The organism is Nocardiopsis salina YIM 90010 (assembly GCF_000341025.1).
In the GTDB taxonomy this organism is placed as follows: domain Bacteria; phylum Actinomycetota; class Actinomycetes; order Streptosporangiales; family Streptosporangiaceae; genus Nocardiopsis; species Nocardiopsis salina.
Genome location: NZ_ANBF01000072.1, coordinates 1 through 42,418, shown reverse-complemented (window position 1 = coordinate 42,418; position 42,418 = coordinate 1). Strand labels below are relative to the sequence as shown.

The window sequence follows — 42,418 nt, the reverse complement described above, 5'->3', positions numbered from 1 at the left end:
AGCCCGGCCAACAGGGCCGGAACGCACACCCCGACGCGCCAGGGACCAACCCACCACCACACCCGCACCCTCCCGCCAAGAGAACGAGTCCGGGGGTGGCGCCGACGCGGGTTGCGAAACGGCCCGGCCGGGCTACGATCCCGACCCCCGACGAACCATCACCCCCGAGGCAACACCAGAACACCCCGCCCCGAAGCAACCCCGGCCCGAGGCAACACCAGAACACCACGTCTCGGAGCGCCCAGCCGATGAGCTACCTGGAGTGTGCCCCGTAGAGGTCGCGCAGGAGTGCCACCTCCGCACCGTGATGGATGATCTCCCGCTGCAGGTGCAGTACGAGCACCACCATCGGCATGTCCGCCCACTGGGCCGCCTCGGCCCCGCCGACGGGCGCGCCGAAGTCCTCCTCGCCGAGCTCGTGCATGTGGTCGAACCAGGTCCGGAACGCCATCCGCAGGCGCTGCTTGGCCTCGTCGGCGGTCCCGGGCCAGTCGATGGTGTCCCGGCTCAGGGTGCGGTCGCCGAAGTGCCAGTTGATGCGGGTCTCGAGCACGTCGACGACGATGTGCCCCAGCCGCCAGGCGATGGTGGTTACCGGCGGCGGTTCGGGTTCGGGGACCCCGCTGTCGGGCGCGTGACGGCCGTCGGGCAGGCGGCGTACGTTCCACGCTCCGGGTGCGGGTTCCCAGTAGAACTCGGCGTCGGTGAGGCCCTCCAGACGGGGCCACAACGAGAAGTCCCAGTAGAACTCGCCCTGGGCCAGGATCTCGGCGGGCCAGTTCAGCGCCGTCGGTGTCGGTGTGGTCATTCCCCTACTTCCCCGGGGTGTGTCAGTTGCTGCGTGTGCGTGCGAGGCCGCCGAGGATTCCGGTCCCCTCCATGGCCACGTCCCCGTCCGGGTAGGGCCACCAGCGCAGGTCGGCCACGCCCGGTTCGAGCGGCACGAAGGGTGCGAAGGCGGCCTCGGCGTCCCGTTTCTGGACCTCGGTTGCCAGGGCCAGATATCCGCCTCCGCGCAGAAGGGTGTGCAACCGGTCGAGGGCGGGGGGCGGCGCCTCGGCCGTGAAGGGAAGGGTCATGAGAACAGCGACGGGCCCGTCGAGATCGACGAGCCCGCAGGTCGTGAGTCGGCACAGGGAGGAGTCGGCGCTCTCGGAGCCGCCGGACAGGACGGGGGTGTCCGGGGAGGAGAGCATCCCGATGGTCCCGTGGGGGGCGATGTGCACGACGGTGTTGCGGGGGTGGGCCTGGCGTATGCGCTCGGCGGTACCGGGGACAGGACAGCCCCAGTCGACGAACTGGCGCACGCCGCGGTCGGCGCTCAGGTAGTCGATGACACGCCCGAGGAAGGCTTGGTGGGCGCGGGCGTGAGGGACGGCGGGCCGCTCCGGGACGGGGTTCTGGCGGCGGCCGCCCAGGTGCACGACGTGGCCGCGCGAGGGCGGGACGCGGGGAGACGGCCCCTGGCCGCCGAGCACACCCGGGGGCGGCGCCTGGTGTCGTCGCGCGTGCGTCATCTCGTCCCCCAGCCGGTTCGCTCGCGGGAGGCAGGGGCGAGACCGCTGGGGCCGGTCGGGCCCCGACGGCACCGCGCCATGCCATCAGGGCCCGATGCTACAGGTTGCAGGCGTGATACCCAGCACACCGAAGGGCGAAATGTGACCTTCTGAGTACTATTTGATGACCTGCGGTGCACAGATTCTCGGGAACAGGGCCCGGGCCCCTCCGGCCCCGGACCCGGCTCCGTCGACGCCGACACGGGGACGGCCTCAGCCCTCCGGGGCGACCCAGGCCTCGAGTCGGCCGTCGATCTCCACGTACTCCCAGCGCGGACCGTGCTCGGCCAGCTCGGCCAGCGCACCCACGAGCCGGTCCACGTGCTCGCCGGTGGTCCCGACCCCGAGGCTGGCACGCACCGCCTGCGTGTGGCCCTCGGGGAGCAGGTGACGGGTGAGGGGATGCGCGCAGAAGAGACCGTCGCGCACCCCGATGCCGTGCTCGGCCGCCAGGGCAGCGGCCACCAGGTCGGCCGGGAGCCCCTCCACCGTGAAGGACACGATGCCCACACGCGGGTGTTCGGGGTCCCACAGGGTCAGTTCCTCTACCCCGTCGATCTCGGCGATGCCCGCGCGCAGCCGCTCCAGCAACACCGTCTCGCTGACGTGCCGGCGCTCCAGCACCTGCGGGGTGAAGGTATCGCACGCCGCAGCCAGGGCGATCGCGCCCAGCACATTGGGGCTGCCGGCCTCGTGGCGGGCGGGCAGGTCGTTCCAGACCACGTCGTGGGTGTCAACGCGGGCGCCGGCACCGCCGCCGGACAGGTAGGGGGCGGCCTCGGCCAGCCAGTCGGCGCGCCCGGCCAGCACCCCGCTGCCGAAGGGGGCGTAGAGCTTGTGCGCGGACAGCGCCACGTAGTCGGCCCCGGTCTCCTCCAGAGAGAAGGGCAGGTGAGGCACGTACTGGGCGGCGTCGACGACCACACGAGCACCCTCGGCATGGGCCGCGCGCACCAGCTCGCGCACCGGCCAGATCTCGCCCGTGACGTTGGAGGCCGCGGTCACGCACACCAGCACCGGACCCTCGGGCACCTCGGACAGAGCCGCGCGCACCGCCTCAACGGCCTCCTCCGGGGAGCCGGCCAGGGGCAACCGCTGCACCCGGGACGCGCGGGAAGCGGGGTGCTCCCACGGCAGCAGGCTCGCGTGGTGCTCGGACTCGGGCACGATCACGGTGCAGCCCTCCGGTAGCGACCGCGCCAGCAGGTTGAGGGCGTCGGTGGTCCCGCGTACGAACACCACCGCGTCCTCGGGTTCGGTGCGCACGCCCAGGAACCGTCCGACACTGCGGCGGGCGCGTTCGTAGGCCTCCGTGGTCACACGGGAGTGGTGGCCGGCGCCGCGGTGCACACTCGCGTAGGAGGGCAGCGCCTCCGACAGCGCATCGGCGACCGTGCTCAGGCACGGCGTGCTCGCGGCGTGGTCGAAGTTGGCGTGCTCGACGCGCTCACCGTTGGCCAACGGGACACCGGACTCGTCGATGACGACGGAGAACTCGGGGTCGCGGCGGTCGGCGATCGACGCGACAGGGAAGGAACGGACAGCAGCCATGGGGCACCTCGCTCGTGGGCCGGGGGACCCACCGGGCGCCGGAGCGACCGGGCTCCAGGGGTCCGCGCTTGTCCGACACGGTTGTGCCGGGACCTGGTCATCACCCGGGGCACCCCACCGCGGAAGGAGGGTTGCCGACCAGCCAGCCGGGGCTTTTCGCTGGTACTCGTGACCTGCGATGGACTGTAACACAACCGGGGACCGGCGCCACAGGCCGATGCGGTTGTGCCCTGACCCACACCCCCGCTTGACACGCGCCACTGCCGCTGCGCCATACTGATCCCACTGCCTGCCCTCACGTCGCGGGCGCCCGGTTCCCCCGGCCGTCTCCTCCAGACGCGAGACTCCAGCGCGACGGAGTTTTCGTGTGCCCGCGAACGAGAGGTGACCGTGTTGTACGGCGACGACCGTGTCCAGCAGATCTTCCGCAACCCCCGTGTGGTCCTGGTGTCGGGTTATGCCCGGCTACCGGACTCGGTGGCGAGCCATTCCCAGTACCAGCGCCTCGGCGTGATCCTCGCCGTGGACTCCGCCGACGATCGCATCGTCGCCGCGGACACCACACTGCTGACGGACCTGGCCAAAGACTTTTTCCGTGCCCTGGTCGAGGGCGCCTCCGTCACCGAGGACATCGCCGAGCTCATCCACCGCGTGCAGACGCGTTACGCCGGCCAGTCGGGTGCCGCTCTCACCACGGCTCTACGCCGCTGCCTGGAGACCTACTCCCAGCTCAAGAGCGAGCACCAGCTTCCCGACGGCAACGCCTGAGCACCGCCGGCCCCGTTTCTCGGGGATCACCCTGTCCGCCGAAGGAAGGAACCCATGCGCGCCCGCAACCCTCTCCCCGTCCCGGAGGTGATCCGGTGAGCACGCCCGACCCCGCCGCCGGACCGGCCCCGCTGCCCCTGCAGGGCGTCCGGATCGCCGACCTGTCCCGTGTGCTGGCCGGCCCCTACGCGACGATGCTCCTGGCCGACATGGGCGCCGAGGTCGTCAAGGTCGAACAACCCGGACGCGGCGACGACACCCGCTCCTGGGGCCCACCCCATGCCGGCGGGGACGAGGACACTCCCGGCGAGGCCGCATACTTCCTGTCGGTCAATCGCAACAAGCGCAGCCTGGCCGTGGACCTCAAGGACCCCGAGGGCCTCGCCGCGGTCCAGGAACTGTGCTCGCGCTCGGACGTGGTCATCCAGAACTTCCGCCCGGGTGTGGCCGAACGCCTGGGGTTGGGCTACGAGAAGGTCGCCGGCGCCAACCCCGCGGTCGTGTACTGCTCGGTGAGCGGGTTCGGCCCCGAGCACGAACCGAACACCCGCCCCGGTTTCGACATCGTCGTGCAGGCCGAGAGCGGGCTCATGGCCACCACCGGACCGGCCGAGGGGCCGGCGAGCAAGGTCGGCGTTGCCCTGACCGACGTGCTGACCGGGCTCAACGCGGCCGTGGGGATCCTGGGCGCGCTCATGCGGGCCCGCTCCACAGGGCAGGGGGAGAACATCAGTGCCTCCCTCGTCAACTCCACGCTGTCCGGTCTGGTCAACCTCACTCAGCAGGCCCTGGTCACCGGCGAGGAGCCCCGCAGGGTCGGCAACGCCCATACCACGATCGTGCCGTACCAGCCCTTCCCTACCGCGGACTCCGAGATCGTCGTCGCCGCCGGCAACGACGCGCTGTACCAGCGCCTTTGCACCGCCCTGGACCGCCCCGACCTGGCCGGCGACGAACGCTACTCGACCAACCCCGGACGGGTCGCCCACCGCGAAGAACTCGTGTCGGAGCTGTCGGCGACCCTGCGCGGGCGACCCGCCGACCACTGGATGGAGTTCCTGGTCCAGGCGGGTGTTCCGGTCGGGCGTGTACGCGGTGTGCTGGACGCCCTGCGTACCGGCCAGGCCAACGGGGACGACGTGCTACGGACCGTCGAGCACCCTACGGCGGGGCTGCTGGAGCAGGTCCGGGCCGGTTTCCGCCTCGAGGGTTCGCCTCCCCCACTGACCGCGCCCCCGCTGCTGGGCCAGCACTCCGCCGCCGTGCTCACCGAACTCGGCCTTACCGGCGAGCAGGTCGAGGCGATGCTCGAGCGCGGCGCCGCGCAACAGCCCGACCTGCCCTGACCGCCCCTCCGGCCCGGGCCCACCGATCCACCACACATCGTCCGACCCACCACGAAGGGACCGCACATGAGCCAGAACCGCAAGCCCCAGGCCCCTGACCCGCACGACTTCCTCGACGTGGACGGCGGGCTCGACGAGACCGAACGCGACGTGCGCGATGCCGTCCGCGACTTCTCCCGCAAGGAGCTCACACCCCACGTGGCCGACTGGTTCGAGGCCGGGACCATCCCCGACCCCCGCGGCCTGGCCAAGGCATTCGGCGACCTCGGTGTGCTGGGCATGCACCTGGAGGGCTACGGGTGCGGCGGTTCCAGCGCGGTCGCCTACGGCCTGGCCTGCCGCGAGCTGGAGGCCGTCGACTCCGGCCTGCGCAGTTTCGTGTCGGTACAGGGGTCCCTGGCCATGGCCGCGATCCACAAGTTCGGGTCCGAGGAGCACAAGAACACCTGGCTGCCCCGCATGGCCGCGGGCGAGGCGATCGGCTGCTTCGGCCTGACCGAGCCGGACTCCGGTTCCGACCCGGGCTCGATGCGCACGCGGGCGCGCAAGGACGGCTCCGACTGGGTCCTCAACGGCACCAAGATGTGGATCACCAACGGGTCGGTGGCCGACGTGGCGGTGGTCTGGGCCGACACCGACGACGGCGTGCGCGGCTTCCTCGTGCCCACCGACACCCCCGGCTTCAGCGCCAACGTCATCCACAAGAAGCTGTCCCTGCGTGCGTCGATCACCTCCGAGCTCGTGCTCGAGAACGTGCGCCTGCCCGCCGACTCCCTGCTGCCGGAATCCCGCGGGCTGGGTTCACCGCTGTCCTGCCTGAACGAGGCCCGCTACGGCATCGTCTGGGGCGCGGCCGGCGCCGCCCGGTCCTGCTACGAGGCGGCCCTGGAGTACTCGATGACCCGCGAGCAGTTCGGCAAGCCGCTGGGCGGGTTCCAGCTCACCCAACGCAAGCTCGCCGACATGGTCGTGGACGTCAACCACTCCGCGATGACCTCGCTCCGGGTGGGCAGGCTCAAGGACGAGGGTCGAGCCCACCACAACCACGTGAGCTTCGGCAAGTTCGCGAACGTGGCCGCCGCCCAGCGGGTGGCGAGCAGCGCGCGCGGCCTGCACGGAGCGAACGGCATCACGCTGGAGTACCCGGTGATGCGGCACATGGTGAACCTTGAGACGGTGGCCACCTACGAGGGAACCGAGGACATCCACGCGCTCAGCCTGGGCCAGGCCGTGACGGGGATCTCCGCCTTCCGGTGAAGCGGGCGGGCCCCGCGGGTGCCGCCGCACGGCGGCACCCACCACAATGGGAGGCATCCGACCGAGGGAGTTGCCGACATGGGGAACGAGCCGACGAAGCGGTTCGAGATGACACGGCTGCGGCGCACCGCCAACGCGGCCGTCAGCGGCTTCGTCAAGTACGGCGTGAGCCCGGACGAACTGCACCTGCTCACCACACGCGGGCGCAGGTCGGGTTTCCTGCGCAGTGTCCCGCTCAGCGTGCTGGACAGCGAGCAGGGCCGTTTCCTGGTCTCGCCCTACGGTGAGACCGACTGGGTCCGGAACCTGCGCAAGGACGGGTTCGCGACCCTGCGTCGGGGCGGCTGGATCGAGCTGGTCAGTGTGCGCGAGCTGGAGCCCCGACAGGCGGCCCCGCTGCTGAAGGAGTACCTGGACCACCCGCGCTCGGTGGTCGTGGCCCCCTACTTCGACGCCTCCCCCGAATCCCCGGTGGAGGCCTTCGAGGCCGAAGCCGGGCGCCACCCGGTCTTCCGGGTCGTGCGGTCCACGAGCATCCGCATCTGACCGGCGCTGCGCCCGTCCGCGGCCGTGCGGCCGCGGACGGGCCCCTCTTCTAGTTGCGCACGCGGTAGACGTCGTAGACGCCGTCGACCCCGCGCACCGAACGCAGGACACTGCCCAGGTGTGCGGGGTCGGCCATCTCGAAGGTGAAGCGGCTCTGGGCGACCCGGTCGCGGCTGGTCTGCACGGTCGCCGACAGGATGTTCACGTGCTGGTCCGAGAGCACCCGGGTGATGTCGGACAGCAGGCGGGAGCGGTCCAGGGCCTCCACGTGCAGCGCCACCAGGAACATGGAGTCCTCGGTGGGCGACCACGCCACCTCGACCTTGCGGTCGTCCTCGAGGGTCTTGGCGTTGGCACAGTCGGTGCGGTGCACCGAGACGCCACTGCCGCGGGTCACGAAACCGACGATGTCGTCTCCGGGCACGGGCGTACAGCACTTGGACAGGCGCGCCCACACGTCGGCGTCGCCCTGAACCACCACGCCCGGGTTGCCGGTGCGGCTCTGCGGCACGCGCGCGGCCCGAGAGGGCAGGGCCTGTTCGGCAATGTCCTCCTCGTGGCTGTCCAAGCCGCCCATGGCGTCGACGAGCTTGGAGACCACGCTCTGCGCGCTGACCTGCCGCTCGCCGACGGCCGCGTAGAGGGAGTCCACGTCCTGGTAACGCAGGTCGCTGGCGAGGGCGATGATCGCCTCCCCACTGAACATGCGCTTGACGGGGAGCTCCTGCTTGCGCATGACCTTGGCGATCTCCTCCTTGCCCTGCTCGATCGCGGCCTCGCGGCGTTCCTTGGTGAACCAGTGCCGGATCTTGTTGCGGGCGCGGGCACTCTTGACGAAGTTGAGCCAGTCACGGCTGGGCCCGGAGCTGGGGTCCTTGGAGGTGAGGATCTCGACGGTCTCGCCGTTGTGGAGTTCGTTCTCCAGCGGGACGAGTCGACCGTTGATCCGCGCGCCGACGGTGCGGTGGCCGACCTCGGTGTGCACGGCGTAGGCGAAGTCGACCGCGGTGGCGCCCTGGGGCAGGGAGATGACGTCGCCCTGCGGGGTGAAGACGAAGACCTCCTGCACCGACAGGTCGAAGCGCAGGGACTCCAAGAACTCACCGGGGTCCTTGGTCTCCTGCTGCCAGTCGATGAGTTGGCGCAGCCACTGCATGTCGGTAGTGCCCTTGGCCTTGGGCTCACCGCCGGAGCCGCGGTCCTCCTTGTACTTCCAGTGCGCGGCGATGCCGTACTCGGCGCGGCGGTGCATGGCGCGGGTACGGATCTGCAGCTCGACCGGGTTGCCCGAAGGACCGATGACCGTCGTGTGCAACGACTGGTACATGTTGAACTTCGGCATCGCGATGTAGTCCTTGAACCGTCCGGGCACGGGGTTCCACCTGGCGTGGATGGTCCCCAGGGCCGCGTAGCAGTCGCGGACGCTGTCCACCAGGACCCGCACGGCGATGAGGTCGTAGATGTCGTCGAAGCCCACGTTGCGGGCGATCATCTTCTGGTAGATCGAGTAGTAGTGCTTGGGGCGTCCGCGGACGGTGGCCTTGAGCTTGGACTCCCGCAGGTCCGCCGAGACCGCCTCGATGACCTCCTGCAGGTACACGTCGCGGCGGGGGGCGCGTTCGGAGACCAGGCGCGCGATCTCGTCGAAGCGCTTGGGATAGAGGGTGGCGAAGGCCAGGTCCTCCAGTTCCCACTTGATGGTGTTCATGCCCAGCCGGTGGGCCAGCGGGGCGAAGATCTCGAGGGTCTCGCGGGCCTTCTTCTCGCGTTTGGCCTTCTTCGGCAGGTAGCGCAGGGTGCGCATGTTGTGCAGGCGGTCGCACAGTTTGATGACCAGCACACGGATGTCGCGGGCCATCGCCACGACCATCTTGCGCACCGTCTCGGCCTGAGTGGCCTCGCCGTACTTGACCTTGTCGAGCTTGGTGACGCCGTCCACGAGCTCAGCGATCTCGTCCCCGAAGTCGGACCGCAGTTCGTCGAGGGAGTACTCGGTGTCCTCGACGGTGTCGTGCAGCAGGGCGGCGGCCAGGGTGGCCTCCTGCATGCCGAGCTCGGCGAGGATGGTGGCGACGGCGAGCGGGTGGGTGATGTAGGGGTCGCCGCTCTTGCGCTGCTGGTGGCGATGGTAATACGCGGCGACCTCGTAGGCGCGCTCGATCAGCCGTACGTCCACCTTGGGGTGGGTCGCACGCACGGTCTTGATCAGTGGTTCGAGCACCGGGTTCATCGTCACTCCCCGCTGGGCGCCGAGCCGTGCGAGTTTCCTGCGGACCCGCACGGTCGAGGGCGTCGTGGCCGGCGGAGCCTGCCGGGTCGCCCCGCGCTCCGTACCGGATGCACCGGAGGGCGCCGCATCGTTCGCGGCGCCCTCCGGGCTCTGCTGTTGGTCTGTGGTCGGCGCATGGGACCGTTCGGGGCGGTCCTGGTGGCCGGGTGTTGCCTGGTCGCCCTGCTGCTCGCTCGCGGATACCGCCCCGGTCGAGACCACTTCGCTCGGCATGCCTACCTCCCGCGGTTCCGCCCGGTCGGAGCGCGGAGAGGTGTCCCGCCGGCTCCCCCGGTGCACGTGCGTGTCATCAGGGTCAGTCGCTGACGTGACCGCAACGGTGTCTCCCCACCCAGTCTAAGGACCTCGGCCGTCGCCGCGGGAGGTCACCCGAACGGGTCCGATGCCGGCCCCGTGATGCCGGTGCCACCACATCGAGTGAGGCCAGTCACACAGTTGGTGACGTCGGGGCCGGCACAGGTCAACGATGACGGGCCCCGGTGCATTCCCGGGCAGTTGCCGATCGCCGACGCGCGCCGGGGTCAGACCGAGAGGAGAACGTGCGGCTCCACGTCGGGCATCTTCTCGCGCCCGCGGAGCGCTCCGAGCTCCATCAGGACGGAGAATCCCACGACCGTACCACCCGCCCTGTGCACCAGGTCCACCGCGGCCCTGCCGGTCCCGCCGGTGGCGAGGACGTCGTCGACGATGAGCACACGGCTGCCCGGGACGATGGCGTCGGAGTGGATCTCCACGGCCGCGGTGCCGTACTCCAGATCATAGGACTGCTCGATGGTCGCCGCAGGCAGTTTCCCGGCTTTGCGTGCCGGCACGAAGCCCGCTCCGAGTTCGAGGGCGACCGGCGCCCCGAGGATGAACCCGCGTGCCTCGAGCCCCACGACGTGGTCGACACCCTGCCCCCGGTAGGGGTCGGCCAGTGCCTCGACGCCCGAGCGCAGGGCGGAGGCGTCGTTGAGGAGCGGGGTGATGTCCTTGAACAGGATCCCGGGCCCGGGGTAGTCCGGGATGTCCCGGATACGGGCGAGGAGCTGCTCGGTCACGGCCGAGCGCTCGGCGCCGGTGGTGGTCTCGTGCGACATGGACGGTGGTGCCTTCTGCTGGAGAACATGGCGGCACCGGCCCCGGGTCGGCGGGGCCGGTGCCGTGAGACGTGGACGCCCCCTGCAGCCGCCGGGCCACAGGGGTCGGGTACGTGTGAGACGGGTCCCGGAAAGGCGATCGGACACACGTCGGCCCGGCGCCGACGCGGGAGCCCGTCGGGGCTGCCGACCGGCGGCGGACCGAGTCCGCCGGGGCCTCTAGCCCTTGGGCTTGTCGTCGTCGCCGAAGTCGGGACGGTCCTCGACCGGGGTGTCGTCCACCTGAGGGCTGTTGATCTGGGCGATGCCGGCCTTGAGCATCCGGATACGGGTGCCGGGTGCGATCTCCAGAAGAATGTCCTCGTCGTGGACCTCCACGACGGTGCCGAAGATACCGGCCTTGGTCATGACCTCGGTGCCGGGGCCGAGGGAGCTCTGCATCTGCTGCTCCTCCTGCCGGCGCTTCTGGTTCGGGCGCCAGAACAGCAGCCAGAAGACCAGAAGGATGAGGCCGAACATGATGAAGGTGCTCATCAGGCTGCCGCCTTCGGGGGCGGCGTCGGCGAGAGTGTACATGCCCTCCTGCACGGGGCGTCCTTCCTGAAGTCTGCTCTTGGCCGACGGTGGGTTGGACACCGTGTCGACCATGGTCCACCGGGCGGGTCGGGACGGGCCCCGGCACTTCGCCCAGCATCTACAACGCGCGAGGACGCGTCGGCGTTCCAACGGGTGTCGAAGAGCACCGAAGGCGAGGACGTTTCCCCGCTGTTCGCGTTCGCCCCAGCTTAGGTCGCGGACGAGACCGGCCGCTCTGCGGCGGTGGGCCGAACGGTCAACGATTCGGTACCGACACACCCGCGTCCGTCTCATTGTGCCCGGATCGGTGGCATCTGTCAGTACCTGCGGCCGGACGGTGGACAGGCCCGTTCGGAGGGTGACCGGGGCCCGGGGCTCAGGGGGTGACCGGGGCACCGGTCCCGGTGTCGGCCGCCGCCCCGGCACCGAATGCGGCGTCGGGCGGCGGGGTCAGCCCCATGTGGTTCCAGGCCAGGGGCGTGGCCACCCGGCCCCTCGGAGTGCGGGCCACAAAACCCGACCTGACCAGGAACGGCTCGGCCACGGCCTCCACGGTCTCGGACTCCTCCCCCACCGCGACGGCGAGGGTGGACAGCCCCACCGGACCGCCGCGGAACTTGGTCATGAGGGAGTCGAGGATCGCGCGGTCCAGGCGGTCGAGCCCGGAGGCGTCGACCTCGTACAGGTCCAGGGCCGCTCGGGCGGTGTCGAGGGTGAGGTTTCCGTCGCCGCGGACCTCGGCGTAGTCGCGTACGCGCCGCAGGAGGCGGTTGGCGATACGGGGGGTACCGCGCGAACGCCGGGCGATCTCGGCCCCGGCCTCGGCGGCCATGGGCGCGTCGAGCAGTCCGGCAGAACGGTGCAGGATGCGCTCGAGCTCCTCGGGGTCGTAGAAGTCCATCTGCGCGGTGAACCCGAAGCGGTCACGCAACGGAGCCGGCAACAGACCGGCCCGGGTGGTGGCACCGACCAGGGTGAACGGGGCGATGTCGAGCGGGATCGCGGTGGCGCCCGGGCCCTTGCCGACCATGACGTCGACACGGAAGTCCTCCATGGCCACGTACAACATCTCCTCGGCAGGGCGGGCCATGCGGTGGATCTCGTCCAGGAACAGCACCTCGCCCTCCTGGAGAGTGGAGAGCACCGCGGCCAGGTCGCCGGAGCGTTCGATGGCCGGGCCGGAGGTGATGCGCAGCGGAGCGTTCAGTTCTCCGGCGATGATCATGGCCAGGGTGGTCTTGCCGAGCCCGGGCGGGCCCGACATGAGCACGTGGTCGGGGGCGCTGCCACGGCGCTGGGCACTGTGCAGGACCAGGGAGAGCTGTTCGCGCACCCGTTCCTGGCCGACGAAATCGTCGAGCGTGCGGGGGCGCAGTGCGCGTTCGGCCTGCTGCTCCTCCGAACCGGCCTCGGGCGAGACCGCCTCGCGCTCGTTGGCACCCGGGTCGGGCTCGTACATGGCGTGCTTCCTCCTGGTTCCGGGGACCGCGGGCTCAGGCGCGACTGAGCTTGCGCAGGGCGCTGCGCAGCAGGACGGTCACGTCGGTGGTCTCCTCGGCCTCCGCCGACACGGCGGTGGCGGCCTGTTCGGCGTCCTTGGAGGACCATCCCAGGTTGACCAGGCCGGTGACGACCTGCCCGCGCCAGGCGCCCTCGGGGGTGGAGGCCCCGGCCGGTTCGGTCTCGGGCAGGGTCCCGTCGGTGAGGACGGGCGCTTCCAGTTTGCCCGCGAGTTCGAGCACGATGCGCTGGGCGCCCTTCTTGCCGATACCGGGGACGCGAGTGAGGGCGGCGGTGTCCTCGGTGGCCACGGCCTGGCGCAGGCCGTCGGGGCTGTGCGCGGCGAGCATGGACATGGCCAGGCGGGGGCCGACACCCGAGGCGGTCTGGAGCTGCTCGAACATGTGGCGTTCGTCGTCGTCGGCGAACCCGAACAGCGTCATGGAGTCCTCTCGGACCACGAGGCTGGTGGAGACGCTGCCCTCCTCGCCCACGCGGAGGCCGGACAGGGCCGCGGGCGTGCACTGGACGGACATGCCGACGCCGCCGACGTCGATGACGGCGCTGCCCGCGCCGCGTGCGGCCACCCGGCCGGTGAGGAACGCGATCATCTGGTGCGGGGCACTGCGGGGGCGCCCGCCTCCTTCCTGAGAGCACAGTCTTCCTGGGAGCACGGCCTTCGGGGAAGGGCCCTCCCCGGCGAGAGCCTGCCGGGCGCGGGGCGCCTTCCCGGGGTCGGGGGTCGGGCTGCGCCGCGCTGCCTCGAACGTCCGTTCGCACCATGCTAACCGCCCGTGGTCCGGTGCGGCTCGCAGAAGGCGGCACCGCGATCGCTCGGACGCGACCGGGGTCCGGGTCCGGGTTTTCCCCGGCGAACGCTCGCCCTGCTCCACCGTAACGAACCTCGAACGGAGAAACCGGGACGCGGAGATCGGACACGTGCGCACGTGTGCCGTTCCCGGGCGGTTCAGGAACGCCGCGCCCGGCGGGCCAGCTCGACCTTGCGTGCGAAGTCCTGCTGGGCCTGGGCGACCCGGGCCTTGGCCCCACCCCGCCAGATGTGGCAGATGGCCAGTGCAACCGCGTCGGCGGCGTCCGCGGGTCTGGGCGGGGCATCGAGGCGCAGGATGCGCGCCACCATGGTGCCCATCTGCTTCTTGTCGGCGCGGCCGCTGCCGGTGATCGCGGCCTTGGCCTCGCTCGGTGTGTGCAGCGCCACGGGCAGTCCGCGGCGGGCAGCGCACACCAGAGCGACCCCGCTGGCCTGCGCCGTGCCCATGACAGTGCTCAGGTTGTGCTGGGCGAAGACCCGCTCGACCGCAACGGCGTCGGGGCGGTGTTCGTCGAGCCAGGCGTCGATCCCGCGTTCGATCGCCACGAGGCGGTCGGGAAGTTCCTGGTCGGCACCGGTGCGCACCGCGTCGGCACCGAGCAGCGAGAGCGGGCGGCCGATGGCCCCCTCGACGGCCCCGACACCGCACCGGGTCAGTCCGGGGTCGATCCCCACCACGCGCACAGGCCCCACCCTTCTCGCACCTCTGGTCGCCCGCCAGCCTAACGCGGCGCGTCGGTACGGGCGCGGTCCCGGGAGCCCGCCAGCATGGGGCCATGAGCTCACTCGACGACCCGCGCGTCCGGGACTTCCTCCAGCACAGCACACGCACCGCCCACGTCGCCTACACCGCCGGCGACGGCCGTCCCCTGGTGGCGCCGGTCTGGTTCGTGCTCGACGGTTCCGACCTGGTGTTCAACACGGGCGTCCAGAGCGCGAAGGGCCGCTCCTTCGCGCGCGACCCGCGACTCGCGCTGTCCGTGGACCTGGAGGAGCCCCCGTTCGGGTTCGTGCAGGTCCAGGGCGAGGCTCAGCTGTCGGAGGACCCGGCCGAACTCCTGCGCACCGCCACCGAGATCGCCGCCCGGTACATGGGGCGCGACCGCGCCGAGGAGTTCGGCCGCCGCAACGGGGTCCCCGGCGAGATGGTGGTGCGGGTGCGCCCGACCAAGGTCGTCGCCGAGATGGACATGGTCGCCTGAGCTGTCCCCGTCCGCCGCCCCGTCAGGCCGGTGCGCCCGTGGCGTGCTGGACGAAGGCGCGGGCGGCGGCGGTGAGCGGCCCCTTGCGGCTGACCAGCGACACGTGCAGGTGGTCGGTGGGTTCCAGGTCCAGGGCCAGCGCCCCGGAACGTTCGGCGAGCCCGCGCCAGGCGTCGGTGACCACCGCGTACCCGGCCCCGTCCAGCACCAGCGGCAGCAGCGAGACCCTGTGCTCGGTCTCGACCGCGATGCGGGCGTCCAGCCCCTCGTCGAGCAGCCGGTCGACGAAGCGGCGCATCCCCGATCCCCGGTGTCCGACGATGAGCCGGTGCCCCGCCAGATCGTCGACGGACACCGGTCTGCCGTGCGGGAAGGGCCCTTCGGCGGGGACGAGCAGCACGAACGCCTGCCGGGTGAGCGGATGCACCCGCACCTCGGTCCCGTCGGCCGGACCGTCGGTGGCCACCACCCCGAGTTCGCAGTCGCCGGTGCGCACCATCTGCACCACGTCCCGGTCGGTGAGCGCGCCCCGGACAGAGACCGAGACCCCCGGATGGTGTTCGGTGAAACCCGCGATGATCCCGGTCAGGGGTTCGATGGCCTGCGTGCCCAGGGTCGCCACGTCCACGCGCCCGGTGTGCAGCCCCTGGACCGATTCCACGGCAGAGCGTGCCAGGTCGAGGCCCCGCACGGCCTCACGCGCGGGCGCGACGAGTGCGTGCCCGGCCTCTGTGAGCACCACACGGCGTCCGATGCGGTGGAACAGGTCACTGCGCAGGTCGCGTTCGAGGGTGCGCAGAGACTGCGACAGAGAGGGCTGGGACAGGTGCAGGGCTGCGGCCGCACGGCCCACACCGCCGTGGTCGACGACGGCGAGGAAGTACTCCAGTTGCCGCACGTCCACCCGGTCGCTCCCCTTGTGTCGCCGATGCCGCGGACCTCCTCATAAGTCCGGCCTATCAATGTTATCGGGAACCGGTCTTGGACGCCGTCCGCCTCGGCCTGCTGTGATCGGCACCGCCCCTGCCCCGTCGATCCCGCCCCACCCCGGCAAGAGCCAGGAGAGCCCATGAAGCGTTACCGCATCGCCACGATCCCCGGGGACGGGATCGGCGCGGAGGTCCTCGTACCCGCCACCGCCGCGGTGGACCGGATCGCCCGGCACCACGGGTTCGCCGTGGAGTACGACGAGTTCGACTGGTCGTGCGAACGCTACGCCCACACCGGGGCGATGATGCCGGAGGACGGCCTGGACCGGATCCGCCACCACGACGCGATCCTGCTCGGCGCGGTCGGCTGGCCCGGCGTGCCCGACCACGTGTCCCTGTGGGGACTGCTCATCCCGATCCGGCGTGCGTTCCGGCAGTACGTGAACCTGCGCCCCATCACGGTGCTGGAGGGTGTGCCCAGCCCGGTCACCGCCGCCCGGCCGAGTGAGGTCGACTTCGTGGTGGTGCGGGAGAACAGCGAGGGCGAGTACTCGGCGGACGGAGGGCGTTACGACCGGGGCACGGACGACGAGCGCGCCGTACAGGAGTCGGTCTTCACCCGCACGGGTGTGGAGCGGGTGGTCTCCTACGCCTTCGACCTGGCCGAACAGCGGGGCGGGCGCCTGACCTCGGCGACCAAGTCCAACGGGATCGTGCACACGATGCCGTTCTGGGACGAGCTGGTGGCCGAGCGCGCCGCCTCCCACCCGGGTGTGGCATGGGACCAGGAACACATCGACGCGCTGGCCGCCAAGATCGTCCTGGACCCGGCCCGCTTCGACGTGATCGTGGGCTCGAACCTGTTCGGCGACATCCTCAGCGACCTGGCCGCAGCGGTCGCGGGCGGGATCGGTATCGCTCCCTCGGCCAACCTGAACCCGGAGCGCGAGTACCCGTCGATGTTCGAGCCGGTGCACGGCTCGGCACCCGACATCGCCGGCATGGGCCTCGCGAACCCGCTGGGCGCGCTGTGGTCGGCGTCGATGATGCTGGACCACCTGGGCGAGGCCGAGGCCGGCGGTCAGCTGCTGGCGGCCGCGCGCGAGGTGTTGGCGGAGGGTGCGGTGCGCACCGGTGACCTGGGCGGGGACGCCTCCACCGACCAGTTCGCCGCCGAGGTCCTGCGCCGACTGCCCTGACCGCCCGCCCTCCTCGGCGGCACGGCCCCGGCACAGCGCTGCTCCCCCCACAGCACAGACCCCGCCGCTCCCTTCGAGGGCACCGGCGGGCTCTGGAGGGTCCTACATGCCCCCGCGATTGCGGATGGCGGTGAGGTCCTCGCTGATCCGGAAGAGCACGATGAGCGTCTCCATGATGATGCGCGAGAAGAGCACACCCATGGCACCGCTGATCAGGGTGATGACCAGCAACGCGAAGCCACCGAAACCCGAGCCGTCGGCCATCACGACGAACGAGCTGATCACACCGGTGAGCGTGCCGAACGCGATGCCGACGAGCCACAGGATCCAGACGATCGGGATGACCCTGCTCGTGACGAAGTTCTTGAAGGAGAAGTCGAAGAGCGACCCGAAGAAACCGGCCCGCTGGGCCGACTGCTGCGGGGGCATCACACCCGGCCCTCCGGGGCCCGGCTGGTAACCGTAGCCCGGGTGGGCCTGCTGCTGGCCGTAGTACTGCGACGGGTCGTAGGGCTGTTCCGGGGGGTTGCTCATGGGCAGGTCCTCGTCAACTGTCGTGGATGGGGGTCCACACGGGGGAACGCCGCGTGTGGTCGGCAGGTGAGTACTCTACCGACTCGGCGTGCACTCCGGGTGACGCGGCCCCGGTGAGCGCCCGGGCCGGGTGGAGCCCCCGCGCCGGGGACACCACCCGTCGGCCTCACAGCTCGGCCAGCACCTCGGCCGGGAAGTCGGCGTTGGTGAAAACGTTCTGCACGTCGTCGGCGTCCTCGAGTGCATCCACGACCCGGAGCACCTTCTGGGCGGTCTCGGAGTCGACGGGGACCTCGACGCTGGGGAGCCAGTTGGTGTCGGCGGAGTCGTACTCGATACCGGCCTCCTGCAGGGCGGTGCGGACGTCGACCAGGTCGCTCGCCTCGGAGACGACCTCGAAGGACTCACCGAGGTCGCGAACCTCCTCGCCCCCGGCCTCCACCACGGCGAGGGTGATGTCGTCCTCGCTGGTGTTCTCCTTGGGGACGATGACGACGCCCTTGCGGGTGAACAAGTACGACACGGAGCCGGCGTCGCCCATGCTGCCGCCGTTGCGCGTCACGGCGGTGCGCACGTCGGAGGCGGCGCGGTTGCGGTTGTCGGTCAGGCACTCGACGAGCATCGCGACACCGCCGGGGGCGTAACCCTCGTACATGATGGTCTGCCACTCGGCGCCGCCGGCCTCCTCACCGGAACCGCGCTTTCGGGCACGCTCGATGTTGTCGGCCGGGACCGAGTTCTTGCGCGCCTTCTGCATGGCGTCGTAGAGCGTCGGGTTGCCCTCCGGGTCCCCGCCACCGGTCCGGGCAGCCACCTCGATGTTCTTGACCAGCTTGGCGAAGAGCTTGCCGCGCTTGGCGTCGATGACGGCTTTCTTGTGCTTGGTGGTGGCCCACTTCGAGTGGCCGCTCATGAGAGTCCTTTCGCGATGTCGACGAAGAGCCGGTGCACGCGCGCGTCGCCGGTGAGTTCGGGGTGGAAGGACGTCGCCATCAGGCCGCCCTGTCGTACGGCGACGATCCTACCGGGCCCCTCCTCGGCGGGGAGGCGACCGAGCACGGTCACGGCCGGACCGACCGACTCGACCCAGGGGGCACGGATGAAGACCGCGTCGAAGGGGTCCTCACCGATGCCGTCGAGGCGCACAGCGGTCTCGAAGGAGTCCGCCTGGCGCCCGAACGCGTTGCGGCGCACCGTCATGTCGATGCCGCCGACGGTGGTCTGGTCGGTCGCGCCCCCGAGAACACGGTCGGACAGCAGGATCATTCCCGCGCACGTGCCCAGAACCGGCATACCTGCGGCGATCCGCGCCCGCAGCGGCTCGACCAGACCGTACCTGACGGCGAGTTTGCCCATGGTCGTCGATTCGCCGCCGGGAACGACCAGCGCGTCGACGGTCTCCAGGTGCTCGGGGGCGAGCACCTTGGCGGTGCGCGCCCCCGACCCGTCCAGCACGTCGCGGTGCTCGGCGGTGTCGCCCTGGAGTGCGAGGACCCCGATGGTGGGCGGTGTCACAGCGCTGCCCCCGCCGTCACCAGCCGCGGCCGGCGTAGCGCTCGGCCTCGGGCAGCTCGTCGACGTTGATCCCGACCATGGCGTCGCCCAGGCCGCGGGAGACACGGGCGATCACGGAGGGGTCCTCGTAGTGGAGGGTGGCCTGCACGATGGCGTCGGCGCGCTTGGCCGGGTCGCCGGACTTGAAGATGCCGGACCCGACGAAGACGCTCTCGGCGCCGAGCCGGCGCATGAGGGCGGCGTCCGCGGGGGTGGCCACACCGCCCGCGGAGAACATCGGCACTGGCAGGCGGCCGGCGCGGGCGACCTCGGCGACCAGGTCGTGCGGGGCACGGAGCTCCTTGGCGGCTCCGAAGAGCTCGGCGGCGTCGAGGGTTCCGAGGCGCTTGATGTCGGAGACCAGCGACCGCATGTGGCGGGTGGCCTCGACGACGTTGCCGGTCCCGGCCTCGCCCTTGGAGCGGATCATGGCGGCGCCCTCGGCGATGCGGCGCAGGGCTTCGCCGAGGTTGGTGGCCCCGCAGACGAAGGGCACGGTGAACGCCCACTTGTCGATGTGGTGGGCCTCGTCGGCGGGGGTGAGGACCTCGGACTCGTCGACGAAGTCGACGCCGAGGGACTCCAGGACGTGGGCCTCGACGAAGTGCCCGATGCGGGCCTTGGCCATGACCGGGATGGAGACCGCGGAGGTGATGCCGTCGATCATGTCGGGGTCGGACATGCGGGCGACGCCGCCGTCCTTGCGGATGTCGGCGGGCACGCGCTCGAGCGCCATGACGGCCACGGCACCGGCGTCCTCGGCGATGCGGGCCTGTTCGGGCGTGACGACGTCCATGATGACGCCGTTCTTGAGCTGTTCGGCCATGCCCCGCTTGACACGCTGGGTACCGACGGCGTTGTCGGCCGTGCTGCTTGCGTTGTTGACCACGGTGGTGGGATCCCGTCTCTTCGTCGACAGTGGGCCCGGGCCACGGGTACACGGGGGTGTACCTCGTGTCCCGTTCCCGGGTCTACCAGCGCCCCACCTTAGTCACCCCGTTCATCTGGAGTGTCCTCGGGATCGATGTTTATGCCGGTAACAGCGGCTCCGTCCCCCGGGACGAAGCGTCCCAGAGGCGAACACCACACCTAGTGATGGGCATTGTGTCCGAGGGGTGAAGCCGAAGGGGCGAAGGGGTGGGGTGTTGCCTCGGGGGTGGTGGTTCGGCGGGGCCGGGATCATAGCCCGGCCGGGCCTGCATTCTGGGTCGGGGATCTTGCTACCAGAGCCAATATCGACGCTGAACCCTGCTCTGGTAGCAAGATCCTCGCCCGCGTCACCAACCTCACCGAACGCCACACCTAGGGCCGACGGGTGTGCGGCGGGTGGTCGTCCATCTCGAAGAAGTCCGGCAGGTCGGCTCCGCCCGCCAGGCGCAGGCCGCGCACCAGGCGCGAGCGCCGGGCTCTGCGGGTGTCGGCGACGGCGTCATTGTGGAACGTGCGGGCCAGATGCACACCCTTGGCGGACTCGGTGATCTCACGCAGGAAGGGAACCGCGGCCTCGGGCAGACCGGGGCGTTCCAGTTCGCGCCGCAGCGCGCTGGACAGGCAGCTCTCCAGGAACTCGCGTTCGTGGGACCCCGCCCGCCGCGCCGCGGTGGCGGCCTCGGCCAGGCCACGGGAGGCATCCGCGGCGAGCACGTCTGCGGCCGCGAGGTCGAGCACCGCGGCGCCCCGGCGCAGCAGCGCGGCGTCCAGCGCTGCCCAGGACGTCTCGACCCGGTGATGGAGCCGGTCCAGCCGCGTGGCCCGCCAGGACAGGTAGAACCCGATGAGCAGCGGGACCAGGACGATCGCGACCGCCAGGGCCACGAGGGCGGCGTCCCCGTTCAGAAGCGCTCACCCCGTCCGCCCGCGCGCCCGTACGGCCCGCGCCGGCCCCGTACTGCCCCGGGGCGCCCGCGGCGAGGACGTCCGGGCCTGGGCCCCGCTCCGCGCCGCAACAGCGCGGCCGGGCTGGGGCCGGAGGAGGTGTGCACCCTGTTCCGCTCCCCCGTGCCGCCGTGCAGCACGGTCTCGTACACACGCACCACGTCGGAGGCCACGGTGCCCCAGTCGTAGGGCTGGACCGCCTCGCGTGCGGCCCCGGACAGGTACGCGCGGCGCCCGGGGTCGGCGAGCAGCCCGTCAGCCGCGCGTGCCAGGTCGGCGGCGTCACCCGTGGTGAACAGCTCGCCTGCCCGCCCCCCGTCGAGCACGGCTTCGAAAGCGGGCAGGTCACTCGCGGCGATCGTGGCCCCCGCCGCCATTGCCTCGGTCAGGACGATGCCGAAGCTCTCCCCACCGAGGTTGGGCGCACAGAACACGTCCGCGGAGTGGTAGGCGCGCACCCGGTCGGCGTCGTCCAACCGGCCCGGGAGGACCACCCGCGCGCGCAGGTCCTCGGGCACGGCCTCCAGGGCCGGACCGGGGTCACCGGGACCCGCGACCAGCACTCTCAGCCCGGGGTGCTCGGGGGCCAGCATCACGAAGGCCTCGAGGAGCGTGCCCAACCCCTTGCGCGGTTCGTCGACACGCCCGAGGAACCCCAGCGCACCGCCCTGCCCCGGCCACCCAGGCAGTGGTTCGGCGTTCGCGAAGGACGCCGTGTCCACCCCGTTGGGGATGAGCACGGCGTCACCCCCCACGTGCTCGACCAGAGTCCGGCGGGCGGCCGTGGAGACGGCGATGCGCCCGTGGATCTTCTCCAGGGCCGACCGCAGCGCCCCCGAGCTCGCCGCCATCGCCCGCGACCGCGGGTTGGCGGTGTGGAAGGTGGCGACCATCGGCCCCTCCGCCGACCAACAGGCCAGCAGGGACGTACTCGGCGCGGAGGGTTCGTGGATGTGCAGGACGTCGAACTCCCCGGCTGCGATCCAGCGCCGCACCCGGCGTGCGGTGCGCGGACCGAAGCTCAGCCGGGCCACCGACCCGTTGTAGGGCACCGGGACAGGACGTCCGGCCGGAACCAGGTACTCGGGCAGGTCCGCGTCGGGGTCCCCGACCGGTGCCAGCACCGACACGCCGTGCCCCATCCCGGTCAGCGCCCGAGCCAGGTCCCCCACGTGCTGCTGCACCCCGCCGGGCACGTCCCAGGCGTAGGGGCACACCAACCCGACCTGCAGGCTCACACCGGCCGCCCTGTCTGCTCGGCCCCCTGCACGCGCCCGCGTTCCGTCGTGCGGATCACGGAGCCGAGCTCCTGTTCACGGCGATGGGCCCGGTCCTCCTCGTGGTCCGCGGCGAAAACGGGCTGCAGCATGTGCCAGTCCTCGGGGTGTTCGGCGATGGCGCCCTCGAAGACCCGGGCCAGGGCCTGGGTGGTGTCGTGGATGCGGTGCGTGCGCGAGTCCCCGGGCGCGACCGGGACCTCCTCGTGCACGCGGATGTTCCAGAACGGCCCGTCGTACCAGAGCGAGACCGGCATGAGCGCGGCGCCGGTGTTGAGCGCCAGCGCCGCGGGGCCTGAGGGCATACGCGCCTTCTCCCCGAACAGGTCGACCTCCAGACCGGTCCCGTTGAGGTCGCGGTCGGCGAGCAGGCACACGAGTCCGCCCTCACGCAGGCGGCGGGAGAGCGTTCCCACGGTCCCTGACCCGCCGGTCAGCGGCAGCACCTCCATTCCCAGGGACTCCCGGTAGGCGGTGAAGCGCCGGAACAGGGACTCCGGCCGCAGCCGCTGGGCCACGGTCGTCAGCGGGGTGCCCTGCATGGTGATCCAGGCGCCGGCGTGGTCCCAGTTGCCCATGTGGGGCAGGGCGGCTATGACCCCGCGGCCGGCGTCCAGGTTCTCCTGCAGCACGTCGATGCCTGTGGCCCGGGTGTGGGAGAGCACGTGGTCGCGGCCCATCGCGGGCAGCCGGAACATCTCGTAGAAGTAGCGCATGTAGGAGCGCATACCGGCCTTCGACAGCGCCCGCAGTTGCGCGTCGGTGCCGTCGGGTCCGAGCAGGCGGCGCAGGTTGCGTTCCAGCCCTCGGGTGCCCTCGTCGTGTGCGCGCCAGGACCGGTCGGCCAACTGCCGGAACACCGCGCGCCCCACGTGGTCCGGCGAGCGGCGCAGCACCGCCCACCCCGCGGCGTAGGCCAGGTCGGCCGTGCGTTCGTCCACCTCGTGCTCCCCTGTCCTCGGTGTCCGGGCGTGCGCGGCACTCAGGCCTCGCGCGCGGCGTCGCCCTGGCTGCCGTGTGCCTGGGCGTTGCGGTCGCCCAGGCGCGTGCGGGTCTCCACGAGCCGCTGCAGGATCGTCAGCAGGGTCATCGCAGCGAGCAGCCAGAGGCCGCCGGCGAGCACGTAAGGCACGCCCAGCCCGCCGACACCGACCGCCACCAGAATCACGACCAGGCGCTCGGTGCGCTCGGCCACGCCCACGTCGCAGTTGACGCCCAGCCCCTCGGCGCGCGCCTTGACGTAGGAGACCATGAAGCCGCTGATCATGCAGAACAGGGTGAGCCCGGCGAGCACGGAGTCGTCGCCGTCGGCGATGAACCACCACATGAGCCCGGCGAAGATTGCGGCGTCGGCGACACGGTCCAGGCTGGAGTCGAGGAACGCGCCGAACTCGCTCGCGGTGTCCTTGGCCCGGGCGACCGCCCCGTCGAGCATGTCGAAGAGCGCGAAGACGGTGATCACCACCGACCCGGCGTAGAGGTGCCCGCGCGGATAGAAGTACAGGGCGCTCGCGATGACACCCGTGGCGCCGATGAGCGTGACGATGTTCGGCGTGAGGCCGATGCGGGCCAGGCTCCGGCCGAGCGGAGCGGTGACCCGGGAGACCATGGGGCGAAGGATTCTCAGCATGTCTTCTTGTGATCGTAGGGCGGAAGCGGTCCCCGGACGGGGAACCGGACCCGGTGGGGGTGGCGGGGGCGTCTACCGCGGCGGCCAGTGCTCGACGAGTTTCGCCCGCGTCTGCTCGAGCATCTCGGGCAGCACCTTGGTGTGCCCGATGACCGGCATGAAGTTGGTGTCGCCGCCCCAGCGGGGCACGATGTGCTGGTGCAGGTGGGCGGCGATGCCCGCTCCGGCCACCGTACCGAGGTTCATACCGACGTTGAAGCCGTGGGGACTGTAGGCGGCGGTGAGCGCATGGATCCCGGCCTGCGTGAGTTCACCGAGCTCTGCGGTCTCGTCCGCGGTCAGGGAGGTGTACTCGGAGACGTGGCGGTAGGGGCACACGAGCAGGTGGCCGCTGTTGTACGGGTAGAGGTTGAGCACCGCGTATGTGTGCTCGCCGCGGGCCACGAGGAGCCCTTCGGGATCGCTGAGGCCGGGTGCGCGGCAGAAGGGGCAGCCTTCGTCGGCGCCCGGGCCGGTGGGTCTGCCCTCGCCCTTGATGTAGGCCATGCGGTGGGGTGTCCACAGACGGTCCCAGCCGTCGGACTGTCCGGTGCCCGCCCCGGGCGGGTGCTGGGCCTGTTCGGGGTCGTTGTCACCGCGCATCGTGGGTCCGTCTCTGGTCGGCCGTCCGGCTTCGGGTTCCTCTCACGAACCAGCATAGGAGCGCGCGGAGGCGGACCACACCGGGCGGGGCCGTGGGCCCGTACGCGGCGGCCCGCCCGGTGTCTGCGTCACAGTTCCAGGAGCGCGCGCAAGTGGCGCGGCGGAGGGGAGCCGTGGGCGAGCATCAGGTCGTGGCGTTCGCGCTCGCTCAGCTCCGGTCGGGCCTCGGCCAGGTCGCGGGCGATGGCGGCCATCTCCGAGTATCCGACGTAGTAGGTGGACAGCTGGGCGCTGGTGAGCTGGGCTCTGCGCCACTTACCGACGGCCTCTCCCTCCTCCTGGTGCCCGCGTTCGGTGAGCAGGCTGAGCGCTTCCTCCTCGGTGAGGTCCCCGGTGTGCACCCGTACGTCGAGGATCGCATTGAGGATCATGCGCAAGCGGGTCTTGAGACGAACCAGGCGCAGGGCGAGGTCCTGACGCCGGCCCTCGCCCTCGCGGGCCCCGCTCCAGCCGTGGCCGGCCATGACCTCCTCGGCGTGCACCGCCCAGCCCTCGACGAAGGTTCCGCTCATGAAGAGCTTGCCGACACGGGTGGCGCCGTCGTGGCGGGCGGCGTGGGCGAGCTGCAGGGCGTGGCCGGGCATGCCCTCGTGGACCATGAGGTTGCGGAGCATCGCCCCGTTGTACTCGCGCAGGAACGACTCGCGGCGCTCGGCCGGCCAGTCGTCCGGCGGCGGGGAGACGGCGATGAAGGTCGGCTGTTCGTGTGCGTCCGGGTCCAGGGGGCCGGGCGGCCGGCAGTAGGCGACAGCCACACCGCGGCGCGACTCCGGCATGGGAACCACCTGGACAGGGTCGTCGTACACGGTGGCGATGTCGGCCTCGCGGGTACGGCGGTACAGGTGTTCCAGGGCCCGTTCGCCGGTGGGACGCAGGTCCTGCGAGGTGACCGGGTGGTCGTCGGCCAGGGCGGCCAGCACCTCGGCGACCTGACCGGGCCTGCGGGGCCGCCCCTCGTACTCGGCTGCGGCCTCCGCCATGGCCTCCTCGGTGGCCAGCAGGTCGCTCTCGGCCCGCACGAGCAGGGCGTCCGGGGACAGTTCGGAATCCAGGGTGTACCAGAGCTGGGCGGCGTAGGAGCGGGCGCCCAGACGGGGGTCGGCGTCGGCGAACCCGAGCTCCGTGCGCAACCAGGACTCGTGCTCCTCAAGCGCCTCCAGCGCCCGGCCGGCGGCGCTCTTCAGCGCGGGCCCGGCCTCGCTGTCGCCCTCGGCCAGGGCGGGGAGGTCGCGGGTGAGCAGTTCGCGGTCACCGGCCAGCTGGGTCAGCGCGGTCTCCACGTGCACGCGTGGCATCCCGGGCCCCTCCGCCAGGCGGGTACGTGCTGTGGCCAGGTATTCGGGCAGGGCGGAGCAGCGTGAGGTGAGAGCGGCCAGGCGTTCGGGCAGCGGCAGGAGCTCGCGTTCGACGAGGGGAAGCAGGGCCTCACCCGCGGTGTACATCAGGGGGTTCCAGGTGTGCGGCCGCAGTTCGGCCGTGTGCCACAGGTCCGCGCTCACCTTGGTGCGCAGGACCTCCAGGTCGACCAGGTCGCCCGGGGGCAACAGGTCGGGATCGATCTCGTCGAGGGAACCCAGGGCATCGGTGAGCATGGCGGTACGCTGCACGTCGCCCTCGGCCGAGTGGTCGGTCAACCGGTGGGCGCCGCGGGTGTCACCCTCTTCGAGGGCCCACTCCGGGGAGGCCTCCAGGATGGCGTCCACCACGCGTTCGGCGACGTCTCGGAAGCGCAGGGTCATGGCTCGGGCATCGTCCGGGGAAGAGCTCATGCCTCCCATGATGCCAGGACCGGCACTTCCGTCACCGAGCACGCGGAAACCGGGCCGTCTCCCTCTCGGGACCCGGCCCGGTCCCCCGTGTCGGCACGCTCCGAGGAGACCGTCCCCGTCAGCGCCAGGAGGTCTGGCCGCCGGTGGAGGTGGGCTGTCCGGCGGCGCTCTCGGGGTCCCCGATGCTGATGGCGTGCTCGACGAGGGTGATGAGCGTCGACTTGGTCGATGCCCGGTCCCGGGCGTCGACCTGGACGATGGGGATCTCGGGGCTGAGCGTGAGCGCGTCCCGGACCTCGTCGGCCGCGTGGGGGTAGTAGCCGTCGAACCCGTTGATCGCCACGATGAAGGGCAGCCGCGCCTCCTCGAAGTAGTCGATCGCGGGGAAACAGTCCGCGAGACGGCGGGTGTCGACCAGCACGACCGCACCGATGGCACCCTTGACCAGGTCGTCCCACATGAACCAGAACCGGTGCTGGCCGGGGGTGCCGAACAGGTACAGGATCAGGTCCGAGTCGAGGGAGACGCGACCGAAGTCCATGGCGACGGTGGTGGTCTGCTTGTCCGGCGTCTTGGCCAGATCGTCCACACCGACACTGGCGCTGGTCATGACCGCTTCGGTGGTCAGCGGCACGATCTCGGAGACGGAGCCAACGAATGTCGTCTTCCCGACACCGAAGCCCCCGGCGACGACGATCTTGACCGACGTCATCGCGTTCCCCCCAGCACCGCCTTCCTCGGCTGGGCTAGAGCTTGCGAAGTCCACTGAGCACCCTTTCAAGCAGGTTGGTGTTGGGACGGGCGTCGTTGTTGAGCGAGGTCCTGACCTGGACCAGTCCCTGCTCGGACATGTCCGCCACAAGCACCCGTGCCACGCCGAGCGGCATGCGCAACAGCGCGGAGATCTCCGCGATGGAGCGCCACTCGCGGCACAGGTCGCTGATCGCCTGCCACTCGGGCGTCAGCGTCCCAGACTCGTCACGGGCCGTCGGTGTCGCCGAGATCAGCGCCTCCAGGGGAAGCTCCGACTTCGGCTTGGTACGGCCCTTGGTGACCGCGTAGGGGCGCACCAGCGAACTGGGGGCGCCGCCCTGCGCGGATCGTTGATCGTACTGTTGTTGGATTGGTCGAGGAACATCTCCGCCGCTCGGTCCAGACGGCACTCCCCCGCTCGTGGGGGGAGTGCTCGGCTGCTGCCCGAACCACGAGGCGCTCCCGGCATCTCTACTGTGAGGTGCCACCACTTCCTCCTGTCGGTGGTGGATCAGTGGATTCCCGAGGTGCGCGCCGTTGGTGTCAGCGCCCGCCCCGCCCGCTCGACGAGCAGGGTCATCTCGTACGCGACCAGACCCAGATCGCTCTCCGCCGCCGCGAGGACCGCGAGGTAGGAGCCGTCGCTGATGGCCATGATGAGCATCACCCCCCGCTCCATCTCGACGACGGTCTGGACCACCGCTCCACCCTCGAACACCCGGGCCGCGCCTTGCGTGAGGCTCGACAGCCCGGAGGCGATCGCCGCCAGCTGGTCGGCCCGGTCGGCCGGGAACCCTGAGGAGGACGCCAACGGAAGGCCGTCAGAGGAGACGACGATCGCGTGGGCGACATCCGGTACCCGGTCGGCAAAGTCAGTGATCAACCAGTTGAGTTCGTTGACCTGTCGACTCATCTGATCTCCTGTCCAAGTTCGCCGGCTGGTCTTCTCGGCACTGCTACCGCCGGCACGGCATGTGACAGCACTGCCCCTGCGAACAGCCCGACCCCTCCCACGGAGAGACCGGGGGTCTGGTGTTCCGTTCTCGTAGAGCGACGGGTGTTACGCGTCCGAGAAACTCGGTAGATGCTATTGCATCCGGCTTCCGGGAATAAGGGGGACCCCGGCCCACCTGTAGCCACAGACGTCACTCGTGGGGCCCCTCACCGATCTGGTTGCGGCCTTCCCGGACCCCTCGTTGGAACCCGGAGAAGCGGTTGCGAACCCGGTCGGCGCTCCGCGTGGGCACCTGCCGGACATTCTCCGGCTTCGGCGCGGTCCCCGGAACCAGGTTTGCCTTGGGAACGCGTTTTGGCAAGCCCGAGGTCGTCAGCCCCCCGGCGAGCGGCTCCGCCGCGGTGCGTGCGGCCTGCCAGCCGCGGTCGGCCGCAGAGTTCCACTCCTGCTCCGGTTCCGGCGCGTCGGACCCGGCCTGTGGCTGCGCGGAAGCAGTCTCGGGACGCTCTTCCCGGGCAGCCGGGTCGACCTGGCGCAGGGGCCCGGTCTCGGTCGCGTCGACGGTCGGGCCGCCGGTGCGGCGCTTGAACCAGTTGGACTCGATGGCATCGAAGATCGGCAGCGAGTCGGCGCCCTCCCCGCCCGGGCTGGGCGGGACGACGGTGCTGTCGGCCCCCTGACTGCCGCCGTAGCGGCGCGAGAGGTAGGCGGTGGAACCGTAACCGTCTCGGGCACCCTGGTCGGTCTGGGGGGCCTCAGGGGCGGGCTGCTGGTACTGCTCGGCGGTGTCCCATCCGGAGACGGCCGGGAAACTGTCGGTGGAGGGACCGGGGTCCTGGTGGGATCCGAAGTCCTGCCGACCGGCGTCCTGGAAACCGGTGTTGTGGGAACCGGCACCGGCGTCCTGCTGCCCGGCGGAGCTGCTGCGTCCACCGAAGGCATCGAAGGTGTCGCCGTCGGATCCGAACGAACCGGCCTCCTCGACCCGGCGGAACGTGCCGGTGTCGACGCCGTGCCCGTTGCGGCCGTTGGGCGGGGACGGGTCGAACAGGCTGCCGGAGCTCTCCTGGGCGCTGTCCTCGTCCTCGGTGGCATGGTCGTAGGGGTCGACGACGTTCTGGTCCTGACCCGGGGTGACGGCGCTGGTGGCACCGCTGCCGCGGGTGGTCTCCCAGACGGGGCCGGAACCGGTGTCCTCCGGGACATCGCTGCCGGTGTTCCACAGGTCCTGTCCGCTGGGCGGGTGCTCGTCGGCACGGTTGGCTCCGGGACGGCGCTTGGGCAGGCCGCTGAGGTCGCCGGGCGCCTCGCCGACGCCCTGGCCCTGCCAGGGGTCGTCGGGCTCGTCCGCGGCCGGGGTCGCGGCGAAGGCCGCCTCGGCCTCGGCGAAGGTGTCCGGCGCGCCCGTGGTCAGCTCGGGACGGGCCTCGCCGCCGAGGGCGCCCTGGTCGTCGACCGGGGTGATGAGCAGGTCGGCCGGGAACAGCACACTGGCCGTGGTCCCGCCGCCGTGGGCCTCGCTGAGATCGAGGAGGATGCCGTGGCGGTGGGCCAGGCGCGAGACCACGAACAGACCCATGCGGCGCGAGACCGCGACGTCGATGACCGGCGGTTGGGCCAGGCGGGCGTTGACCGCGGCGAGGTCCTCGGGGGCCATGCCGATGCCGCTGTCGGTGACGTCGACGCGGACGGAGCCGTCCTCGAGGGTCTTGGCGCTGACCAGGACCTCGGTGTCGTGCGGCGAGAAGGACGTGGCGTTCTCCACCAGCTCGGCGACCAGGTGGATGACGTCGTTGACCGGGCGTCCGAGCACCGAGATGTGGGAGGGGGCGCGCACGTTCACGCGCTCGTACTGCTCGACCTCGGAGACGGCACCGCGCAGGACGTCGACCAGCGGCACGGGCTGGGCCCACTTGCGGGTGTTGTCCTGACCGGACAGGACGAGGAGGTTCTCGTTGTTGCGGCGCATGCGGGTGGCCAGGTGGTCGAGCTGGAACAGGTCCGACAGGCGGTCGGCGTCCTGCTCGGACTGCTCCAGGCCGTCGATGAGGCGCAGTTGCCGTTCGACCAGGGTCTGGCTCCGGCGGGAGAGGTTGACGAACATCGCGTTGACATTGCTGCGCAGGGCGGCCTCGTCGGAGGCCAGCGTCAGGGCCACGCGGTGGACGTCGTCGAAGGCGCGGGCGACTTCGCCGATCTCGTCCTTGCTGCCGACCTCGATCGGTTCGACCTTGACGGTGTCGGGGACGCTGCCGGCCTCCTGCATCCGGGTGATGGACTCGGGCAGATCGCGTTCGGCGACGCGGCGGGCGCCGTCCTCCAGGGTGCGCAGCGGGCGCACCAGGGAGCGGACCACCAGCGAGGTGAGCACGAAGACGGCCAGGAGCAGGCCGGCGACCACGACGATGTCGATGAGCGCGCGGGCCATGGCGGCATCGCGCAGGCTCTCGGAATCGGAGGCCACTCCCTCGGCGATCTCTTCCTCGACCTCCTGGAGCCGGTCCAGGGCGGTGTTGGCGATCTCCTGGTAGTCGGCCGGACCGTCGTTGGCGGTCACACCGGTGAGGTCGTCGCCGCGGTCGGCGCGGTACATCACCCGCATGCGCATGGTCGAGACCTGGCTGACCTCGAGGCCGGTGAAGTTCTCGTCGAAGACTGCGCGCTGTTCGGGCGAGGCCGCCTGGGTGAAGTTGGCGATCTCGTTCTCGTAGCGGGCGCGGCTGGAATCGATGGCCTCGGAGATACCGCCGGTCATGGAGTTGCGCGACAGGGAGTGCGCCATGAGCGCGGACTCGTAGGAGAGCTGGTCGCGCGCGTTGGACAGCGAAGCCAGCGCCCGCACGCTCTCGCGCAGGTCGGTGTCCTCGGTCTCGTCGGCGATGGTCTGGTTGAAGTCGGCCATGGCCCGCGTGATGGTGCGGTACTTGGTCACGACGGGCAGCACGGTGATGCGGGTGCTGTCGACCTCGTTGCGCAGCGAGTCGAGGGTGTCGAGCTGGCTGTGCATGGCCTGGAGGCGGTTCTCGGCCAGTTCACCGTCGACCTCGCCCATCTCGTCGAGGCGGGCGTTGAGGGTGTTGAGGAGGTCGCGGGACGCGTCGCGCTCGTCCTCCATCTCCTGACGCAGTTCCGCCGACCGCTGCTGCGGGTCGGCGTCGTCGGAGATGTAGATCGCGCTGGCGGTGCGCTCGAGGCCGAGTTGGTTGGCCAGCTGCACGGTGAGGACACCGACCTCGGCACGGTCCACGATGTGGTCGTGGGTCACGGTGGCGACCGAACCCTCGTAGACCCGGAGTCCGCCGAGCACCAGGGCGACGGCGGTGGGAATGACGATGAGAGCCACCAGACGCGAGCGCACCCGCCAGTTACGTGGCCGCCACCATTGGGCTGGACGCCGCGGGGCATCGGCGGTTTCGGCCTGCGCTGCCTCGCTCTTCGCGCCGGCCCCGTTCTTCGTCGCTCGTGTCGACACGGACCCTCGCAACCTTTCGTGTCACCGCTTGGGCACGGCTGTGGAACACCGGGAGCTACCTACCGCTCGGGCCGAGGCCGGCCTCGAGAGCATCGGTACGACCACGTGGCCCACCGGACCGAAGAGCGGTGTGGAATGTGGGGAGATGTGAAGACTGTCCACCGGACTCGCCTGGGGGAGAGGAGCACCGCACCGTGTATCGGTATCAGTGCTGATGCGGTGGATAGCGTACCAATGGGCGCGATCGCCTCGCTTCGGCCCTGGTGCGGCCTCGGAGTACGACCGTCCTCGACGCCTCGCGGTCATCATGCCCTGTTTGGCGGCATTATGACCAATCAGCCTGGTCAGGGTGCGAGTCCGAAACCCACTCAGGCGCATAGGTAACTTTTTGGACACACCGAGTGCTTCGCCCAGAGGGCCTGATGTGCATGACATCGTGACAAGACGTATACGCAGGTCCCAACCGGGGAGTAGAGATGCGTCCAACGTCATGCCCAGATGCGACTACGGAACGTAACTTTCCCGACTCACTCAGTGTCACTTTCGGGTCGCGCGGCCACCGTGCACGTAAACCCTTTTCGGTCACCGCATTGCTCCCTCTCGGCCTGGCCGCGACCCTGGCTCTCTCCCCCGCCTCGTCCGCCGTCGCAACCGAGGAGGCCGGCCCCCACCCCGCCGGCACGGAGGGGGCCGAGGCCGACCTCTCCGACGTGCGCGTGGAGCTCGCCGGCCTGCGCACGGAGCTCGAGGAAGCCAGGGAACGGGCGAGCGGGCTCATCGAGGACCACCTGAACGAACAGGAGCGCCTGGAGGCCGCCACCGAACGCCGCGAGAGCGCCGAGAAACAGGCCGAGGGCGCCTCCGAACGCTCCGAGGACACCCGTGTGGCCGCTGCCCGGCAGGCCGTGGCCGCCTACAAGGGAAGCGACCTGAGCCCGGTGCACGCTTGGACCGGACCGCGCGGACCGGCCGAGGCGCTCGAACGCGGCGCCTATCTGAATCTGCTCGGCGACCACCGTTCCGACCAACTGGACCGTGCCGAGGCCGCACGGGTGGCCTCGGACACCCTCGCCTCGGCCGCCTCGAGCGCCGAGTCCGCCCAGGAGGAGGCTGCCGAAGAGGCCGACCGCGCCCGCACCCGCGCCGAGGAGGCCGTGGCCGAACAGGAGGAACGCGCCCAGGAGCTCATGGTCGAGCAGAGCAGCCTGGAGGAGCGCCTGCCCCACGAGGCCGGATCCGGGGAGGCCCGGGAGGACGCTCTGCGCGACGCCCGCGACGCCCAGGGTTCAGCGGGCGGGAACGTCTCACGGGTCAGCGACGACGACAGCGCGTGCGAGCCGGCCGAGGTGGGCGACCACGACAACGGTCGGATCCCCGACGCCGACCTGTGCCCTCTCCCCCAGCCCGGGGAGAAACTGCGCGCAGACGCCGCCGAGGCCTTCATGCAACTCGACGAGGCCTTCGAGGCGCGGTTCGGCCGCCCGCTGTGTGTGACCGACTCCTACCGCCCCTACCACGAGCAGGTCCGGCTGTTCCAGGAGATGACGCCGGGCATGGCCGCTCAGCCCGGGACCAGCGAGCACGGACTGGGTGTGGCCGTCGACCTGTGCGGCGGTGTGGAACAGCTCGGCACGGTCGAGCACCGGTGGATGCTCGACCACGCCGGGGACCACGAATGGGAGAACCCCGAGTGGGCCCGTGACGGCTTCGAGCCGTGGCACTGGGAGTACACCGGCTGACCCCGTTCGATCAGGCCTGGGCGCCGACCCGGACCTCGAACTCCCCCAGCGGACCGAGCTCCACGTAGAGCTCGTCGTCCTCGGCCAGGGGCGGGGTGGACAGCGGCAGCAGCGCGCGCACCCGCCCCGGGCCCGAGACGAGCCACCCGTCCCCCGTACCGACCGTCGTTCGGGCGACCTCGTCGTCGGCGACGAAGACCCCGACCTCGACCGGTGCACCCGCCAGTTCGTCGGCGGTGGTCAGCACCGGCCCCAGACTCAACTGGACCGGTAGTCCGTCGTCGTCGGTCCACAGGCACGCGGGGGTGAACGCGGCGGCGCCGTCCTCGGCCCCGGCCACCGCGGCCAGCCCAGCGTGCGCCGCGCGGGCAGTACGCAGGACCGGGTCGTCGACCCCCGTGACCAGCTCCGGGGGGATCTCCCACAGGCGCTCGCCGGCCCGCACAGGGACCAGGGCGGTGGGCCGCACCGGCGCGGCCATGCGCGCCTCGAGTTCGACGATGATCTCGATCGGGGTGTCGACGGCACGGGCATGGGCCCGGGCCAGGTCCTGCGGCCCCGCGGCCAGGAGCTCGGCCAGTCCTCTGTGATCGGGACTGCCCAGTACGTCGCCGTCGTCGAGGGCTCCGGCACGTTCGCCGCCCCCGCTCGGGGACAGGTAGGTCACCCAGCGCATCGTGTCTCCTCGTTCCCCCTCGTAGCTGTCGAATCAGAGTGGCACAGCCCGTGAACGGCGGTCCAACCGGGCGGGCGCGGCCTCAGCCGGACCCGCGCACGACGAGATGGGTGTCCAGCACCACGTTCGCGGTCTCCTCGGTACGGGGTATCGCGACGTCGGTGAGCAGGGTCGCCATCTCGCTCCCCATGCGCACGGTCGGCTGGTGCACGGTGGTCAGGGGCGGGTCGCTGTGCTGTGCCATGGGGGTGTCGTCGAATCCGACCAGGGCGAGGTCGTCGGGCACGCGCAGGCCGCGCTCGCGCAGGACCCGCATGGCCCCCAGGGCCATCATGTCGGAGGCCACGAAGACAGCGTCGGGGTCGGTCCCGGAGTCGAGGAGGCGTTCCATGGCCGCGGCCCCGCCCTCCACGCTGAAGTCGCCCTCCTCGACGAGGCGGTCGTCGTCGGGCAGCCCGGTCTCCTCGACGACCTGCCGGTACCCGCGGAGCCGTTCGACCCCGGCGTTCATGTCCATCGGTCCGCTGACGGTGGCGACGCGGCCGTGTCCGGTCGAGTGCAGGCGTCTGGTGGCCTCGCGTGCGCCCCCGGCGTTGTCGACCTCGACGTAGAAGGGGGCGGTGAGCGTGCCGGCGTGCGGGAGGCCTCCCTGGACCACGGGCACACCTGCAGCGGTGAGCCGTGAGGGCAGCGGGTCGTCGCGGTGCAGGGAAACCAGGAGCACACCGTCGACGTGAAACCCGGTGAGGTAGTCGCCCGCCCGCTGGTGCTCGGCCTCGCTGCGCGCAGTGGTGAGCATCAACTGCAGGTCGCGTTCGTGCAGTACGGAGCTGACCCCGCGGATGATGTCGGCGAAGAAGGGGTCTGCGAACAGGCGGTCGCGGGGCTCGGAGACCACGAGGGCGATGGTGTCGGTGCGCCGGGTCACCAGGGTCCGGGCGGCGTGGTTGGGGCTGTAGCCCAGCTCCGTGATCGCGGCGTGCACAGCGTCCCGGGTTCGCGGACTGACCTGGGCCGAACCGTTGATCACACGCGAGACTGTGCCGCGCCCCACTCCGGCGCGTTCGGCCACCATCTCCAGGGTCGGGCGCTGCCGACCACCGTTCTTGGCCACTTGGGGCTTCCTCTCCACACGTGGGCGGGACCGCCCCGGCGCGTGGACCGGAGCGGTCTCGGGTGCTGTGACGGGGCGTGCCGCGCGAGGGTTTCGCGGCGCCGGATCACCGATCGGGGAAACGCCCGGTGCGGGCGAGCTCCGCGGACCAGAGGCCGCTGTCCTCGACCACGCGTTCCTGGGGCGCGTGGTCGACGTGTACGAGCCCGAACCTGCGGGAGTATCCCCACGCCCACCCGAAATTATCCAGAAGCGACCAGGCGAAATAACCGCGGAGGGGCACCCCGGTGTCCAGGGCCTCGCGGACGGCTCTCAGGTGGGCCTCGTGGTAGGCGCGGCGGTCGGGGTCGTGGACCCTGCCGTCGGCGGTGGCGGTGTCCTCGAACGCGCACCCGTTCTCGGTGACGTGGAGGTCGGTGCCCCGCTCTCCCCTGTCAGCCGCACGAGCACGTCGTAGAGGCCGCTCGGGTCGATCTCCCTCCCGCCCATGTGGGTGACGGGCAGGCCCTGGGGGACGTGCACCTCTTCGGGCTCGGAGCCGAGCCAGGCCCCGCCCCGACCGGTGGCGAGCACTTTCCTCGGAGCACGAACGAACAGAGAAGCAGACCGCCCCCCGGTGCCGACAGACTCGGGCCCCTGGGCTCAGCGACGGTCGCTGCCGCGGACCTGAGAGGCCCGTGGTGGCCGGGCGGACCGGCCACCACGGGCACTCACTCGGTGGCCTCGCCGACCGGGACGACGACACCGTCCCACGTCTGCTCCATGTGGTCGCGCACCTCGGGCCGGTGCAACAGCTCGTCGAGCGTGCGAACGTCCTCGGATTCGAGGTCCTCCGATCGCACGACCAGGCCGTTCGCGTACTCGTTGTCCTCGCTGTCCTCCCAGGCCAGGACATTCGCGTTCTCCGGAAGATCGGCCTCGAGCGCGTAGTTGCCGTTGACCACGGCCGCATCGAGGTCCTCCAGCGAACGCGGGAGCTGGGCCGCCTCCACCGGGGTGATCTCCACGTCGAGGTCGCTGCCGGTGATGTCGCCCTCGCCGGGGACCCGGCCGACGTCCCCGTCCAGCTCCACGACGCCCTCCGCGGCCAGGAGGTCGAGGGCGCGGCCGAGGTTGGAGGCGTCGTTGGGCACCCCGACCTCGGCGCCCTGCGGCAGGTCGTCCAGAGACTCCTCACCCGCGGAGTACAGGCCCAGCGCCTCCAAGTGCACGTCGCCGACGTACTCCAGGTCGGCGTCGGGGTTGCCCTCCAGGTAGGTCTCCAGGAAGGGCACCGTCTGGTAGTAGTTCGCGTCCAGCTCGCCCTCGGTGAGCGCGGCGTTCGGCTGGTTGTAGTCGGTGTACTCCTGGATGTCGAGGGACAGTCCCTCCTCCTCGGCCAGTTCCTCGTCGACGAACTCCAGGACCTCCGCGTGCGGCAGAGGTGTGGCCCCCACCCGCAGCGTCGTCAGATCACCGGCGCCGTCCTCGCGCTCGCTCGGGCTCCCGCACGCGGCCAGAACCACCGCGCCGGCCGCGGCGACCGCGGTCCCCCGCACCGGGCGTGACCGGATGCTCCCTGTCATGGCCTTCTCCCTCCGATGGACGACACATGCGTGAGGGGGTGCGGGGAGGGCGGTTCCGGATCAGCGGCGTGACAGGGTGCGTACCACCTGGTCGCCCACGCTCTGCACGATCTGGACGATGATCACCAGCAGGATGACCGTCGCCCACAGGTACTGGTCGTTGAAACGTTGATACCCCTCGCGGATGGCCAGGTCACCCAGACCGCCGCCACCGATGGCCCCGGCCATGGCCGAGTAGGAGATCAGGGTGACCACGGTCATCACCAGACCGGCGACGAGACCGGCCATGGCCTCGGGCAGCATCACCTTGCCGACGATCGTGGTCTTGCGGGTGCCCATGGCGTGCGCCGCTTCGATCACGCCCCGGTCCACCTCGCGCAGGGAGGTCTCCACCAGGCGAGCGAAGAAGGGGACGGCACCGATGCTCAGCGGTACGATCGCCGCCGTCGGGCCCAGGGTGGTGCCCACCAGCAGGCGTGTCAGCGCCAGGACCGCCACCATGAGGACGATGAAGGGCAGCGAGCGCCCGATGTTGACGACGGTGCTCAGCACGGCGCGCACGGCCGGCGCCGGTGTGAGCCCGCCCCGGTCGGTGGTCACGAGCAGCACGCCCAGCGGCAGGCCGAAGAGCACGCTGAACACGGTCGCCCACCACACCATGTAGATGGTGTCCTGGGTGCTCAACCACAGTTCCGGCCACATGGCGGGCCATTCACGCACGAAGTCCACGACCGGGTTGGCGTCGGCCGCGGCGGCGAGGGTCAGGAGGTCGGCTGGGTTGGTCATCACTGTCCGGCCTCCTCGACCAGCAGTCCCTGCTGGGTCAGGTAGTCGATCGCCTCGGTCCGGCGGTTGCCGAGCAGGTCCACGCTCAGGCGGCCCACGGAGTGCCCGGCTACCTCTTCCACACCGCCGCCGAGGATGTTGACGTCGATGTCGAAGCGGCGGGTGAGCTCCGACATGATCGGCCGGTCGAACGAACGCGGATAGGTGACCGCGACCGTGTCCGGGCCGCCGTTGTCGGGCAGTGGGAAGAGCGAGCGCGCCAGCAGGGAGCCGGGCGTGCCGATGAGGTCCAGCACGCGGCCCGACTCCAGGAACTCGCCGTCGGCCATGATCGCCGCCGAGTCGCAGATGCGCTTGATGACGGCCATCTCGTGCGTGATGAGCAGGATCGTCAGACCCAGCTCGTCGCGCAGGCGGCGCAGCAGGGCCAGGATCGACTCGGTGGTCTCGGGGTCCAGGGCCGAGGTCGCCTCGTCGCTGAGCAGGACCTTGGGGTCGGAGGCCAGGGCGCGGGCGATGCCCACTCGCTGCTTCTGGCCGCCGGAGAGCTGGGAGGGGTAGGCCTTGGCCTTGTCGCCCAGACCCACCAGCTCCAGGAGCTCGCCGACCTTGGCGTTGCGCTGGGCCCTGCCGACACCGGAGACCTCCAGTGGGAAGGCCACGTTGCCCGCGACCGTGCGCGAGGACAGCAGCGCGAAGTGCTGGTGGACCATGCCGATCCGGCGGCGGGCCGCGCGCAGTCCGGCGCCGTGCAGCGACGTGAGCTGCTCACCGTCGACCTCCACCGTCCCGTGGTCGGGACGCTCCAGGAGGTTCACCGAGCGCAGGAGCGTGCTCTTGCCCGCTCCGCTCTGGCCCACCACCCCGTAGATCTCGCCGGAACGGACGTGCAGGTCGACACCGTTCAGAGCGGTGACCTGCCTCTTCTTCAACCTGTAGACCTTCTGCAGGCCCACTGCGTCAATCACGGATTTCCCATCGACGTCTCAGCGGTGGTGTCTCGGCCCCGGTCCAGGGGGTCGCGGGGACGGGACTCACAGCGTGGGGATGACGCCCACACCCGAGCGTACGGAGCGGCCGGGAAGCGGCGTCGGCGGCGCGCCGGGCACACGGCCACGGTGGTGGGCCCGTGTGCGGTGCGGATGGCTGTGGAGCCGGAGAACGAGTTCACCGCCCGTGTGGGGGCGGGCTCGGGTACGCCCGGGCCGAAACGGCCCGGGGCTCATCAGGACGGAAAGCGACAACAGCCGCCGGTGCGCGCGGTGTGCGCCTGGGCGGCGTGGGGTGCGGTGGTGACGTACCTGAGAGCCTTCACGGTTCCAGACAACCACGAACACACTGGTCGTTTCACCGGATTCGGTGCGAGCTCGTACGTTATTTGGAACACATTGTGTACAAATGTCTCTCACGGATTCGGATGCCTCCCCCCGCGCGGTCCGGCCGAGTGCCTACACTCGAGTGCATCCCGCGACCCTCGCCCCGTGTCGCGCACGGGGCGAGCACACGAACCGCCCGACGAGGCCCGTACGGACCCCCCGGTGACGACACGGCCCTCGGAGCGGGTCGCGGGAACGACCCGAAGCCGCGCCCGCACCACCCCTGCCCGCCGGGGGTCCGGTCGGGCACAAGGAGCGACCACACCGTGCAGTCCGACGACCTCGACCGAGCGTTCGGTTCCCGGGCCGCCCACCCGGACGGGGACCCGTACGCCGATTTCTGGGCGCCCGATCCTCCCACCTGGACCTGGGGTGAGCTGGCCCCGGCTCTGCGCAGGCCGCGACTCACCGGGCGCGTGCGCGCAGGGGCGCTCAGCCTGGTGATGGGCTCGGTCCTGGTCACCGCCCCGCAGTCCCCGGCCACGGCCGCACTGCCCATGGACTCCGAGGACATGGACACGCTGCGCGACCGTTCGGACGCGCTGTCAGAGGAGTACGACGGCGAGCTTCGTGACATGGAAGGCGTCATGGACGAGGCCGAGCGCGCCGAGGACCGCGCCGAGGGCACCCTCGAGGAGGTAGCGGAGGCCGAGGAGCAGGTGCGCTCGCTGGCGGTGGCGACCTATACCGCGGGCGGCATCGATCCGGCGCTGTCGCTGTTCGTGGAGGCCGAACCGGACGTGGTGATGGACCGCGCGGTGGTCATCGACTACCTGTCCGGCTCCAACCAGGACAAGATCGACGAACTCGAGCAGGCACTGGCCCGCGACGAGGTCGCGCAGGAGAACGCCGAGGGGCGCCTGGCCGAGGCCGAGGAGGACCTGGAGGAGCTGGAGGAGCAGCGCGACGAGGTCCACCAGCTCATCGCCGACCACCCTGAACAGCCCATGGAACCGCCCGACAACATCACGCCGCGCACGGAGCAGATGCGCGACCTCGGCATCGAGGAGTTCGGCCGCGGCGACGACGTGGGCGGTGTGGGCTGCTTCCGCGAAGAGGGCGGATGGGTCGTCGGCGAGCACCCCAAGGGGCGGGCCTGCGACTTCATGCTCAGCAACGACGGCCAGATGCCCAGCCAGGAGCAGATCGACCGCGGTTGGGAGATCGCCGAATGGGCACGCGACAACGCCGACGACCTCGGTGTCATGTACGTGATCTACCGGCAGCAGATCTGGGACGTGCGGCGCGGTGACACCGACTGGCGGGACATGGCCGACCGCGGCAGCATCACCGAGAACCACTTCGACCACGTGCACATCTCGATGTTCTGACCCGGGCGGCGGCCGCTCGTGGCCGCATCCGGCCACGGGCACGGGAGCACATGACGCTACCCGTGTGTAGTGCGACCGACGGTGAGGACAGCGCCGCCCGCCATCTCGCCGGTCGAGATCGTGCCTCCGGGCGACCCGAAGGGCATTACCCCAGCCCGGGAGCGTGTGCAGCCGATCCGTCGTCACGATCGTGTCACGCGCCATCCGCCATTCGGGCCCTTTGGCACAAATGGGACAGGAATACCCCATCCAACCTGCCCCGGCCGCACGGACGGCCGCCCTCCGACGTTAGGATGCTGAGCGTCCCGAGCCACCCTCCCCCGATCCCGATCCTCGGTGGATCCGCCGGTCAGCGGGGTGCTCTCGGCGACCGGGCTCCGCCCCCGTGCCACCGCCGGCCCACAATTCCCGCGGTGCACTCCCCCGGCCCGCCTCCTCCACACCGGTCTCTCGCCCGCGGCGGTGGAGGCATGGGAACCCGTGGAACCAACGGGCGGACCCACACATCCCACACAAGACGGCGAGACAGTCATCACCGGTCAGCGATACCGGGCGAGGGGAGCCATGAGCGATAACGGACCTCACAACCAGCCACCGCAGAACCCCTACGGCGGTGGTGAGTACGGTGAGGGGCAGCCGCCCTACGGCCCGCCCCCGGGTGGTGACCCCAGCGGCGGACAGCCCCCTGTCCAGGGCCGGCCCGGCGGGATGCCCGGACAGCCCGGGTACGGCACGGGCGGCCAGCCCGGTTACGGACCCGGTGGCCAGCCCGGCTACGGACCCGGCGGGCAGCCCGGCTACGGTCCCCAGCAGGGCCAGCCCATGTACGGCGGCGGACAGCCCCCTTACCCCGGTGGCCCGGGTGGGCCCGGCGCTCCGATGGGGCCGGGCGGCCCCGGACAGCCCCCGCAACCGCCCCAGGGCGGGGGCGGCAGCAAGGCCAGCCTCTGGGTCGTGCTCGGCGGTGGCGCGGTCATCATCGTGCTCGTGGTCGCGGTGATCGTCACCCTCATCAACAACAACTCCGGCGGAGGCACCGAACTCGAGGATCCGGAACCGACCGCCGAGGCCACGGACGACGACANGAGCCGGACGGCGGCGGGACCGCGGCGGGCGACCCGCCCCACAGCGTGCCCTCCGAGCCCTGTGACGCGCTCACCGCGGACGTGGAGACCGACTTCCTCCTCACCGAGGAGGGCCACAAGTCGGTGCAGGACAACACCTCGCGGTGCGTCAGCAGCATGGCCGACGCCCCCGAGGGCAACGACGCGGACGGCTACGGCAGCTTCTCGGTCGCCTACTCGCTGCCCTACGGCAACGAGGAGTCCGACGCCGAGGCCGCGGTCGAGTACGAGCGTGCGATCGAGGACGCCACCGGCGCGGCCGAGCACACGCTCTTCCTCGACGAGGTCATGGAGGAGGGCGAGGTCGACCTGGGCGACGAGGCCTACTTCGTCGTCAACGGCTACGACTTCGCCGACAAGGACATCCCCGTCGCCACGCTCGCGGTGCGTTCGGCCAACCTCAACATCCGCATCGAGTACCAGATCCACGGGCCCTACGACGACGAGCCCGAGCTGGAGGACTTCGCGGTGCCGGACGACATCGAGGACATCATGGTCGCCGCCGGCGAGGACGCCCTCGCCCAGGTCGGCAACTGACCCGGACACCAACCGTGACAGAAGGGGGCCGCGGCGATGCCGCGGCCCCCTCGTGTGTTCAGACCCCCGCGCCCCGGATGGGGGCCCGGAGAGCGGGATCAGCTCAGGTCGGCCCGCACACGGCGCGCGGCCTCGACCATGTTGCGGAGGGACTCCTCGACCTCGGCGTAACCACGGGTCTTGAGGCCGCAGTCCGGGTTGACCCACACGTGCCCGGCGTCGATGTGCTCGACGGCGAGACGCAACGAGGCCTCGACCTCGTCGGCGGAGGGCACTCGCGGCGAGTGGATGTCGTACACGCCCGGACCGATGGAGCGGCGGTAGCCCCGCTCACCCAGGTCCTGCACCAGCTCCATACGGGAGCGGGCCGCCTCGACGCTGGTCACGTCGGCGTCCAGGGCCTCGATGCCGCCCACGACCGTGCTGAACTCCGAGTAGCACATGTGCGTGTGGATCGTCGTGCTCGGCGCGACCCCGGACGTGGCCAGGCGGAAGGACTCCACCGCCCAGTCCAGGTAGGCCTGGCGCTGCTCCTCGCGCAGCGGCAGGAGCTCGCGCAGCGCAGCCTCGTCCACCTGGATGTGGCGGATCCCGGCGCGCTCGAGGTCGGCGACCTCGTCGCGCAGGGCCAGACCCACCTGGCGGGCGGTCTCACCCAGCGGCTGGTCGGTGCGCACGAACGACCAGGCCAGCATCGTGACCGGACCGGTGAGCATGCCCTTGACTGGCTTGTCGGTACGCGACTGGGCGTAGGTGATCCAGTCCACCGTCATCGGCTCGGGGCGCGAGACGTCCCCGAAGAGGATGGGCGGGCGCACGCAGCGCGACCCGTAGGACTGCACCCACCCGCGCTGGGTGGTCGCGTAGCCCTCGAGCTGCTCGGCGAAGTACTGGACCATGTCGTTGCGCTCGGGCTCGCCGTGCACGAGCACGTCCAGTCCGATGTCCTCCTGCAGCGCGATGACCCGGTCGATCTCCTTGCGCAGGAGCGCGTTGTACTCCTCGGTGGACAGCTCAC

At 71.0% G+C, this 42,418-nt stretch carries 39 protein-coding genes, 1 pseudogene and 1 riboswitch; of the genes and pseudogenes, 9 read left to right on the top strand and 31 right to left on the bottom strand.

Annotated features, from left to right (window positions below; translation table 11 throughout):
• Positions 1–253: 253 nt before the first annotated feature.
• From D474_RS0107215 to D474_RS27905, 3 genes are all read right to left on the bottom strand, one after another.
• Positions 254–808: a DinB family protein gene (locus D474_RS0107215; RefSeq protein WP_017612908.1), complete on the bottom strand. Its 555-nt coding sequence runs from the start codon at positions 806–808 to the stop codon at positions 254–256.
• A gap of 22 nt (positions 809–830) precedes the next feature.
• Complete coding sequence (locus tag D474_RS0107210; protein ID WP_026118253.1) at positions 831–1,517, bottom strand: SAM-dependent methyltransferase; 687 nt, start codon at positions 1,515–1,517, stop codon at positions 831–833.
• Positions 1,518–1,769: 252 nt separating this feature from the next.
• A complete protein-coding gene (locus tag D474_RS27905; RefSeq protein ID WP_017612906.1) occupies positions 1,770–3,107 on the bottom strand; it encodes an aminotransferase class V-fold PLP-dependent enzyme in 1,338 nt (445 codons plus the stop codon).
• Positions 3,108–3,166: 59 nt separating this feature from the next.
• Positions 3,167–3,281: riboswitch (SAM riboswitch) on the bottom strand.
• A gap of 219 nt (positions 3,282–3,500) precedes the next feature.
• On the opposite strand from D474_RS27905, the gene D474_RS0107200 reads away from it, so the two are divergent.
• From D474_RS0107200 to D474_RS0107185, 4 genes are all read left to right on the top strand, one after another.
• On the top strand, positions 3,501–3,875 hold the full coding sequence (locus D474_RS0107200) for a DUF3870 domain-containing protein (RefSeq protein WP_026118252.1): 375 nt from the start codon (positions 3,501–3,503) through the stop codon (positions 3,873–3,875).
• 95 nt (positions 3,876–3,970) lie between these two features.
• Positions 3,971–5,221 (top strand): CaiB/BaiF CoA transferase family protein, encoded by a 1,251-nt coding sequence (locus D474_RS0107195; protein WP_017612904.1) that lies wholly within the window; start codon positions 3,971–3,973, stop codon positions 5,219–5,221.
• Between the two features lie 66 nt (positions 5,222–5,287).
• Positions 5,288–6,478, top strand: coding sequence for an acyl-CoA dehydrogenase family protein (locus D474_RS0107190; protein ID WP_017612903.1), 1,191 nt, complete (start codon positions 5,288–5,290; stop codon positions 6,476–6,478).
• Positions 6,479–6,556: 78 nt separating this feature from the next.
• On the top strand, positions 6,557–7,024 hold the full coding sequence (locus D474_RS0107185; protein ID WP_017612902.1) for a nitroreductase/quinone reductase family protein: 468 nt from the start codon (positions 6,557–6,559) through the stop codon (positions 7,022–7,024).
• A 49-nt stretch (positions 7,025–7,073) separates the two neighbouring features.
• On the opposite strand, the gene D474_RS0107180 is transcribed toward D474_RS0107185, so the two are convergent.
• The 6 genes from D474_RS0107180 to ruvC form a co-directional block, all read right to left on the bottom strand.
• A complete protein-coding gene (locus tag D474_RS0107180; protein ID WP_026118251.1) occupies positions 7,074–9,254 on the bottom strand; it encodes a RelA/SpoT family protein in 2,181 nt (726 codons plus the stop codon).
• A 581-nt stretch (positions 9,255–9,835) separates the two neighbouring features.
• Complete coding sequence (locus D474_RS0107175) at positions 9,836–10,393, bottom strand: adenine phosphoribosyltransferase (RefSeq protein ID WP_017612900.1); 558 nt, start codon at positions 10,391–10,393, stop codon at positions 9,836–9,838.
• Positions 10,394–10,612: 219 nt separating this feature from the next.
• On the bottom strand, positions 10,613–10,969 hold the full coding sequence (gene yajC / locus D474_RS0107170) for a preprotein translocase subunit YajC (RefSeq protein ID WP_040703131.1): 357 nt from the start codon (positions 10,967–10,969) through the stop codon (positions 10,613–10,615).
• A 376-nt stretch (positions 10,970–11,345) separates the two neighbouring features.
• Positions 11,346–12,428 carry a Holliday junction branch migration DNA helicase RuvB gene (gene ruvB, locus D474_RS0107165; protein WP_017612898.1) on the bottom strand — a complete coding sequence of 361 codons (1,083 nt, stop codon included), beginning with the start codon at positions 12,426–12,428 and terminating at the stop codon, positions 11,346–11,348.
• Between the two features lie 34 nt (positions 12,429–12,462).
• Positions 12,463–13,080 (bottom strand): Holliday junction branch migration protein RuvA, encoded by a 618-nt coding sequence (gene ruvA, locus D474_RS0107160; protein ID WP_017612897.1) that lies wholly within the window; start codon positions 13,078–13,080, stop codon positions 12,463–12,465.
• Between the two features lie 356 nt (positions 13,081–13,436).
• Entirely contained in the window at positions 13,437–13,985 is a 549-nt protein-coding gene (ruvC, locus tag D474_RS0107155; RefSeq protein ID WP_017612896.1) for a crossover junction endodeoxyribonuclease RuvC, read from the bottom strand.
• A 92-nt stretch (positions 13,986–14,077) separates the two neighbouring features.
• On the opposite strand from ruvC, the gene D474_RS0107150 reads away from it, so the two are divergent.
• Positions 14,078–14,503, top strand: a complete 426-nt coding sequence (locus D474_RS0107150) for a PPOX class F420-dependent oxidoreductase (RefSeq protein ID WP_017612895.1) — start codon at positions 14,078–14,080, stop codon at positions 14,501–14,503.
• Between the two features lie 22 nt (positions 14,504–14,525).
• Here D474_RS0107150 and D474_RS0107145 read toward each other — a convergent pair whose 3' ends face one another.
• Positions 14,526–15,407: a LysR family transcriptional regulator gene (locus D474_RS0107145; protein ID WP_017612894.1), complete on the bottom strand. Its 882-nt coding sequence runs from the start codon at positions 15,405–15,407 to the stop codon at positions 14,526–14,528.
• A 165-nt stretch (positions 15,408–15,572) separates the two neighbouring features.
• Here D474_RS0107145 and D474_RS0107140 point away from each other — a divergent pair, with 165 nt between their 5' ends.
• Positions 15,573–16,631, top strand: coding sequence for a tartrate dehydrogenase (locus tag D474_RS0107140; RefSeq protein WP_017612893.1), 1,059 nt, complete (start codon positions 15,573–15,575; stop codon positions 16,629–16,631).
• 102 nt (positions 16,632–16,733) lie between these two features.
• Here the strand turns inward: D474_RS0107140 and D474_RS0107135 are convergent, their stop codons facing one another.
• From D474_RS0107135 to D474_RS0107070, 14 genes are all read right to left on the bottom strand, one after another.
• A complete protein-coding gene (locus D474_RS0107135; protein WP_017612892.1) occupies positions 16,734–17,165 on the bottom strand; it encodes a DUF4282 domain-containing protein in 432 nt (143 codons plus the stop codon).
• A 166-nt stretch (positions 17,166–17,331) separates the two neighbouring features.
• On the bottom strand, positions 17,332–18,078 hold the full coding sequence (locus D474_RS0107130; protein WP_017612891.1) for a YebC/PmpR family DNA-binding transcriptional regulator: 747 nt from the start codon (positions 18,076–18,078) through the stop codon (positions 17,332–17,334).
• Positions 18,075–18,680: a pyridoxal 5'-phosphate synthase glutaminase subunit PdxT gene (gene pdxT / locus D474_RS0107125; protein ID WP_017612890.1), complete on the bottom strand. Its 606-nt coding sequence runs from the start codon at positions 18,678–18,680 to the stop codon at positions 18,075–18,077. Before pdxT ends, D474_RS0107130 begins: the two co-directional genes overlap by 4 nt.
• Positions 18,681–18,696: 16 nt before the next feature.
• Positions 18,697–19,608 carry a pyridoxal 5'-phosphate synthase lyase subunit PdxS gene (gene pdxS, locus D474_RS0107120; RefSeq protein ID WP_017612889.1) on the bottom strand — a complete coding sequence of 304 codons (912 nt, stop codon included), beginning with the start codon at positions 19,606–19,608 and terminating at the stop codon, positions 18,697–18,699.
• Positions 19,609–20,021: 413 nt separating this feature from the next.
• Positions 20,022–20,534: a hypothetical protein gene (locus tag D474_RS0107115; protein ID WP_017612888.1), complete on the bottom strand. Its 513-nt coding sequence runs from the start codon at positions 20,532–20,534 to the stop codon at positions 20,022–20,024.
• Positions 20,535–20,551: 17 nt separating this feature from the next.
• Positions 20,552–21,832 carry a glycosyltransferase family 4 protein gene (locus D474_RS0107110; protein WP_017612887.1) on the bottom strand — a complete coding sequence of 427 codons (1,281 nt, stop codon included), beginning with the start codon at positions 21,830–21,832 and terminating at the stop codon, positions 20,552–20,554.
• On the bottom strand, positions 21,829–22,812 hold the full coding sequence (locus D474_RS0107105) for a phosphatidylinositol mannoside acyltransferase (RefSeq protein ID WP_017612886.1): 984 nt from the start codon (positions 22,810–22,812) through the stop codon (positions 21,829–21,831). The genes D474_RS0107110 and D474_RS0107105 overlap by 4 nt, the downstream gene beginning before the upstream one ends.
• Before the next feature lie 41 nt (positions 22,813–22,853).
• Positions 22,854–23,480, bottom strand: a complete 627-nt coding sequence (pgsA, locus tag D474_RS0107100) for a phosphatidylinositol phosphate synthase (protein ID WP_017612885.1) — start codon at positions 23,478–23,480, stop codon at positions 22,854–22,856.
• Positions 23,481–23,573: 93 nt separating this feature from the next.
• A complete protein-coding gene (locus D474_RS0107095) occupies positions 23,574–24,143 on the bottom strand; it encodes an HIT family protein (protein ID WP_017612884.1) in 570 nt (189 codons plus the stop codon).
• Positions 24,144–24,271: 128 nt separating this feature from the next.
• Entirely contained in the window at positions 24,272–25,942 is a 1,671-nt protein-coding gene (locus D474_RS0107090) for a DUF885 domain-containing protein (RefSeq protein WP_017612883.1), read from the bottom strand.
• Positions 25,943–26,090: 148 nt separating this feature from the next.
• A complete protein-coding gene (locus tag D474_RS0107085) occupies positions 26,091–26,684 on the bottom strand; it encodes a GTP-binding protein (protein ID WP_017612882.1) in 594 nt (197 codons plus the stop codon).
• Positions 26,685–26,718: 34 nt separating this feature from the next.
• Positions 26,719–27,135 (bottom strand): DUF742 domain-containing protein, encoded by a 417-nt coding sequence (locus D474_RS0107080; protein ID WP_394296522.1) that lies wholly within the window; start codon positions 27,133–27,135, stop codon positions 26,719–26,721.
• Between the two features lie 101 nt (positions 27,136–27,236).
• On the bottom strand, positions 27,237–27,638 hold the full coding sequence (locus D474_RS0107075; RefSeq protein WP_017612880.1) for a roadblock/LC7 domain-containing protein: 402 nt from the start codon (positions 27,636–27,638) through the stop codon (positions 27,237–27,239).
• Between the two features lie 232 nt (positions 27,639–27,870).
• Positions 27,871–31,038, bottom strand: coding sequence for a sensor histidine kinase (locus tag D474_RS0107070; protein WP_026118250.1), 3,168 nt, complete (start codon positions 31,036–31,038; stop codon positions 27,871–27,873).
• Between the two features lie 704 nt (positions 31,039–31,742).
• Between D474_RS0107070 and D474_RS0107065 the strand changes: the two genes are divergently transcribed.
• Positions 31,743–32,891, top strand: a complete 1,149-nt coding sequence (locus tag D474_RS0107065) for a M15 family metallopeptidase (protein ID WP_017612879.1) — start codon at positions 31,743–31,745, stop codon at positions 32,889–32,891.
• 10 nt (positions 32,892–32,901) lie between these two features.
• Here the strand turns inward: D474_RS0107065 and D474_RS0107060 are convergent, their stop codons facing one another.
• From D474_RS0107060 to D474_RS0107030, 6 genes and pseudogenes are all read right to left on the bottom strand, one after another.
• Positions 32,902–33,567, bottom strand: a complete 666-nt coding sequence (locus tag D474_RS0107060) for a hypothetical protein (RefSeq protein ID WP_017612878.1) — start codon at positions 33,565–33,567, stop codon at positions 32,902–32,904.
• Between the two features lie 82 nt (positions 33,568–33,649).
• Entirely contained in the window at positions 33,650–34,681 is a 1,032-nt protein-coding gene (locus D474_RS0107055; protein ID WP_017612877.1) for a LacI family DNA-binding transcriptional regulator, read from the bottom strand.
• A 106-nt stretch (positions 34,682–34,787) separates the two neighbouring features.
• Positions 34,788–35,251: pseudogene (locus tag D474_RS30370) on the bottom strand (family 1 glycosylhydrolase); the annotation flags it as partial.
• 140 nt (positions 35,252–35,391) lie between these two features.
• The gene (locus D474_RS0107040) at positions 35,392–36,246 is read right to left on the bottom strand and encodes a MetQ/NlpA family ABC transporter substrate-binding protein (protein WP_017612874.1); all 855 of its coding nucleotides are present in this window, start codon (positions 36,244–36,246) and stop codon (positions 35,392–35,394) included.
• A 60-nt stretch (positions 36,247–36,306) separates the two neighbouring features.
• A complete protein-coding gene (locus D474_RS0107035; RefSeq protein WP_017612873.1) occupies positions 36,307–37,032 on the bottom strand; it encodes a methionine ABC transporter permease in 726 nt (241 codons plus the stop codon).
• Complete coding sequence (locus D474_RS0107030; protein ID WP_017612872.1) at positions 37,032–37,988, bottom strand: methionine ABC transporter ATP-binding protein; 957 nt, start codon at positions 37,986–37,988, stop codon at positions 37,032–37,034. Before D474_RS0107030 ends, D474_RS0107035 begins: the two co-directional genes overlap by 1 nt.
• Before the next feature lie 686 nt (positions 37,989–38,674).
• On the opposite strand from D474_RS0107030, the gene D474_RS0107025 reads away from it, so the two are divergent.
• Both D474_RS0107025 and D474_RS33205 read left to right on the top strand, forming a co-directional pair.
• The gene (locus tag D474_RS0107025) at positions 38,675–39,739 is read left to right on the top strand and encodes a coiled-coil domain-containing protein (protein ID WP_017612871.1); all 1,065 of its coding nucleotides are present in this window, start codon (positions 38,675–38,677) and stop codon (positions 39,737–39,739) included.
• A gap of 1,130 nt (positions 39,740–40,869) precedes the next feature.
• Positions 40,870–41,400 (top strand): hypothetical protein, encoded by a 531-nt coding sequence (locus tag D474_RS33205; RefSeq protein WP_017612870.1) that lies wholly within the window; start codon positions 40,870–40,872, stop codon positions 41,398–41,400.
• 98 nt (positions 41,401–41,498) lie between these two features.
• Here D474_RS33205 and metE read toward each other — a convergent pair.
• A partial coding sequence (metE, locus tag D474_RS0107015; protein WP_017612869.1) for a 5-methyltetrahydropteroyltriglutamate--homocysteine S-methyltransferase occupies positions 41,499–42,418 on the bottom strand: 920 nt, incomplete at its 5' end.

Coding starts and splice junctions, on each gene's coding strand:
- D474_RS0107185 (WP_017612902.1), top strand. CDS start 6,557: ATGGGGAACGAGCCGACGAAGCGGTTCGAGATGACACGGCTGCGGCGC.
- D474_RS0107190 (WP_017612903.1), top strand. CDS start 5,288: ATGAGCCAGAACCGCAAGCCCCAGGCCCCTGACCCGCACGACTTCCTC.
- D474_RS0107095 (WP_017612884.1), bottom strand. CDS start 24,143: ATGCGCGGTGACAACGACCCCGAACAGGCCCAGCACCCGCCCGGGGCG.
- D474_RS0107090 (WP_017612883.1), bottom strand. CDS start 25,942: ATGACCCTGCGCTTCCGAGACGTCGCCGAACGCGTGGTGGACGCCATC.
- D474_RS0107060 (WP_017612878.1), bottom strand. CDS start 33,567: ATGCGCTGGGTGACCTACCTGTCCCCGAGCGGGGGCGGCGAACGTGCC.
- D474_RS0107210 (WP_026118253.1), bottom strand. CDS start 1,517: ATGACGCACGCGCGACGACACCAGGCGCCGCCCCCGGGTGTGCTCGGC.
- ruvA (WP_017612897.1), bottom strand. CDS start 13,080: ATGATCGCGTTCCTCACCGGCCGGGTGGCCGCACGCGGCGCGGGCAGC.
- yajC (WP_040703131.1), bottom strand. CDS start 10,969: ATGTACACTCTCGCCGACGCCGCCCCCGAAGGCGGCAGCCTGATGAGC.
- D474_RS0107150 (WP_017612895.1), top strand. CDS start 14,078: ATGAGCTCACTCGACGACCCGCGCGTCCGGGACTTCCTCCAGCACAGC.
- D474_RS0107040 (WP_017612874.1), bottom strand. CDS start 36,246: ATGACAGGGAGCATCCGGTCACGCCCGGTGCGGGGGACCGCGGTCGCC.
- D474_RS27905 (WP_017612906.1), bottom strand. CDS start 3,107: ATGGCTGCTGTCCGTTCCTTCCCTGTCGCGTCGATCGCCGACCGCCGC.
- D474_RS0107130 (WP_017612891.1), bottom strand. CDS start 18,078: ATGAGCGGCCACTCGAAGTGGGCCACCACCAAGCACAAGAAAGCCGTC.
- D474_RS0107085 (WP_017612882.1), bottom strand. CDS start 26,684: ATGACGTCGGTCAAGATCGTCGTCGCCGGGGGCTTCGGTGTCGGGAAG.
- D474_RS0107180 (WP_026118251.1), bottom strand. CDS start 9,254: ATGAACCCGGTGCTCGAACCACTGATCAAGACCGTGCGTGCGACCCAC.
- ruvB (WP_017612898.1), bottom strand. CDS start 12,428: ATGTACGAGCCCGACCCGGGTGCCAACGAGCGCGAGGCGGTCTCGCCC.
- D474_RS0107140 (WP_017612893.1), top strand. CDS start 15,573: ATGAAGCGTTACCGCATCGCCACGATCCCCGGGGACGGGATCGGCGCG.
- D474_RS0107175 (WP_017612900.1), bottom strand. CDS start 10,393: ATGTCGCACGAGACCACCACCGGCGCCGAGCGCTCGGCCGTGACCGAG.
- pgsA (WP_017612885.1), bottom strand. CDS start 23,480: ATGGTCTCCCGGGTCACCGCTCCGCTCGGCCGGAGCCTGGCCCGCATC.
- D474_RS0107035 (WP_017612873.1), bottom strand. CDS start 37,032: ATGACCAACCCAGCCGACCTCCTGACCCTCGCCGCCGCGGCCGACGCC.
- D474_RS0107135 (WP_017612892.1), bottom strand. CDS start 17,165: ATGAGCAACCCCCCGGAACAGCCCTACGACCCGTCGCAGTACTACGGC.
- D474_RS0107215 (WP_017612908.1), bottom strand. CDS start 808: ATGACCACACCGACACCGACGGCGCTGAACTGGCCCGCCGAGATCCTG.
- D474_RS0107075 (WP_017612880.1), bottom strand. CDS start 27,638: ATGAGTCGACAGGTCAACGAACTCAACTGGTTGATCACTGACTTTGCC.